The sequence below is a fragment of the Hymenobacter taeanensis genome (assembly GCF_013137895.1).
Lineage (GTDB): Bacteria > Bacteroidota > Bacteroidia > Cytophagales > Hymenobacteraceae > Hymenobacter > Hymenobacter taeanensis.
The window spans coordinates 477,259-534,929 of the sequence record NZ_CP053538.1 but is presented as its reverse complement, the minus strand read 5'-3'; the positions used below and the strand labels follow the sequence as shown (position 1 = coordinate 534,929).

Sequence of the window (57,671 nt, the reverse complement as noted above, 5' to 3'; positions counted from 1 at the left end):
TGGCACGCAGCAGCGCGTGTTGAAAGGGCTGCTGGCCAAGGGAGCCCGCAGTGCCTTCGGCCGCGACCATAACCTGGCAGGTGCCCAAACTGCCCAGGACCTGGCCGCCCACGTGCCCGTTCGCGACTATGAGGCTCTAAGCCCTTATTTCAACCGGGTGAAAGCCGGCGAGGCCGATGTGCTGTGGCCCGGTAGGCCACTTTACCTGGCCAAAACCAGCGGTACCACCAGCGGCGCCAAATACATTCCGCTCACCCGAGACAGCATCCCCAATCATATTAACGGTGCCCGTGATGCGCTGCTGCATTACGTGCATAAAACCGGCAAAAGCCGCTTCCTGGATGGCAAGCTGATGTTCCTGTCGGGCTCCCCGGAGCTGGAAACGGTGGGCGGAATTCATACCGGTCGGCTCTCAGGCATCGTGAACCATCATGTGCCGGGCTACCTGCGCCGCAACCAGATGCCCAGCTACCAGACGAACATTATTGAGGACTGGGAAACCAAGCTCGACCGTATTGTGGAGGAAACGCTGCCCCAGCCCATGAGCCTGATTTCCGGCATTCCGCCGTGGGTACAGATGTATTTCGATAGAATTGTGGCGCGCACCGGTCGGCCAGTGGGCGAGGTGTTTCCGCAGTTTGATTTGTTCGTGTACGGCGGTGTAAACTTCGAGCCCTATCGCAAAAAGCTATTCGACACCATTGGTAGGCCAGTAGACAGCATTGAGTTGTTTCCGGCATCTGAGGGGTTCCTGGCCTTCCAGGATGAGCCCGGTAACCCCGGTATGCTGCTCTTGCTTAATGCGGGCATCTTTTTCGAGTTTATTCCGGCCGAGCGGTTCTTCGAGCCTAATCCGCCCCGCCTCACGCTGGCCGAAGTGGAGCTAGACAAGCAGTATGCCCTGGTGCTCAACTCCAACGCCGGCCTCTGGGGCTACAGCATCGGCGACACGGTGCGCTTCACGCAGAAGTATCCGTTCCGGGTGGTAGTGTCGGGCCGTATCAAGCACTTCCTATCGGCTTTTGGGGAACATGTTATCGGCGAAGAAGTGGAGCAGACTTTGCGCGAAGCCATGAAACAGCACCCCGAGGTAGAGGTAGTGGAATTCACGGTAGCGCCCCGCGTCAGCGACGACCCGGCCGTGCCATCCCGCCACGAGTGGCTGGTTGAATTCGCTAGGCCACCTCACGATGCTGCCGCCTTTGCCGCCGCCCTCGATACTGGCCTACGCCGCCGCAATACGTACTACGACGACTTGCTGGCCGGCAACATTCTCGCGCCGCTGCAGCTTACGCCCCTGCCAACCGGGGCCTTCCAGCGCTACATGAAAAGCCTGGGCAAGCTGGGCGGCCAGAACAAGGTGCCACGGTTGAGTAATGACAGGGCAGTGGCTGAGGGGTTAAATTCCGGAAATGATGACTAGAGTAAATCTGTTTGTATCAGGGCTGCTTGCTGTATTTAGTGGCTTGTATGCTACCTTCTTCTTTTTGGGTAATGCAGAACAACATAAACTACTTCTACAGGAATCACTCTGGTCTACATTTGGCTGGCGCTTCTATGGCTTTGCTATGATTGGATTAATCGGGTCTGTTATGTGGTGGCTTGTAAATCTTGCGCTCCTGAAAATTAAGCTTGTTACCTCTGTCGAACTAGGGAAGGCTGCTAAAGTGCTAGCGGCAGGTCCAATAATCGGGTCTTTATTAGGAACAGCTGTGTTTTGTATCGTAGGGCTCACTCTACGCTAAATCAGTCATCACAGAGTCTACATTACGCTGCTTTCTTATGCGTCATTTTCTTTTCCTACTTCTGAGCGGGTTGTTCTTAAACTATACGCTGAAGGCGCAAGAGGTCACTAAACCCCTGCGGGTGGCCACCTACAATCTGCGCCTCAACGTAGCAAGCGACGGGCAAAACGCCTGGCCTAACCGCAAGGAAATGGTCAAGAACCTGGTACGTTACCACAACTTTGATGTATTCGGTACTCAGGAAGGGTTCCGGGGCCAGCTCAATGATGTAGCCGAGCTGCCTGAGTACACATTCGTAGGCCACGGCCGCGACGATGGCAAGGAGGCCGGCGAGCATTCGGCCATTTTCTATAAGAAAAGCCGCCTGAAAATGCTGCAAACCGGCGACTTCTGGCTGAGCCAAACTCCCGATAAGCCCTCCAAAGGGTGGGATGCCACCTGCTGCAACCGAATTTGCACTTGGGCCAAATTCCAGGACCTGAAGACGAAGCGGGAGTTCTACTTCTTCAGCGTCCACTTCGACCACGAAGGTGTGAAGGCCCGCCGCCAGTCAGGTAAGCTGATGGCGCAGAAGATCCAGGAAATTGCCAAGAATGCGCCCGTAATCTGTGTCGGGGACTTCAACTCCATCCCTAGTACCGAGCAGATCAAAACCATGCAGGCGCTGCTACAAGACGCTTTCCAGGTTACCAAGCAGCCACCCTATGGCCCGGTAGGTACGTTTCAGGGTTTCAAGCTCGATGCCCCGCTGCAAGACCGGATTGACTACGTATTTGTGAGCAAGCAATTCGATGTATTGGACTATGCGGTATTAACCGATTCTATGCGTGGGCTCTATCCTTCCGACCACTTCACGGTGCTGGTAAATGTGGTGCTGAAATAGGTTTGGTTGAGTCTGCAATCCAATTGGCAAAGAATGAAAGAGGGCAACATTCGATTTAGTGCGAGAGTAGATGAGCATGATTGTGGTTATTGCACGTTCTCCGTTGAGATTACTAGGGGAATCCTAGCGACTCAAATTACCTTTTTTGATGACGAAGACGTGTGGAAGAGTTTCGGTCAAGAGCTGATCAGTTTCCCACGAGCCATTACATCAAGTGCAGAGTTTGAAGCCGGTAATGTCGCTTCATCTGATGGTTACATCAAGTTGCAAGTATATTGTTACGATGGGTATGGCCATACCGCTTTGCGAGTGACAGTTGATAATAAATTGATCGAACCAGACCGACAGCGTTTAGAGTTTTCTATACCAGCAGAAATAGCTTCCATCAACCGCCTAGGCCACCTCTTACTATCTTGGCAAGTCGATAACGATTCTGAAATACTATGGCAGGCCCAGACCAGCTAGTTAAATCTCAACTCCACGCCGCCTGCCTGGCCTACGTGCAGGAGCGCATAGATGCCTGCCAGGCGGCCATTCAAGCGGCGCAGGAGTCGGCTAACTCCGAAACCAAGAGCAGCGCCGGCGACAAGTACGAAACCGGCCGCGCTATGGCCCAGAATGAGCGTGATCGAAACACCATCCAACTCCGCCAGGCCCAGCAGCTACACGGAGAGTTGGCTCGCATCAACCCTGAACTTCCCTGTGACACTGTGCGTCCCGGGGCTCTCGTCCAGACGAGTCTAGGCCACTTCTACATCAGCATTAGCGCCGACAAGCTCACGGTAGGTGGCCTAGACTACTTCGCCGTATCGCCGGCCGCGCCAGTTGCGGCTGCGCTGGCAGGCAGGCGGGCAGGAGAGCAGGTAGTATTTAACGGAAAACCTGTCAAAATTCATGAAATACAGTAGTGGGCACCACCAAAAAGAAGACCGGCAAGAAGCATAAACCGAAACCAATTGGCTTACGGCCCAACCGACAAGCGTTGATTTGGCCAGCGGTAGTGCTGTTTCTGCTTCTCATCCTGACTTGCTTTTCTGAAGCCCTAAAGCAGAACGGTGCTGCAGGTCTTGCAAAAGATTTTAATGCTGGGCTCTTTGCCTGGGCAATACTATGGGCAGCGACTCAACGGCTTATTGATGGCAACTATTTCAAGGAGTACGCACTGGTAGCGGCTCTATTTGGCTTCTGTTGTCTATTGGCTTCTTGGCCAGCAGCACCATTGAAAGACGAGGTAATATTCTTTTTTCCGCTCCTGTACCTGGGCTGGCTCCGGGTGTTGCTTTGGTTACTCTTCCCAAAATATCCTAGCGGAGAGTTAATGCCTGTCGTGTCAATGGGCCGGGGCGGATGGAAGGGCAAAGCTGGGGGATACATTCCATCCTGGCGGGAGAGGTGGCTATCGGTATTGCTGTTTATTGGGCCGTTAGGTTTTCTCTTCCTCATCGTAAACATACTTCCTAAAACCTGACTGCAACCGCCAGAAAATGCCGCCCGCATTGCACTACCTTTGTTTGAGGTAGTTCCCATTCCCGTATGCCTGATTCCTTTCCTAAGCGCGTAACTCTGCTCGGCTCCACCGGCTCCATCGGTACCCAAGCCCTCGATGTAATCCGCAGCCAGCCCGGCAAATTCACCGTCACGGCCCTCTCGGCCCACTCCAACGCCGAGCTGCTCATCCAGCAAGCCCAGGAGTTTCGGCCCGCCGCCGTAGTTATCGGCGACGAAGCTAAATACAAAACCGTAAAAGCTGCCCTGGCCTCGCAACCCGAAACCGAAGTGCTGGCCGGATCCGCCGCCCTCGCCGACGTAGCTGGCCGCGACGATGTTGATGTAGTGCTAACCGCCATGGTGGGCTACGCGGGCCTGTTGCCCACGGTGCGCGCCATCCGGGCCGGCAAAACCATTGCTCTCGCTAATAAGGAAACCTTGGTAGTGGCGGGGCAGCTAATTACTGAACTGGTAAAGGAGTACGGTGTAGGCCTGTACCCCGTCGACTCAGAACACTCCGCCATTTTCCAGTGCCTGGTGGGGGAGGAGCAGAACCTCATTGAGAAGATTATTCTCACCGCCTCCGGTGGCCCGTTCCGGGGCCGCAGCCGCGAGCAGCTGGCTCAGGTGACTAAGGCCCAAGCGCTCAAGCACCCCAACTGGGACATGGGCGCCAAAATCACCATCGATTCCGCGTCCCTCATGAACAAAGGCTTGGAGGTGATTGAGGCCAAGTGGCTCTTCGGGCTGCGTAATGAGCAGATTGATGTAGTGGTACACCCCCAGAGCATCATTCACTCCCTGGTGCAGTTTGAGGATGGCTCTTTAAAAGCTCAGCTAGGCCTCCCCGATATGAAGCTGCCCATTCAGTACGCCCTAGGCTATCCGCAGCGGCTGCCTAATACGTTTCCGCGCTTTTCCTTCCTCGACTATCCTCAGCTCACCTTTGAGCAAGCTGATACCACCGCGTTCCGCAACCTGGCCCTGGCGTTTGAGGCAATGGGCCGCGCTGGCAACGCGCCCTGCGTGCTCAATGCGGCCAACGAAATAGCCGTTGCCGCCTTCCTGCGCGACGAAATTGGGTTCCTGCAAATGTCGGATGTGGTAGAAACCAGCCTCGCCCGGGTTTCGTACCTTGCCGCTCCAAGCCTCGACGACTACGTGCAAACCGACCACGAAACGCGCCGGATTGCGCAGGAGCTGGTAGGTCAGGTCTGACACCCTGGCCGAAATGTTCTGCTTAGGGCACGCGTAAGCCTTTCGGTGCGTTGTTTGTTCTACTTACTTTCGGTGCAGATGCCTGGGTGCATAGCTGCTTACCTTATTACCTCATCACCTAATTACTTCATCTGTTGGAAGGATTAATCATGGCCGGGCAAATGCTGCTGGGCCTTTCCATACTGGTTGGCCTGCACGAGTTCGGACACTTTGCGGCCGCCAAATATTTCAAGATCCGGGTCGATAAGTTTTACATCTTCTTCGACTTCCTGTTTCCGCTGCCGGGCGTAATGAACTTCGCCCTCTTCAAGAAAAAGATTGGGGAGACGGAGTACGGCCTCGGCTGGTTTCCGCTGGGTGGCTACGTGGCCATTCACGGCATGATCGATGAAACCCAGGATGCCGAAGCCTTGGCCGCCGAGCCTCAGCCCAACGAGTTTCGGGCTAAGCCAGCCTGGCAGCGCCTCATCGTGATGCTGGGTGGCATCATCATGAACGTCATCACGGGAATCGTGATTTTCTCTCTCCTGACATTTAAGTACGGGGAGAGCTACCTGCCCGCCTCTGAGGTGCGCTATGGCATAGTGCCCAACGAGCTAGGAAAAGAGATAGGCTTCCAGAACGGCGACAAAATCGTAAAGATTAATGGCCGCCCCTTCACTGAGTTCAACGATGTGTATAGCCCCGAGGTAGTGCTCGGCGACAATGCCTACTACACCGTTGATCGTAGCGGGCAGATTGTGGACATCCCCGTGCCCAACAACTTCATGGACCGCCTTTCTGATGAAGGCCAGGCCGCTTTTGTGCTCCCCCTCGACCCCTTTGTGGTGGATGAAGTGGTAAGCAACAGCCCCGCTGCCAAAGCGGGCCTGCAGCCCAACGACCGGGTGATGCAGGTAGCTGGCCAGAAGATTCAGTTCTTCCCGGAGCTGCAGAAGGCGCTGAAAGATCATGCCGGTAAGCCCACGGTAGTACAAGTAGAGCGCGGTGGTCAGCCCGTTTCGTTAACCGTTGAGGTAGACGACGACGGCAAAATTGGTTTTAAGCCGAAGTCGTTGCTCAATTATGCCACTCGCCACTATGGCTTGGTTGAGTCTGTTCCGGCGGGTACCAAGCAGGCATTTGGTGTGGTAACCACCCAAATGAAGGCGTTCGGCAAAATCTTCAGCGGTCAGGCTTCGCTGCGGAAATCGTTGGGTGGCCCCATTGAAATTGCCCAGCAATACGGTGGCAAATGGGATTGGCTGCGCTTCTGGACGCTCACTGGTATGCTTTCCATGGTACTGGCCTTCATGAACCTGCTGCCTATTCCGGCGCTTGATGGTGGCCACGTTATCTTCCTGCTCTACGAAATGATTGCCGGCCGCAAACCCTCTGATAAGTTCTTGGAAGGCGCTCAAAAAGTAGGTATGGCGCTCATTCTGATGCTGATGGTGTTTGTACTCGGCAATGGCCTGTTCAAAACCATTTTTCACTTCTAGGCCAGTATACAGCTAGGGTAGCTTACCGCTCCCTTCTGGAAACTAATTTTCCCCGGACCTTCTTACGCTGGCACGATAGTCGTTCTACTGGAGCGGCTGCGGCTGGTGCAGGAAGGTCCTGTGTATTCCGCTACTTTCAGTTCTACTTCCCTCTATGTTCCGTCAAATATTCTTGTTGCTTCCGGTGGTGCTGCTGCTGAGCCTGGCGGCCTGGGCCCACGCTTACCACGCCAGCATTATGGAGTTGCGTTACAACCCGCAGAAGCTGCAGCTGGAAATTGCGCTCAAGCTGTTCAGTGATGATTTCGAGAAAGCCTTATCCGTAGGCCAGGCAAAGGGTATCAGCCTGGATAAATCACCCAAAGAGCAGGTAAACACGCTGGTCACGCAGCTAGTCCGGCGCTCCTTAGAGTTCAGCACCAAGCCCGGCGAGGTACTGCCCCTCACCCTCGTTGGCATTCAACATGAGCATGACTCTCACTGGGTATACTTCACCGCCAAGCTGCCTAGGCCAGTACCAGAAGTTACGCTGCGCCACAAACTAATGCTTGATGTATTTCCTGACCAGATGAACGTTGTAAATCTGGAGGCCAATGGCCAGAAACAAACTCTGCTGTTTCGGGAGGGGCAGGAGCAGCAGCAATTGAAGTGGTAGTTTGCTCTACTCTGCAACGGGAGTTTAGTAGAGGCTGAAAAATCGCTTCCACAGAAGCAAAGCGGCAAGCCACAATAGAATGGGGCCAAAGCTTGCGGCAACTTTCTGCCACAACGGCTTTTCAGAAAAATAAAGCTGCGCAGCCAGAATAATATAAACCGGCAGCGTCAATACAAACAGCCACGGAATGTAGGTGAGCAGCAGGCATACCAGCTCAACTGCCACATAGTACAGAAACTGCCTGGTATTTAAAGCAGTAGCTTGGTTTATGTTGCTGGGCTTACCAGCCACTGCCAGCACCAGGTTCAGCCTTGCCGCCAGTATCGCCCTCGGGCTTAATCAACCGGAATTCAACGCGGCGGTTTATGCGGGCATCTTCGGCGGTGGCTTCCTCTTTTAGCGGCTGCGTGCTGCCGTAACCCATACTCTCAATGCGGTTGGGTTTGAGCTTGCCCTTCTGCTCAATATATCGCCGGATGGCTTCAGCACGGTCCTGCGAAAGGGTCATGTTGAAATCCGGGTCGCCCTTAGAGTCGGTGTGGCCGGATATACTGAGGCGGAATGTAGGATGGTCGACCATAAACACGGCAATGCGGTCCAGAATAGGATGCATGCTGGCCCGAATGGTAGCCTTGTCCTGGTCGAACTCAATGTTCTTAAATACCAGCGGAATCCGGTAGTCGATGGAGTTGGTCATCAGTTTCATCACCGTATCACCCTGCAGCGCGAAGCTCTTCTCCACACTAAAAAAGTCGGGGCTCTGAATCAGCATTACGTAGTGAGAGCCCTCAATCAGGTCAAAGTCAAAGGAGCCATCGTCGCGCAGGTACTTACTCGCTACCTCAATGCCGTTGTCCGTGTCAATAATGCTAACAATGCCGTTGAGCGGTTTGCTGCTTACGGAGTCAATCAGGGAGCCCTCTACGTGAGTAGTTGCCCGCGGCTGCGCTTCCATGGGCAGCGGAAAGGAGTAGAGGTCCAGGTTTTTCATGTCCTTTTCCTCCGAGCGGGCGTAGTACAGGCTCTTGGACTCGGCATCAATGGTGAAGTAGTACTCTGAGCCTTTCCCGTTTACCAGCGGGCCAATGTTTATGGGTTCCTGCCAGCGGCCCTGCACCCGGTACGTCTTATAGATATCAAAGTCGCCGAAGTTCAGCAGCTGCCCGCGCGAAGAGAAATACAGCACGTGGTAAAGCGGGTGGTAAAACGGGCTTACCTCGCTCTCCCGGGTATTCACGGTAGGACCCATGTTCAGGGCCCGGCTCCACTGTCCGTTCTTCTGCTTTACGGTGTACCAGATATCGGAGAGGCCAAAGCCCCCTAGGCGGTCAGAGGCAAAGTACAGCGTATCCTCGCCCGGCGAGAGCGTAGGCTGCGAGTCCCAGGCGGTGGAGTTGACGCTGGCCCCCAGGCTTTTCGGCATCGACCACTGCCCATCCTTGAAGGTAGAAACATACAGGTCGCAATTGCCGTGGCAGGTAGGGCACTCGCACCGCGCAAAGTACAGGGTTTTGCCATCCTTACTGATGCAGGCTGAGCCTTCATTATACGGTGAGTTGATGGGCTTGGGCAAAGGCTCTGCCTCCGTCCAGACCCCATTCTCAAACCGGGAGGTGTATAAATCCTCATCAACAACGCTGTTGATACCACGCAGCTTACGCTTAGAGGTGAAGATTAGCTGGTCGGCATCGGCGTTGAGCGTGGGCCCGTAATCCTCGGAGGGCGAGTTAATGACATTGCCCATAGATGTATACACCCCCTTTGGCGGCCGGAACGTCGCAATATTTTTGCGGTACTCAACAATGTCGTAGTAGGTCTTGAGTGGTACATAGAGGTCGGCCTCCTTTTGCTCCAGCGAGTCATAATAGAGTTGCACCTTCTTGATGTCTTGGCGGCGGTGCTTGAGCGCGAGGCTATAGTACACTTTGGCGCGGTCTTCATTGCCCGCCTTTTGCCACAGCTGGCCCAGGCGCCAGAGCATAGAGGTGTTTTTATAAAAGTTCTCGATGCCAAACTGGCCTACGTACGCGTCTAGCAGGTTGCGGGCTGCCGTCCAGTTCTTCCGCTTTTCCGCCTTCTGAATTTCCCGTAATGCTTTCTTGTCTTCAAAATACGCTATGCGGTTTACGTTAGGGAAATTGGGCGTAGCATCCGGCCGTAGCCGCATCTGCTGCTTCACCCTGGCCGAAAGTTTACGTTGAGAATTCGGTAGGCCATCCTTCTGCTGCGCCCAGGTAACAGCCGGGAGTAGTAGCAACATGCAGAATAGAAGCAGACGGGAAAAGGCAGGCATAAAAATAGAGGGGCACACGAGCGGTGGAGTACCGGCGCAAAGAAGATCAAAAATAGGAATTTTTCGATGCGCACGGTAGTTGTTTTGTAGCGGCCTGAGTGACGATTCGCCGTGCTTTCTCTGTCGGGTTGGCTGCTTCTGTCGTACAAAATGCCCTGCCTTTACCGTGGCATGGCACTTGCCGAATCCTTACCTTCGAAAGAATATCCTGCTTAGGGTAAGGGTGCCAGCCTCTTCGCTGTCATTATGGCACTCTCTTTCCCTTTCCGCTCTCCCTGCTCATGAATCAATCTGATCCGAATACGCCCCTGTCTACCCTTTTGCTGATGAGTGATGATCCTGCGGAAGTGGTTTCCATTGTGGCTACTGACCCAGATCAGCCGTTAAGCCCCGAAGATTCTCCGGCTATTCTGCCCCTGCTGGCGGTGCGTAATACTGTATTATTTCCGGGTGTAGTGCTGCCCGTAACAGTTACCCGCAAGAAGAGCATCCGGTTAGTGCGTAAGGCGTACCGGGGTAATAAGATTGTGGGGGTAGTAGCCCAGAAAAACGTGCAGAGTGATGACCCGGCGCTGGTAGATCTGTATCAGGTGGGCACTATGGCCAAAATTCTGAAGCTGCTGGTGCTGCCCGATGGCAACACCACTATTATTATTCAGGGCCAGTCGCGCTTCAAGATTGAGGAGGAGAAGCAGAACTCGCCCTACCTCACGGCCCGGGTAAGCTACGCCGTAGAAACGTTCCCCAATAAAAACTCTAAGGAAGTTAAAGCGCTGGTGTCGTCGTTGAAAGATGCGGCGGCCAAAATGCTTAAGCTCAACCCAGAGATTCCGCAGGAGGCTCAGTTGGCTCTTGAGAATATCGAGTCGCCGTCGTTCCTGACGCATTTCCTATCTTCCAACATCAACGTGGAAGTGGGCATGAAGCAGAAGCTGCTCGAAATTAACGACGGCGTGGAGCGCGGTACGCAGCTGCTGGAGCTGATGATGCGGGAAATTCAACTCCTGGAAATCAAGCGCGAAATCCAAACCAAGGTCCACACCGACATCGACCAGCAGCAGCGCGACTACTTCCTGCGCCAGCAGATTAAGGTGCTGCAGGATGAGTTGGGCTTTGATGGCCCAGATCAGGAAATTGAGAAGCTGCGCCTTCGGGCCAAAGCCAAAAAGTGGCCTGAAGCCGTTGCCAAGCACTTTGATAAGGAGCTGGATAAGCTGGGCCGTATTAACCCGCAAGCCGCCGAGTATCCCGTAAGCCTGAACTATGTGGAGTTCCTCTTGGACTTGCCCTGGGCTGATTATACCAAGGACAACTTCAACCTGAAGCGCACCAAGAAGGTGCTCGATGATGACCACTATGGCCTGGAGAAGGTCAAGGAGCGCATTATTGAGTACCTCGCGGTGCTCAAGCTCAAGCAAGACATGAAGGCGCCCATCCTATGCCTGTATGGCCCGCCCGGCGTGGGTAAAACCAGCCTCGGGCGTTCCGTAGCAAAAGCCTTGGGCCGTAAATATGTGCGCATGAGCTTAGGTGGTGTGCGAGATGAGGCCGAAATCAGAGGCCACCGCAAAACCTACGTGGGCGCTATGCCCGGCCGCATTATCTCGCAGATTAAAAAGGCTGGCGCATCCAACCCGGTTATTGTGCTGGATGAAATCGATAAGATAACCTCCGATTTCCGCGGCGACCCATCATCGGCGCTGCTGGAGGTATTAGACCCTGAGCAGAACTCTACTTTCACGGATAATTACCTGGAGGTAGAGTACGACCTCTCCAAGGTGCTTTTTATTGCTACCGCCAACTCCCTGGAAACCATTCAGCCCGCCCTGCGCGACCGGATGGAAATCATTGACCTGACGGGTTATACCCTGGAGGAGAAAACCCAGATTGCCAAGAAGCACCTGTGGCCAAAGCTGCTGCAAGAGCATGGCCTGGGCCCCAAAGACGCTACCATCACCAACGCCGCGCTGCAGCGGGTAATCGATGATTACACTCGCGAGTCGGGCGTGCGCAGCCTCGAGCGCAAGCTGGGAGGCGTAGTGCGCAACCTGGCCAAAAGCAAGGCCATGAAAGAGGCTTACCCAGCCACGCTAGAGCCTAAAGACGTTTCGCGCATTCTCGGAGCGGCCATCTTCGACCGCGACCTATACCAGGATAACGAGACAGCCGGGGTGGTGACTGGCCTGGCGTGGACTTCGGTGGGCGGCGATATTCTCTTTATTGAGAGCTTGCTGAGCCGTGGCCGTGGTAAGCTCACGCTCTCGGGCCAGCTCGGCGACGTTATGAAAGAGTCGGCCATCACGGCCCTTTCTTACCTGCGGAGCCGCGCCGAAGAGCTGGATATCGATTATCGCCTCTTTGATCAGTACGACCTGCACATTCACTTCCCGGAGGGTGCAGTGCCTAAAGACGGGCCTAGTGCGGGTATTGCCATTTTCACCAGTATTGCTTCGGTGTTTACCCAGCGGAAAATCAGGAGCCATTTGGCCATGACGGGTGAAATTACGCTGCGTGGTAAAGTACTGCCTGTTGGGGGGATTAAGGAGAAGATTTTAGCGGCTAAACGAGCGGGTATTAAAGACATTATCCTGTGCCACAAAAACCGCAAAGACATCAACGAGATACCCGCTGACTACCTTAAAGACCTGACCATTCATTACGCCGACCGCGTTGATGATGTGCTTGAGGTAGCCCTGTTGCAGGAAAAGGTTGCGCACCCCATTAAGCTGATTGTGCGGGATGAGCCTCTTGCCGCAGTTGGCCCCAGTGTAGAAGTTAATTAGCTTTCTATGTTGGTGTAAGCAGCATGAGGAGTCAGAGAGAAGCAACTTGCTGCTCCGATTCCTCATGCTGTTTCTTGGCCATATCAAGAGCGTCCTCCTTTTCGCGAAAGCTAGGCCAGTATTGTCCTGCGTTTGCGCAATAAATGGTGGCCTATGGCGTGCTATACCGGATGCCCTGGTTTCCCTATATCTTGATGCAATGATTAAACCGCTACGCTGCTTTATAACTGGTTCTGCCAGTGTTGCCCTCCTTATAGGAGCAGCTAGGCCAGTTGTTGCCCAAATAGGTGGCCAGCAGGCATTCTCATATCTCAACTTACCTACCAGCGCAAAATTGGCGGGCCTGGGCGGTGTGAATGTAGCATCCCGGGATGCTGATGGTACAATGCTGTACGGCAATCCGGCGCTGCTCAATGCCGATATGGATGGGCGTCTGGCTTTAGGCTACGTTGATTACCTGGCCGATATCAAGCAAAGCACCGCCGCTTACGTGTTCAACACCAAACACGCCGGCCGCATAGGCCTAGGCCTGACTTATCTGAACTACGGTAAGTTTGAGCAGGTAGACGCAGCCGGCAATAGCCTCGGCGACTTTTCCGTCAATGAGTATGCTTTGAGTGCGGCTGACTCTTATACCAGCGGTAGTTTCACTATTGCCGGTACCCTGAAGCTTGCAGTCTCGGGCATTAGTGGTAACCATTCCGTAGCAACGCTGGCCGATGTTGGTGGCCTATTCAAGCACCCAGAGAAGGACTTTACCGTAGGCCTAGTGGTCAGGAATGCTGGCTACCAGCTAAAGCCGTATGAGGGAGCCAGCCGTGAGCCCATGCCACTAGATGTGCAGTTGGGCACCTCTATCAAGCCAGAGCATTTGCCGTTCCGGTTGTCAATCTCGGCGCACCACCTACAGCAGCTCGATATTGTGTACCTCGACCCTAACCAGCGGGGCCAACTAGACGAGTTCGGAAACGAGATAAAACCCAAGAAGACTTTAGGCGATAAAATTGCCCGGCATTTTGTGGTAGGAGGGGAGTTACTGCTGAGCAAAAACTTCAATCTGCGCGTTGGGTACAACCACCTGCAGCGCCGTGAGCTGCGCCTAGACAACACCTCGGGTGGGGCGGGGTTCTCGTTTGGGGCCATGCTCCGCATCAGTGAGTTTCAGCTTGACTACACCCACGCCGGTTATCATGCCTCTGGAGCGGCCAATTATTTCACTGTAGCTCGCAACGTCAATTCGTTGTTTAAGAAGAAGGAGTAACCATTCGGCTGTTTGCTTGCCAATGGTGTCTTATCGCAAACTCAAGCAAAACCTTTCCCGGTGATTCCGGCTATACTGCGGCACCTGTTTCTGTTTACCAGTTTACCTTATGTTAGATTCCGCTGAGTTCCTGACGCCGGCACAAATTGTAGCTGAGCTCGATAAATACATAATCGGTCAGCATGATGCCAAGCGTCATGTGGCCATTGCCTTGCGTAACCGTTGGCGCCGTTTGCACGCTCCCGCCGAGATGCAGCGCGAAATCGTCCCGAACAACATTCTCATGATTGGCTCAACGGGCGTAGGCAAAACCGAAATTGCCCGTCGGTTGGCTAGCATTTCTGGGGCCCCCTTTACCAAAGTAGAAGCCTCAAAGTTCACGGAAGTAGGCTATGTAGGGCGCGATGTAGAAAGCATGGTGCGTGACTTGGTAGAGCAGTCGGTGAACATGGTACGGCAGCGGCGCAAGGAGGAAGTAAAAGCCCAGGCGGCGCAAGCCGTTGAAGATCTAATCCTTGATGCCCTGATTCCGCCGGTATCGGGTAGCGCTGTAGCTAAGACGGGGGTGGGTTTCGGCTCCACTGACGGAAACCAGCTGCCTGATTCTGACTATGAGCTGAATGAAAAAACCCGGGAGCGGTTTCGCGAGAAGATTCGCAACGGAGAGATGGATGAGCGCAAAATCGATATCCGGGTGCAGCAGAATAACTCACCTGGCATTGGCGTTATTGGTGGGCCAGCCGGCCTAGATGAAGCTTCTATGGCAGGCATTCAGGATATGCTCGGCTCCATGCTTCCTAAGAAGACGCGTAAGCGTAAAGTCACCATTGCGGAAGCACGAAAGATCCTCCTTGATGAAGAGGCTGCGAAGCTAATTGACATGGACGAGGTGAAAGATGAGGCCATCCGGCACGCTGAGAATGCAGGCATCATCTTTATCGATGAGATTGATAAAGTAGCCAGCCGTAGTGGTAAAGGCGGCGGAGGCCCCGATGTGAGCCGTGAGGGGGTACAGCGAGACTTGCTTCCCATTGTGGAAGGCTCAGCTGTCAGCACCAAATACGGCATCATCCACACCGACCATATCCTGTTCATTGCCGCTGGTGCCTTCCACGTGGCCAAGCCCTCCGACCTCATTCCCGAGCTGCAAGGACGTTTCCCCATTCGGGTGGAACTGCAAAGCCTCACCAAGGATGATTTCTATCGGATTCTGAAAGATCCTAAAAACGCACTTACCAAGCAGTATGAGGCCTTGCTCAAGGCAGAGGAGGTAGAGCTCAGCTTTGAAGATGAGGCGCTGGAGCGTTTAGCCAGCATCGCCTTTGAAGTCAATAGTGAGGTCGAGAACATAGGCGCCCGCCGGCTGCACACCGTCATGAGCCGGCTGCTCAACGATATTCTCTTTGATGTGCCTGATCTGATTGGCCCCAATGCCCGCATCCTTATCACCCGTGAATTGGTAGAAGAGCGCCTGCGCGACATGGTTCGTAACCGAGACCTTAGCCAATATATTCTCTAGGCTTTAAATCAAGTATGATGACGCTAAAACAAAAGGAGGTGGCCTAGGCCACCTCCTTTTGTTTTCTCGCGTACTTTTTAGGTACTCTACCCCACCTTTTCCTTTCCCACATGCATTACTACATCATCACGGGGGCCAGCCGTGGCCTCGGCAAAGCCCTGGCAGAAGCCGCTCTAGAGCTGCCAGACGCTTCGGTGCTTGGAGTGTCACGGCACGCCACCATCACCCATGAGCGGTACACACATCAACCATTAGACTTATCAGACATGCTCGCTGTGCAGAACAATCTGCACAAAGTATTTTCCGCTAGGCCAGGTGCTAAGAGTATTACGCTAATAAATAACGCCGCTGTGCTAGGCGAAATAGGCTACTTAGGTGAGCACCAGAACGAGCACTTTGAGTTTGTATTTGATGTGAATACCGTGGCTCCTGCCATGTTTATAAACACATTTTTGAGTGCCTATTCTGGCTTATCCATCCCACGCACCATTCTCAACATCAGCAGTGGCGCCGCCCAGCGTGCAGTAGACGGGTGGGGAGCTTACTCAGCTTCTAAAGCCGCTCTCGATGCCCTATCCAAAACTGCGCAAAAGGAGCAAGACCTGAGAGGCACTGGAGTACGGATTCGTAGCCTTTCACCAGGCATCCTTGATACGCCCATGCAAGAGCATATCCGTAGTGCCGATGAGCACCGTTTTAGTGAGGCGGCTAAGTTTGCCGGCTTTCATACCTCTGGTCAGCTGGCCGAGCCAGATGAGGTGGCTAGTAAAATTATTGACTGGTTACAGCGTCCGGCAGCTGAGGTAGAACCAGTAGTTCTGCGCATCACAGAACTTCAAGTATAGCAGGTACCACACAAAAAAAGCCCTGGCAACTGCCAGGGCTTTTTTTGTGTGGTACCTGCTATAATTAATAGCCAGCGTTTTGGGTAAGTGTACCTGAGCTGTTTAGCACTTCACGCTGCGGAATAGGCCACAGCACACGGAAAGGCTGCGTAATAGAAGTAATAGTGCTCATTACTGTGCCGGTACGGCGCAGGTCAAACCACCGGAATCCTTCGTGAGCAAGCTCCACGCGACGCTCCTTGAGGATAGCCGCAATCAAACCATTCTGACCAGTCAAATCCGTAGCAGTAGGGGTTAGAACGTAAGCAGCCAAGCCAGCACGCGTGCGAATCAGGTTAAGCAGCTTAACTGCTTCGGTCAGGTTGGCTATACCACCTACACGGGCCAAGGCTTCGGCGCGAGTAATAGCAATTTCACCGTTGCGTACCAGAATTACGTTGTCGTCACCAGTAACGCGGCTAAACTTCTGCGTGGTGCCAGCGGGTGAAGGGTTTACGTTTACGGGTAAACGCTTGTCACCCGACTCGTGCGCAGCTGGTAGGCCAGTAGCGGGGTCTACTTCGTTACGTCCACCACTCGAAGTGGGGTACCAGTAAAATGCAATGGAGTTGGCGTCGGTAGCATCAAACTGAAGCTCCCAAACCGACTCTTGCTGGTTCTTTAGCGCCCACAAATCCACGTAGTTAGCTGACAGGGCAAAGTTGCCTGATGCATCGCGCAAAGGAGCTGTAAGCGATATTACGGTTGGGTAGTCACCATTGCGCAGAGCGAAACGTGCTTTTAGCGCAATAGCGGCGTTCTTAGTAACACGCCCGCGGTTCTGGTTATTGGCGCTGGTGTAAGCAGCTGGCAGGTTGGCAATAGCGTAATCAAAGTCATCATTGATTACCTGAATAATCTGCTGCTCCGTAGAGCGAGCAATTGGCGCAATCTGAGCATCACTGATGTCCTTAGTTGGCGTTAAGCGCAACGGTACACCTACACCATTGGGTTTGTTATAGCCTTCAGGCGTGCCACCCCAGTAACCAAGCAAGTTCATGTAGTGAAACGCACGAAGTGCACGCGCCTGAGCTATTGCAGTTGCGGGGGTATACGAAGGATCAGATAGAGCACCAGCAGCTTCAATAACGTAGTTAGCGCGGTTGATGCCACTATAAATGGAGGCCCACATATTGCTCAACTCCACGTTATCAGCCGTGATGTTGTTCTGGTTGATCTGCCCGAAGCTAGGTAGAGTACCTGTCCAGCGTACGTTATCTGCGCCCATATCGGCAAACAGAAGATAACGCAAACCCCAGTAGTTGCCGCTTTGTACAGCATCATATGCGCCAATCAAAGCCGCTTCCACACCTTGCTTCGTAGTGAGAGCAGTGTCAGCGGGTAAGCTGGCTTGTGGCTTTACATCAAGGAGTTTATCACAGGAAGAAGCCAGTGACACAAGCAGTGCAGCAGCAGCTAAGCGTGTTAAAAAAATATTTTTCATGAGTTGCAAAGAAGGAGATTACAGGCCTAGGTTAACACCGAAAGTAATAGTGCGAGCCTGTGGGTAAACCAAGAAATCAGTGCCGAGAGAGATGCTGCTACCGCTGAAAGTGTTCACCTCGGGATCAAGGCCTGAATAGTTGGTAAAGGTTACTAGGTTTTGAGCCTGAGCGTAAATCCGTAGTGAGCTTACGTGAGCACGTGAAGCAAGCGCGCTGGAGAAAGTATAGCCAAGCACCACGTTTTTCAGGCGAGCATAAGAGCCATCTTCAATGAAACGGTCCGACACACGACGGTTGTTGTTCGGGTCACCGTAAACGGCACGCGGAACATCCGTATTCGTGTTAGTAGGCGTCCAGCGGTTCAACACACCGGCAGTCTGACCAAACACACCATTCATTCCCTCTGAGAAAGATTTTGTGTTGTTATAGATCTTGTTACCGTAGTTGTACTGCAGGAAGGCAGTTACGTCAAATCCTTTGAATGACAAGGTATTGGTAAAGCCTCCGTAAAACTTAGGCTGTGCATTACCCAGTATCTCCTGGTCAGCAGAAGTAATTACACCGTCACCATTGAGATCCTTGAACTTAATGTCACCAGGGCGGGTCAGCGTAGATTGATAAACCGAGGTAGTGAGACCAGTTTTCGACTTGGCGTTAGCGTCAACAGCGTTAATATCTTCCTGCGTCTGGAAGATGCCTTCTACCCGATAGCCACGGAAAGCACCCAGGGGTTGACCTTCAGCCAGCCAGCTGGCAAAGCCAGCGGCCGATGCCGGGCCAGACAGCTTGGTTACCTTGTTACGGTTGAAGGAGATGTTGAAGTTGGAAGTCCATTCAAAACCTCCGGGCTCACTGGCGTTAAAGTTTACAGTAGTTAAACCTAGCTCTAAACCTTTGTTCTCAATGTTGCCAATGTTGGCAGTATACGAGCCAAAACCCGTATCAAAAACCAACGGACGAGCTAGCAGCAAGTCTCGGGTCTTCTTCTGATAAACGTCAGCAATAAAGTTAACGCGGTTATTGAAGAAGCCTAAATCAATACCAAGGTCAGTCTGGCTTGTACGCTCCCATTTCAAGTTAGGGTTAGCGAGCTGGGTTGGGGCTAGGCCACCTAGTTGCAGGTAGTTGGCACCCGTACCAATCAGAGCAAGAGAAGAGAAGTTACCGATGTCAGAGTTACCGGTTTCGCCGTAGCTAGCCCGGAGCTTCAGGTTGCTGATCTGGCTCAGACCATCCATGAAGCTCTCCTCCGAAATGCGCCAGCCACCCGAAATAGCGGGGAACACGCCATACCGGTTTTCCTGACCAAAGCGAGAAGAACCGTCACGACGAATGCTACCAGAAAGCAGATATTTGCCTTTGTAAGCATAGTTCAGGCGCGAGAATACGCCAAACAGGTTCCAACCGGTAGCCGAAGAAGAAGCACCCGTTTTCAAGGCACCAGCCGAAAGCTGACGAATGTCGTTGCCGGGGAAGCTGGAGGCGGTAGCAAACAACTCAGAAAAACGGTCTTGCTGATAGTTTACCCCTACTAGCGCCGTGATGTCATGAGCTTCAGCAAAGGTTTTGCTATAGGTAACAACGTTGTCCCAGTTGAAGTTGGCATCCTGGCGGTAAGAAGCTACAGCAGAGCCGTTGGCACCCGCACCAGTATTGGTAGTAGTAGGGTTGAAGGTATTATCGCGGAATGTCAAGTAGTCTAGGCCTACCGTGGTACGGAAGCGAAGGTTCTTGATGTATTCAAATTCAGCGAATGTAGTACCAATCAAACGAGCGCTGATTGACTCCAGGAACGGTTCTTTAGCCGCCGCAAGTGGGTTTTCAGTAGAGGCACCGGGGTCCTTGTAGTAGGTACCATTCGCACGGTACTTAGGAATGTCGCTGGCTACCAGAATAGCAGTACTTACTACTCCGTTAATGTTGTTATCATTCTGGATACGGTTGCTCGCAGAGCGGCTTAAACCTAAGTTGGTACCTACCCGAATGTGAGTATTTACCTCATGGTCTAAGTTCAGGCGTACGTTGCCACGCTTGAAGTCAGACCCCAGAACGATACCAGTTTGGTCGAAATAATTTCCTGACAGCAAGAATCTAGTGCCATTATTGCCACCGCTCAGCGTCAGCTCATAATTGCTGATAGGAGCCGTCCGGAAAATCTCGTTTTGCCAGTTAGTGTTAGGCGCGCTTGAAGGGTTCTGGAAAGTAGCTACATCACGAACACCGTCACCATCATCTACGGCTTGGTAAATTCCACCTACTACTGACAAGCCAGCACCGCCAAAAGCGTATGCGGCCGCATCAGCATAGCTGCGGAAAGGCACGCCAAAAGCAGGAATCTGACCAGCTGAGTTGATAGGATAGCGGTTCTGAAGCTGCTCTAGGAACAATTCCGTTTGCTGCTGGCCAGTAAGAGGCGTAAGCTGATTCCAGGCTTTCTGGATGCCAGTATAGTAGCCAAGGTTTACTTTGGTTTTACCAGCCTTGCCACGCTTAGTGGTAATGATTACTACGCCGTTTGAAGCACGTGAACCATAGATTGCTGCTGAAGCAGCATCTTTCAGTACTTCAATTGATTCGATATCATTGGGGTTGATATCAGACAGAGCGTTGGTCGTTTGTCCACCGGTACCAATGTTGGTGTAGCTACCCGTATTAATCGGAATACCGTCTACAACATAGAGGGGCTCATTACCTGCGGTAATAGAAGAAGAACCACGCACCCGTACAGCAATGCCAGAACCCGGAGTACCCGAGTTCTGGGAGATTTGTACGCCTGGAGCCCGACCTTGCAGAGCCTGGTCAACGCTGACAATGGGAGTGTTCTTAAATTCCTGAGCCTGCACACTCGTTACTGCGCCCGTTAGCTCTGAGCGCTCCTGGGTGCCATAGCCTACAACTACAACTTCGCTTAAGCTTTTAGTATCAGCGGCGAGAGCAATATTGATTTGACTCGCATTGCCTATGGTGCGCTCAGAAGCAATAAAGCCAACAGAGCTGAATGTTAGAACTGAAGCGCCGGTAGGAGCCGTCAGCGTAAAGGAACCGTCTGAATTAGTAGATACCCCGGCCGTTGAGCCTTTAACGAGTACCGTAACCCCAGGAAGACCCTCACCGGTAGCACGGTCAGTTACTCTGCCGCTAATTGTGCGGGTTTGTGCAAATACTTGTGCTACACTTAAAGCAGCTACAGGTATAGCAAGAAGTAATGTTTTGTTCATGTAATGAGGTGTGAGTGAAAAGTAGCAGGAGGTTAAAAAGAAGTTAAAAGAAGAGTGCTTCTGGGTGGCTTCAGTTATATGACCTGAAAGTTATGAAGAGATTCAATTAAAACCATTTGTTTTTTGACAAATGTGTAATTTTTGTCGGCTAAGGATAAAATAATGGTTGTTAAAAAGCAGTATTTAATATTTTAAATATTTGAAACGTTGGCCTTTGTTACATGATACTCTCTAACTCGTCCTTCTTTCATTGTATATGCTTGTTTAGCTCGTAGGATCCCTGTTGACGAATCTTGTCGGTCATAGTAACTTATTAAGTGAAATAGGTCGCATACTCTTCGCGTAAGTCCTTATATTCTTAATTGTTAAGATGTGATGCATAATTAAGTTATACCTATTAATATGACCTGTTAATTTCTTTTGTCTTTATTAGATCAGCAATAACTAACAAGAGACATAAGAGAAGAATCCGTTACTGCTGGTTGGGATTACATGCTACTTGCAGCTGTGTTTTTGATATCTTGCAAGTTGGAGAGGAATTGTAGGTAAGTGTCTGTTTGTCAGTATTATTAACTGCTGATGAGAGATGAAGAGCCGGCGTTGCTTTGATTCAGGAAGTTGGATTATACGATTGAGATTTTTTTATAAATTGCGGTTCGATGTTATGTATACCCAGCAAGTGCTCTCCTCTGAAAGGGCTTCGGTGCTTGAATGCTTAACAAAGGTGTTCTTTCCCTTATATTTCACTCATAGTCACTTTTACCCACACTCACTCACATGCGAAAAACTTTATTGAGTGCGCTTCTGATCGCGCCCGTGCTGTTGCAGCAGGCGGCCGCGCAGAACCGTCAAATTTCGGGACGGGTCACCGACCGTTCCAATGGCCAAGGTTTGCCCGGCGTCACGGTGCTTGTAAAAGGCACTACCGTTGGTGTATCAACCAACGCTGATGGTAGCTATACTATTAGTGCGCCAGCATCTGCAACAGCACTCACGTTCTCCTCAATTGGCTACGTAGCAGTTGAGCGTGCAATAGGAGATGCTTCTACTATTGACATTGGACTAGCTTCTGATTCAAAGCAGCTGGGCGAAGTAGTAGTAACTGGTGCCCTTGGTATCCAGCGCCAGCAGCAGCAGGTTGGTTATGCTACTGCTACACTGGATACGAAAGAAGTTACTCAGGCCCGCGTTACCAACGTAACTAACGGTCTGACGGGTAAAGTGTCAGGTCTGCAGGTGCAGACTATTGGTGCTGGTGTAAGCCCTCAGGTGCGGGTTACGCTCCGTGGTAGCCGCTCCCTGACCGGTAACAACGAAGCACTGGTTGTAATTGATGGCAACATTTCTACCAACGATGCTCTGCTCGCACTTAACCCCGACGACGTAGATAACATCTCGGTACTGAAAGGTGCTAACGCCGCAGCTCTCTACGGCTCACAGGCTTCTAACGGTGCATTGGTAATTACAACCAAAAAGGGCACCACTACGTCGAAGGTTACTCTTTCACAAACCTCGCAGTGGGAATCAGTTTCGTTCCTGCCTAAATTCCAGGAAGAATTTGGTCTGGGCGCTAACTCTTGGAACCAGACCCGGGAGAAGTTTGCACCAAACAACGAAGTTGACATCAACGAAGACTATCAGTACAATAGCTTCGAAAACCAGCAGTTTGGTCCTCGTTTCGATGGTGTAGTACGTCCGCTCGGCAACGTGCTGTCCGACGGAACTACTCAGATGCTGCCGTATGTTGCGCGCCCCAATGAAAAGCGCGATTTCTGGAACACGGGTTACCAGATGCAAAATTCGGTAACGTTCTCGGGTGGTGATGCTAAAACCAAGTATTACGCCTCATACCAGAATGTTCACAACAACGGTATCGTGCCCAAGGATAAGTTTGACCGGAATACTTTCCGTTTCAACGCTTCGCACGAGTTCAACCGTCTGACGATTGGTACTAACATTTCGTACACGCTGCAGCGGGTAGATGCCACTTCAAACATCAGCCGCGACGAAACGGTGTACTGGAACTGGTTTAACACCGGTGTTCAGGTGCCTCTCACCTCTTACAAGGATTGGAAGAATAACCCATACGCTTCTCCGGACGGTTATTACAACAACTTCTATCACAACCCTTACTACATCCTCGACAACAACCGCACGAATGATCGTCGTAACACGATCATTGGTAGCATTGATTTGTCGTACAAACTGACTGATTGGTTGCGTGCCCAATACCGTATTGGTATTACCAACATCGACCAGTCCAGCCTGCAGTTCCAGAATAAGCTCATCTTGAGCCCTTACACTGTAGCTAACACGTACAAGACCTACCAGCCCGGTGGCTTTGTACAGGACGTAGGTAGCAATCAGAACCGTATCAACTCCGATGCGTTCCTGAGCATGGACAAAACGTTCGGTGACATCTCCTTGCAGGCTATCTTGGGTAACAACGTACAGCAGTTCAGCTCGAACTTCCGTAACGTGGCGTCCACCGGTCTGTCGTCTCCAGGACTATACAATTTGTCGAACCGCGTTGGTAACCTGACGGGTTCAGATGCTAGTGCTCGTGTACGTACGTACGCTTTCTATCTTGATGCTACAGTAGGTTACAAAGACTTCGTGTATGTGCACGGGTCAGGCCGTTATGACAACGTGTCTAACCTGGATGCAAGTAACCGCAGCTTCTTCTACCCAGCCGTTGACGCATCATTCGTCTTTACCAATGCTATTCCGGCCCTGAAGGATGCTTCCTTCCTGGACTACGGTAAGATTCGTGGGGGTATTACAAAAGTGAGCCAGATCAACTTGGGTGGTACAACTGCCGGCGCTTTCAATAGCCCCGTTGGTGTATACCAGAGCTTCGGTGCTTACGCTCTAAATCCAGTATTCAACCTGGGAGCTGGCTATCCCTTCGGTGCAACAGCTTCGTACACCGCCGGCAACGGCTTGGTAGTAGCTGGTCTGAAACCTGAAACTACTATCTCGTATGAAACAGGTATCGAACTGGCCTTCCTGAAGCGCAGGGTATCGACGGCTGTAACGTATTACAAGCAGAACAGTAAGAACCAAACTATCTCTACCAGCATTTCGCGCGCAACGGGTTATTCAAACAACCTGATCAACGCGGGTGAAGTAGAAAACCGTGGTATTGAAGTAGACCTGAACCTGACTCCTGTACGCCTGGATAATGGCTTTACCTGGACGGTAGGTGGTAACTTTAACTACAATGCCAACAAGGTGGTTTCGTTGCCAGATGGCTTGACCCAGCTGGCTTTGTCTACGGGCGGTAACGCGCAGTTGTATGCTATTCCGGGCCAGCCATTCCCAATCCTGCGTGGCTCGCACTACCAGAAAACCGCAGATGGCCGCACTATTCTGGCGCCTACCAAGAACCCAATTGACCCAACGGGTGACCCGACGCAGTATTATTACCCCGTTAAAGCAGGTGATTTACAGACCTTCGGTAATACTCAGCCTAAGTACCGTTACGGCTTCAATACTTCGTTCACGTACAAGGGTATCACTTTAGCTGGCCAAGGGGAACTTCGCACGGGCTATGTAGTGTATCATGCAATAGGTGAAGACCTTGACTTCACTGGTAGCGGTGCTCGTAGCGCCATGTACGATCGTCAGAACTTTGTGTACCCTAACTCGGCTATTCCTTCAACCGATGCCGCTGGCAATGTTACATACACGCCAAACACTTCCGGTTTGACGCCTGGTGGCGCTGAGTTCTGGGCCCAGAACTCAACCTGGAACCGTACGGTAGCTGAGAACTATGTTACTTCTGGTAAGTTCTTCAAGATTCGTGAGGTGTCGCTTTCTTACGCCATCCCAGCTTCACTTGTGTCGAAGGTAGGTCTAGTAAAAGGTGCTTCGGTTAACCTCTTCGGTCGAAACATCTTCACTTGGGTACCTAAAGAAAACATCTACACCGACCCAGAATTCAACTTTAGCAACTCTAATGCCATTGGCATTAACTCTAACTTGAACACGCCGCCGACCAAGTTTTACGGGGCAACGCTGAACGTAACTCTCTAAGCTGCGACACATCCATGAAAATACTACCCAAAATTCTGTTTGCGGCAGCGCTTACGGCTGCGACAACCAGTTGCGATAATTTCCTTGATATCAACAATAACCCGAACGCTTTTACGGCAGAATCGGTGTCACCTGATATCATTCTCGCTCAGGCCCTGACTAACACGGCTGCTATCTACACGGGGAATAACCCTAGCTACAACAGCTACGCGAGCTGGGCAGCTGGTTATTGGACCAAGACCAACGTAGTGAGCGGATACGGTGAAGAGCAGACCTACAACTACTCGACAGCCTATTATGCTGGCTTGTTTGATAACACCTATGACAACCTGAATGACTACAACATCATTCAGACAAAAGGTGCTGGTACTGGTTTCCCTCGGCATGCTGCCATTGCTCGCATCATGAAGGCTTATGGATTCCTGCTATTGGTTGACCAGTACGGTGATATTCCTTACACAGAAGCACTGCAAGGCGCCAGCAAGGTTACTCCTAAGTATGATAAGGCAGAGGACATCTACAAAGATCTTCTGGTGCAACTAAAGGGTGCTATTGCTGATATTGATGCAGCAGCATCTAATCAGGCTGCCCGTACGGTAAGCACAGAAGATGTAGTGTTTGGTGGCAACATGACCAAGTGGAAGCAATTCGCCAACAGCTTGCAGCTACGTATTCTGCTCCGTGAGTCGCAGACGAACAACGCTTCTATCAATGCTGACGTTCGCACCCAATTGGCGGCGCTCCAGACGGCCAAAGACGGGTTCATTACTTCTGACGTAGTTGTACAGCCTAACTACTCTCAGAACTCTGGCCAGCAGAACCCCTTGTACAACCGTTATGCTTACACGGTAGCTGGTACCGCTGCTACTGAGCGTAACTACCAAGTGCCAACGCAGTACATTATTGACCAGTATGTAAACAATAACGACCCCCGTGTGTCGCAGTTGTACACTCTGGGCTCACGTATTCCTGCTGGCTCTACCACTGCAGTTTCTGGTTATATCGGGGGTGTTTTAGGTGAGCCTACTCCTCCCGGTTTGGGTACCCCAACTGCTAGCACGCGTCAGGCTTCCCGCTTCCTCGGAGCTAATTCTCTGACTGCTGCGGGCGGTATCTTCAAAGGCTTGAACGCTCCTACGCCGCTTATGCTGCTGTCAGAGCACTTGTTCAACAAGGCTGAAGCCGAAACGCGTGGTCTTTTCACGGGTGGCAACGTTGATGCTAAGAAGGATTTCCTGGATGGTATTAAAGCCTCCTTTATTTATTTCTACCGTCCGGCTTCTACTAGCCTAGGTACAATCAACGGTTCTGCTTACACGCTGTCAGCCTTGACTACGTCGGGTGCTCCCGGTATTGCTCAGTATAACACGTTCATTGCTACTACCGATGCGGGTGGATCTAATGCCACTAACCCACTAGTGAACTTTGACGTAGCCACGACGAACGGTGATCTTGGAAAACAAGCTATCATCATCTACCAGAAGTACTTGGCATTGAACTCGATTGCTAGCGTAGAAGCATGGGATGATATCCGTCGGACTGGCCTGCCACGTATCCCGGTTTCTCCCCAGGCTGCAAAAGGTAAACTGCCCACACGTCTGCTCTATCCATTGAGCGAGGCTAGCACTAACACTAGCAACGTTCCAACGGGTGTTGACCAGTACACGAAGATCTTCTGGGACGTGGTTGACTAACCCTTCGTCTTAGTAAGTTCAGACAATAAAAAAGGACCATCCAAGCTGGATGGTCCTTTTTTATTGTCTATACTCTTTAACGAGTGAAGCAGAGACGAAAGAGAATTAGTTCTGCATCAGGTACCCTCTAATATACTCGTCTAGGTCTCCGTCAAGTACGTTTTGCACATCGGTGCGCTCAATACCGGTACGAAGATCTTTAATGAGCTTGTAGGGGTGCAACACGTAGTTGCGAATCTGAGAGCCAAAGTCAATCCGCTTCTTACCAGCTTCTACTTTGTCTCGTTCCGCATGGCGCTTATCAAGCTCTATTTGATAAAGACGAGATTTTAGCATGCGTAAGGCGTGCTCTTTGTTCATCAACTGGCTACGCTCAATCTGAACGGCGATGATAATGCCAGATGGAGCATGGGTCAGACGGACGGCGGTTTCAACTTTGTTTACATTTTGCCCACCAGCGCCGCCCGCCCGGAAAGTGTCCCAGGAAATATCAGCCGGGTTAATTTGAATGTTGATGGTATCATCAACCACCGGGTACGCAAACACAGAAGCAAAGGAAGTGTGACGGCGGCCACTGCTGTCGAAGGGGGAGATGCGCACTAAGCGATGCACGCCAATCTCACTCTTCAAGTAGCCATAGGCAAATGGGCCATCAATCTCAAGAGAGGCAGATTTGATACCTGCCCCTTCACCCGGCTGATAACTCACCTGCCGAACGGTGAAACCCTGTTTTTCGCCCCACATGATGTACATGCGCATAAGCATCTCAGCCCAGTCCTGGCTTTCGGTGCCGCCCGCCCCGGGGTTGATTTCCAGGATGGCCGAAAGCTGATCTTCCTCGTCGGAGAGCATGCGCTTGAACTCCAGGCGTCCTACGGCCTGCTCAGCAGCTTCAAATTCCTGCTGAATTTCCTGTTCGGTAACGTCGCCTTCGCGGTAGAAATCATATAGTACTTCTACATCGCTCACTGATTTTTCTACTGCTTCGAAGTCATCAGTCCATATTTTGAGGGCTTTGATATCCTTCATGACAGCTTCCGCCTTCTTGGAGTCATCCCAAAAACCGGGAGCCGTAGTTTGTGCTTCTGTTTCTACGACTTGTGCTTTGCGGTTATCGTAGTCAAAGGTACCTCCTCAGGGCCTCAGCGCGGCCCTTCAAGTCCTTCACCTGTTCATGGGTCATCGGGACAAAAAATGAATGATGGAAAGAGTAAGTAAGCTGTAAAGGTCTGCATAAATAACGAGGCCGGCTTCATGCGAAGCCGGCCTCGTGTATGGGTAAGGGTGGCCTAGGCCACTCGTGGTTGATAGAAACGGCTACACACGTACCATCCAGTTATGTGGGTCAGGGGCATTACCACTACGAATGTCAGCTAAGGCTGCTGACACTCGGTTAGAGAAAGCATCAGCGGGACGCTCAGGCAGATTATGGTCCTCGCCCTGGTAGCCAATCACGGCAATAGGAGCAATGGTGGCGGCTGTGCCTACTCCAAAAGCTTCCTGTAAGGTGCCATCGGCTTGTGCCGCCAAAATTTCGATAGCGGATACCTTGCGCTCCTCAACAGGAATGTCCCAGTCGCGAGCTAGTTGCAGTACACTGCGGCGGGTAATGCCATCAAGAATAGAAGAGCTGAGTGCGGGTGTTATGATGCGACCATCTATTACGAAAACAGCGTTCATCGTGCCAGATTCTTCCACGTAACGGTGCTCGGAAGCATCAGTCCAGATTAGCTGGTTGTAGCCATCTTGTTGGGCTAACTTAGTGGGGTACATAGCAGCGCCATAATTACCGGCGTTCTTGGCAAAGCCAGCTCCGCCTTCAGCGGAACGTACATACTTCTCTTCGAAGCGCACGCGCAGAGGCTTGTTATAATAGAGGCCTACCGGAGAGGTAATAATCATAAACCGGTAAGAGTCAGAAGGCCGCACACCCAGTAGGCCATCTGTCGCGAACATGAAGGGGCGGATGTAAAGTGAGCTACCCGTGAAGCTTGGGATCCACTCAGAATCGAGGCGAAGAAGCTGCGTAAGACCCTGCATGAAAATCTCTTCCGGTACGGCCGGCATGCACATGCGTTCAGCAGAGGCGTTAAGCCGGTGCAGGTTATCGTAAGGGCGGAACAGATACACTTCACCCTGCTCATTCTTGTAGGCCTTCATGCCTTCAAAAATGGCCTGACCGTAGTGTAGCGCCGAGTTGGCGGGGCTCACAGTCATGTCGCCGAATGGTACAATCTGAGGCTCTTGCCACTCACCATTGTGGTAGTCAACTACCAGCATATGGTCGGAGAAGGTTTTGCCAAAGTCAAGGTGATCAAAGTCCACTTGAGAAAGGCGGGAAGCAGTGGTCCGCTTCGTCGGGATGGTGAGCGTGTCAATCATAGGGGCAGAGTGGGGTGGGTGGGAATACGGAGACAATAACGGATGGGGGAGACCTTTGAAACGGACTCAGCCAACCGCTGGTTGTGAGAGGGTGGGAGAGGTAAGGAAATGGAGTAAGGTGCAGTAATAAGGTAGCGGGTGTAAGCAGCCAGAATTGCTACATCCGGGGTTGCCAAGTAACCTCTTCGGCGCCCAAATCGTGGGCCATTTGCCGACTTAAGACAAAGAGGAAATCTGATAGACGGTTCAAATACATAACCACCAGATCGGCAACAAAGGAATCTTCGCGTAGCTGGATGACCAGCCGCTCAGCTCGGCGGCAAACGCACCGGGCTACATGCGCAAACGAAACGGATGGGTGACCTCCTGGAAGAATAAAAACGCGCAGCTCAGGCAATACGGCATTCATTTCATCCATTTGCTGCTCAAGTAACGCTACATCTTCAGCGTGCAAATCGGGGATTTTCATCTTAGACTTTTCCGGATCGGAAGCCAGTGAAGCGCCGATAGTAAACAAGCGGTCTTGTATTTCTTTGAGCAGTGGCCTACGAGTAGCATTTACTTCTTGGTCGCGAACTAGCCCAATGTAGGAGTTAAGCTCATCAACAGTGCCGTAGCAGTCGATTCGTAAGCTGGACTTGGGAACACGGGTTCCTCCAATAAGGGAAGTGAGACCTTGGTCGCCGGTTTTAGTATAGATCTTCAAGAGCGGGTAGGTAGGAAGGAAACACTACAAAGACATTCTGCGGGGCAGAAAGTTGCGGTATCACCGGAATCAATCGTCTGGAGCCAGACTTAGGGCTCCCTTACTTGCTTACCAGCTGGTGGTGAGTATTAACCTCCTGATTGATAACGTCGGTCTCGATCAGGCCATCGCGCAGGCGGACGATGCGGTGGGCGTAGCGGGCAATATCCTCCTCGTGCGTTACCATAATAATAGTATTACCTTTCACGTAGAGCGCCTCAAACAGGTCCATGATCTCATGGCTAGTTCGGGTGTCGAGGGCACCGGTTGGTTCGTCGGCGAGGATAATGCTGGGGTTATTTACGAGTGCTCTGGCGATAGCTACGCGCTGGCGCTGACCACCACTAAGCTCATTGGGCTTGTGCAAGGCTCGCTCAGCCAGGCCTACGCTACGCAGGGCTTCTCGCGCAATTTCCTGGCGCTCCGATTTGCCATACCCGGCGTAGATTAATGGCAGGGCAACGTTATCGAGGGCAGTAGCGCGGGGCAGCAGGTTGAATGACTGAAATACGAAGCCAATTTCCCGATTCCGAACGTCGGCAAGCTGGTTGTCGGTCATATTGCTGACATCATTCCCGTTGAGAATATAACGGCCACCACTAGGCGTGTCTAAGCAGCCCACAATGTTCATCAGAGTAGATTTGCCTGAGCCCGAAGGGCCCATAAACGCTACATACTCACCCCGCTGGATTGTAATAGATACAGACTGAAGCGCATGAATTTCCTCCGTCCCCATACGGTAAACTTTGGATATGTCGGTGGTTTCAATAACGGGGTGCAGCATAACCAAACCAGATTAGTCCCAGGGGGCATTGGAGGCAGCCTGCGCGGTACGCTGCGCTTCTACCTGTGTACGAAAGGTACTATATTCCTGAGGTGAAAGCAACGCGGCCAAATGCTCCAGCGGGGTTGCAGCATATTCATTAAGGCCCACCGGAATGGCCGCCAGCACGTAAGCTTTCAGCAATTCCGCCGACTCAGGGTTATAGTCAATACCTTTCAGCAAGGTGTTGTAAGCCGTGGTGTATTCCTTGCGCTGCATGTAAAACTGAGCCGCTGCCAAGATACCGCTTTCAACAAAAGGGGTTTCCACTACCAGTTGCGCATATAGCTTGGCCGCTTGCTGAGGCTGCTTATTCGCTTCGGCGAGTACCGCCTGGAAATAACGCCGCCAAGCCTGGTCGGGGCCCTGCAGGTAGGCCTGTTTGGTTAGCTGCTCCAAAGCAGACCACTGCTTGGTCCGGACCAGTAGCTCGCCGCGCTGCACATTCCAGGCAGAGGCCTCAGCAGAGCGCGTGGTAACTGCCGGCGCATAGCGCTGCAGTACCTGCCGGGCCGAAGCAAGCTGCCCGGCACGGAAGGCACGGGGGAGCTGAGCCAAAAGGGCCGCTTGCCGAGGAGCCGGCTGTTGCAGAGCAATAGCCGGGGCAAGCAGATCAGCACCAGCCGGAAACTCATCGCCTCGCAGCACTAAGTACTGAGCCTTCAACGAGTCAGAGGCTTGCGTATACTCAGTGCCGAAATCAGGTTGGGCTATAGTAAAGACCTCCTGGGTCAGGGCTGAAAAAGGTACCTGAGGCTGTTTGAGTAAATAAGTAGCCACCCGACGAGCAGAGTCGAGCTGCCCGCTCAGGGCCAGCGCATAAGCGTGAGGTAGCCCAGCGGCTAAGGTTCCGTTTTGCACAGCCTCGGCTAACCGCGGAGCCGCCGCCGCATACAGGCGCTGATCCAATAACCATAAGCCCTGTACGAGCTGGTAATAGGCCGCGGCCGGTCCGGTACCCGAAGCCAAGGGGCGCAATGTAGCTTGCGCCGCTACCGACTGGCCACCGTATTGCTGTGTGAGAGCCCGCAGGAATGTAAGCTGATCAGCGTAGGGGGCGTTTTCTGGCTGAGCGGCCAGTTGGGTGAAGGTAGGGAGCAGAGCTGTATCTCGCTGGGTAGCCTGGCCTAGCGCGTAATGGTAGAGGTGCGCAAAGCTAGCGGGGCTTAGGGGCTCCGCTAGTGACTGTGGGGCCGGGACGTTTTCCGGACGCTGATTGGTCAGTTGGCCCAGAAGGAGCCGATTGCTTTGTAAAGCCGGGCTAGAGGCATCTGCCGACTCGGTGGCAAGCTGTTGGGCGGCGGGCCACTGCTGTTGCTGAATAAGGTAGGCCAGTCGGTTAGACCGCAGAACAGGATTATTGGGGGCCAGAGCCTCAGCGCGCGTCTGGTAATAGGCTACAGAGTCAGAAAGAGAGGAGCGCGTAAACAGCTGGGCCAGGTCGCTGGCAAGTGGGGCGCTCCGGGGCGTGCTTTTCAGCCCGGCTCGCAGTATCTCCAAGCGGTCAAAGAAATCAGCGGGCTCATTATAAAGGGCTGCCAGGCGCAGGGAAATCTTCTCGGATGGCCGGCGGCTAAGGGCGCGTCGTAGAATATTAATCTCGTTTTGGCGCTGCAGGCGGAAGTGGTACAACGCTGCCCGGCCCAGGCTGGCTTTGTGATTGTGCTGATCAAGCTCATCGCTCTCGGCATAGTAGCGTTCAGCCAGCAAAGCCAGCGCATCGGTACCAGGGGCCAGTTCACTCTGCAAGCGGGTAAGGTCGCCGAGGTTGTTATAATAGGCAGCTTTTACCTGATCAATCAGGTAAAAATTATTGCGCAGCTCCACGGCTCCGAGGGCTGCTAGGCCTAGCAGATACATGGCAAAGAACGGGAAGCGCCGAGGCGCATACACCACGCGGTGCACGGCCATCCTTTTCCGGAGTAGAGGCCCAAAGTTCACCAGCACATACAGCAGGAAAGCGGTGCCGAGTGATAGTAAGGCTACGGCGGTAAAGTCGCGGGCGGCGAAAAGGAAGGGGTCGTTGGCAGTGGCAAAGGCATAGCCCAGGGCAGTAGCTGCCAGGAGAACGAACACCAAGTACAGGTAGTTGGCGCCGAGGCCAAACGGCACCCAGGAACCATAAGTAGCGCTGCGCTGCTGCAAACTTAGCCAGCCAATTACCACTGCCGGCACCAGCAGCACCAACGGATCGAAGTGCCAGCCAGGCAAGATGAGCAGGTTTCCTTCATTCCAGTAATAAAGCAGCAGCGTGCCTAAATACAGGAGGCTGGTTAGCAGAAATGGGAGCAGCCCAAACCGGCCACTGGGAGTTTCTGCCTGCGTGTTGAGCCATAGCAGACCATGAATGTTCTCGTAGGCCACCCACACAACCACTAGGGCAAAGATTACGGCTCCGGCAGCCGTAAAAAAGGCCGTGAGATGGAGCGCCGTAACGTCGGGAGTATATTGGCTACGCAGAAAGAGCAGCGCACCCAAAAAGGTTACCAGGGCCCCGAGTAGCAGCAGTCTTCGCGTGAAGCCTACGGCAGGCCAAAAGGCATGGAAGGCAAACGAGGTGCCGCCCAGCAGCACGAGGCTTAAAATCAGGAAATACTGCTCCCGCGCATTGAAAACGCCCAATAGGTCGGCGTTCAATGACATCAGCAGGAAAATCACCAAGCCCATGCCAACCACAAAGGCAGGACGCGCCAAGAAGCTGACGGTAGCCAGAAAGTACGCCAAGGCAGCACCTAGCAGGCCTACGAGTAGCAACGCAGCAGTTGGCTGCACATACGGGCCATCTACGCTGTAGGTCTGCGTGAGCAGGTAGCCATTTGCCTGTACCGGCAACTCAGCTAGGCCTATACGAACCGAGGCTACCGTGGTAGGAACCGGAGTGAGTTGGGCTACAGGGCGTAGTGGCAACACCGTATCGTTGCCGGTGGCGGCGTACCAGCCACTGAGCCCGAGGGCCAGCACCGTAAGAATAGCCAGCAGCAGCAGCGGCCCACGCCAGCGGCCAGGGGAGGAAGCGGAAGGAAGTAGCAACCGTTATTCTAAAACTTTCGGAACGCGGAAATAATCAGAATCCTTACGCGGAGCGTTGCGCAAGCCCTCCTGATGGCTCACGGTGTTCTGGGCTTCATCGGGGCGAAGCACGTTTATCTCGTGCGAGAGGTGAACCAACGGCTCTACGTTGGAGGTATCTAGTTGGCGCAGCTGATCTACCCAATCCAGAATTTTGTTTAGGTCGCCGAGCATTTGCTGCTCTTTATTTTCATCAAATTCTAGGCGGGCCAAGTGGGCCAGTTGGCGCAGGGTGGCTAGGTCGGTGCTCAAAGTGATGTGAGTAAGAAGTAAGCTTAAGAATTAGGTAGCGCCATCTCCTGATTATGGGGCTGTGGTTGAGGCTTGTGCCACGTACTAGGCTCTGGAATTCCGGCCGCTTCCGGCAGAAATTCACTGGCGATAATGTCATACGCCCGGTCCTTTAGTTCCGTGGCATCTGCTAAGGTAAGGCCAGTGGTAGAAATTGGTTCATGCATAACCAGGCGCAAGGGAGAATAGCGTACCCGCAGTGAGCCTTTAATACTGGGCATAAACTTATGGTTCAGTGGCATAGATATAGGCACAATTGGCACTCCCGCAGCAATAGCCAACTGGAAGGCACCCTCCTTGAAGGGCACCATTTCTTCACCGGGCTTAGGCGAAATGGTGCCTTCTGGGAAGATGACAACTGAGCGGCCCGCTTCCAGGCTGCGCCGCGCCTCAACCATAGAGCGCCCCCGGCTGACAGCACTGTTCCGGTTGACTGTGATATAAGTGCTACCAAAAATAGGTCCCCATACAGGCACTTCTGCCAAGTCACTTTTGCCTACCATGTTTAGAAAGCCCGGAATGGCCTTAAACAGCAGCAGAATATCAATGTAGGAGCCGTGGTTGGCTACGTACACGCAGGTTTGGCCAGGTGGTAGGGGCTTTTTCTTGATGATGGTAACCGGTACCCCCCACATAGCAATAGAAAAGATGCTCCAGCCCCGATTTAAGGTGTGAAGTTGCCGGTGCCATTTCTGGCGGCTCATCAACCATTGCAACGGATAAGTCAGCACGAAAGGCAGTACGAACCACAGGGTTGCCCACGTGGTATAAAGTCGGTGACCTATGTAACGTATCAAGCGACGCATACCTGCAAAGGTAAATGGGATAAGCGACTAACGATGTAGCCAACGCCAAACCACGGGAAGTGGCTACGTTAGCTTACACTATTTAGCCAGAATATGAGCCGCTTTCAGCAGGCCAGCCACGCTAATGGCATCGGTAATGCGGTTGTTCATGACCATTTCAATGGCCTCAGCCAGCGGGAGCTTCCATACATGCAGGTCTTCAGTGTCTTCGGGCTCCTCAGCACCAAACTCCAGGTCTTGGGCCAGAAACACAAAGCCTTCCTCATCCGTGACGGAGTTAGAAGTGTGCAAACGGGCAATGTTGGTCCAGCGCCGGGCCGTAATGCCGGTTTCTTCACGCAGTTCGCGTTGGGCTGATTCCAAGATGTCAAGCTCTACTGGCCCGCCTCCCATGGGTATTTCCCAACTGTATTCGTTGAGGGCATACCGATACTGGCCTACCAGCCAAGTGTTGCCCTCTTCATCTACCGGAACAATACCTAAGGCTTTGTTTTTCATGGACACTACCCCATACAGCCCCGGGTTACCAGCGGGGTTGGTAATTTGATCTTCTCTGACTTTGATCCAAGGGTTCTCATATTTCACCTCGCTGCTGTGGGTCTGCCAGGGATTGTGAGTTTCGTCGAGAGTGGAAAGGCTGTTATTGGACATAAGAAAGAATCAGCTGGAGGTTAGTTAAGGCAAAGGTACTGCCCATTCGCGGCTTTAGCGGCACCGATCTGCCATCTGTCGGGCGAGGAGCGCTATTGGCCGGCAAAGTAGAGCCGTTTGTCAAGTTTCAAAGGCGTACGGCAGAGCGGTAGTATACCTTTGTTACAGTAATAAATGGCGCACGTAGGGTTAATGGAAAGGAAGGCTTCTACTGCGTTGTGTTGCCACCGGCAAAGGAGTAGGGTGGATGAATGATTTTGCCGGCCAACACACTGAAAAAACCGCTGCTACAGGCAGCGGTTTTTTTGTGCAGTCTAGGGCAGCATGAAGTGTAATCCCAAAATCCTGTTGCTGACGGCAACCAACCTCGTCTGCGCGGGGCGCGTATCAGTTAGAAATCGATCGTTCACATCCCGGTCGATGCTCTATGATTTATGGCCAATCAGTCAAAGAAGCAAGCTCCACAGGACCAGCCCGGCGACCCTCTCTTCAACCTGAAGCACGCCCAGGCTGAGTCTGAATTGATACAGAACACGGGTGGCCTAGGCCCCACCACTAATGTTTACGTTACCACTGATGAAGATGATGCCCTCGACGAAGGCCCCCGCGACAAGCAAGGCAACCGCCGCGGCACCAACGATGGCCCGGAGATAGGCTCTACTGCCGGTAGCCACAAATAATATTTTAAGCACAGAAACACCCTAAAGAAGGCCTCTCCAATTGCCATGCAGCAGTTGGGGAGGCCTTTTTCATATTGCGGGCACCCTGCACTAAGCCATCAGAGTGGCCTAGCGTACCTTTGCAATATGTTACTCGCCACCTACACGGGCCAACCCCTGGAAGCCGGGCTTGATGAAGCCGGTCGGGGGTGTTTGGCCGGCCCTGTTTTCGCCGCTGCCGTAATACTACCCCCTGATTTCTCTCCTCAGTTTCTCAACGACTCAAAGCAAATGACTGCCCGCCGGCGAGAGTTGGTGCGCCGTGAAATTTGCCAGGAAGCCGTAGCCTGGGCCGTAGCCGAAGCATCGCCGGAGGAAATTGCCTCCATCAATATTGCGCAGGCCAGCTATCTGGCCATGCACAGAGCAGTAGAAAAGCTGGGGGTAGGGCCCACGCACTTGCTGGTAGATGGTAACCGCTTTCGTCCTCATCCTACCTTACCTCACACCTGCATTATTGGGGGTGATGGCCTATACCGTTCTATTGCGGCGGCATCGGTGCTGGCCAAAACGTTTCGGGATGAGCGGATGGGTGAACTGGCGGCGAAGTTTCCGCAGTATGGTTGGGAGCAGAACGCTGGCTACCCAACCCCAAGCCACCGGGCCGCCATCCGAAATTATGGCCCGACAGAGCATCACCGCATGGGTTTCCGGCTGCTGTAACTCTACGGGGAAGGGTGCGCGCGATAAGGTCCACGCCATAAATGCTAAGAAGGATCTTGCCGTACCAACTAAGCGCCTACGCTAGGCCACTCCATTAGGTACGGCAAGATCCTTCAACTTATTATGCTGGGTGCTACTGAATCCGAAGAGTGCAACCGCTTGAAACAGGTTTAATCTTTTAAGCGGAGCAGATCAAGGAAAAGGCTGAAGCCATCAACCGTAGTGCCACCCTCGCCAAATTTATCAAAGCTGAGGGGCTTGATAATGTATCCGCTTACGGCTAGCTCCTGGGCCTTGAAGCGTTCAGTTTCCAGGTCAGAAGTAGTAGTGATAAATACGTTGAGGCCTACGAAGTCGGGGTCGGAGCGCAGAATCTGAAGCAGCTCCAGTCCATTCATGCGGGGCATATTGATGTCAAGCATGACCACATTGGGTCTGGGAATTTGCTCTTTACCATCCTCTCCACGGAGGAGGCTAAGGGCTTCTCTGCCATTGCGGGCCACGTGTAAAGGCACATTGATGTTGTGCTTACGCAACTCGCGTTGCACATTCATTATATCCATCTGATCGTCTTCGACGAGCAAAATGCTGGGTTGGGAAGCGTCGCTGGTCATATAGGTAGAAAGCAGAACAGGAACCGAAGATCTAGCAGGTATACGTGCTATACTCGACTTTGGGCATTTACAAGCGGTATTCCGGTATCATCAGAGCGTGGTTCGGGGCGGCGGGGCTTCTCCTTCGGCCAGGTGAACAGGAAAGTGGCCCCCTGACCCTCAGCCGATTCTACGCGAATGGTACCACCCCGGCGCTCTACAATTTTCTTCACGATGGCCAGGCCTACGCCTGTGCTTTCCAGGGTGTCTCGCTCGGTAAGAGTCTGGAAAATGACAAAAATCCGCTCGTGATATTCCGGGGCAATACCGGGACCATTGTCTTGCACCGAAAACTGGAACTGGCCGCGCTCTTCACGGCAGCCAATCCGGAGTATTCCGGTTTCCGGATGATGATGGTACTTGAGCGCGTTGCTGATGAGGTTACTGAATACCTGTTGCAACTGCACGCGGTTGGTAACGAGAGTAGGCAGGTAGCTGGGTAGCTCAATGGTAAAGCCTGGCGGCGGTGCCAGCGAGTCGAGGATTTCCTGGAGCAATTCTCGCACGTTCACGCGTTCTTCGTCCTGCTTGGTGCGGCCTACGCGGGCCAGCTCCAGAATACCACTAATGAGGTTTTCCATGCGGTACACCCTGGTGCGCATCAGCAGCAAAAACTCCCGGATGTGCTCTGGCAGCTCTTGCCCCATGTCTTCCTCAATCCAGCGGGAAGCAGTTTCAATGCCCCGCAGAGGGGCTTTCAGGTCATGAGAAACTACGTAGGCAAACTGATCCAGCTCCTGGTTGCGGCGCTCCAGCTGCGTGATGGTACCATCAATAGTATTTGACATGATGTTGAGCGAGTCGGCCAGCTCGGTGAGCTCATCCTGTTCGGTGTCCAGGACTGTGGTGGCGTAGTCGCCACCGGCAATACGGCGGGAGAGGGTTACCATGCCGCTGATACGGTGGGAGAGCTGCCGCACCAGGTAAGACGCATACAACAGGCCCAGGAAAATGGTAGCCAGGGTAATGCTCACCGACAGCACGCGGGTTTCCCGAATACTCTCCTGCAGTTTTTGCCGCTGCGCCAGGCGCATGCGGTTTTCCTCCTGCTCAAAAGCCGTAAACACCACCCTAATCTGGTCCATGAGCACTTTGCCCGTCAGCCCCGATGAAAGGTTGCGGTGCTCTAGCTCTTCCAGCGCTATTTGGTTGGGATTGCGACGCAACGCCTCCCGCTTTTCACTGATCAGCAGGTGGGAAAAAGCCGTCCATTGCTGATAGAGCTGTTGCGCCCGCAGTAGGCGGTTGTACTGCGGGGTATTAATTGTGAGCTCATCGCGGAGCTCCGCAAACCGGCCTAATAAGTTTCGTTCCCCTTCATAGTAATACTCCAAGAGCACCTCATTACCAATGAGCATGTACCCTCGGAACCCCGATTCCATGTCAATGACATTGCGCAGCAGAGTGGTAGCCTCACCGGTAATGCGCTGGGAGCGTTCTACGCGCTGCGAGTTGCGCAGTACTTTGCGGGAGAGCTGATAATTAATGACCACTACGGCGGCGAAAAGCACCGAAATGGCCACAAAACCAGCAAATAGTTTAGTTGAAATCCGAAGCTTCATGCGAGGCAGAGGGAGATGACACGGGCTAAGCCGCTAAGCCACCGGCAGGTGGCCTAGCGCCCCGTGCGGAGCTGTTGCTGCATCGTACGCAATAGTTGAGTTATATGATCAGCAATCTGATCAACTTCTGCCAAGCCGGCAATGGCCTCGTCTTGCTGGCCCTGTTGTGAGAGATCAAGCAAACGGTTGGCAACCTGGTGCATCTGAATGTGTACTCGGTTGAGCTCCCGGCTAATAGGGAGGTGGGCGTACTCTTTCAATACCCGGGTATTAACCCACTGACCGAAGCTGCAGACGTTTGGGTCACGGATTGGCGCTTGGTTTGTGCTACTGCCGTAAAGCGAGGAGCGCAACTTGGACTTGAATGACAGATGCTTTATCAGAGCGGAATCAAAATCCTGTTTGAGCTCGTCGTTCATATGTTCGGGTCAGAGGCTGAGTACAGCAACAAAAAGCAACGGGGCCCTGGCAAGCAATGTGTAGCGCCAGAAAGCACCGGTGTCTCGGGAGTAAGCAATCACAAAGATAAGGTTGGGAAGTTAGCCTATGCGCAAGCGGATTTGGCTAATTTCGCCCGGTGCCCGGCTACTCACCCGCCCGTACGTGTATAGGTGAGTGCGCTGGCTCCTTCCAGATGTGGAGGCATCCGGTTATACGGCTTTCCTCACCTGATAGTCAGGGCAACCCACCTCGTTAACGTAGTTTTTCATCTATTTCTCCCACCACCCCCTTTTCTGATGGCCGAAGACCTTAAAACCGTTCCGTTGAATGATGTGCACCAGCAGCTAGGTGCCAAAATGGTGCCTTTCGCGGGCTATAATATGCCTGTGCGTTACTCTTCTGACCTGGATGAGCACCACACCGTGCGCCGGGCCGTGGGTATCTTCGACGTATCGCACATGGGCGAGTTTCGGGTACGCGGCCCCCATGCCCTCGACCTGATTCAGCGCGTAACCAGCAACGACGCCAGCAAGCTGCAGCCCGGTAAAGCGCAGTACTCATGCCTGCCCAACACGCAAGGCGGTATTGTAGACGACCTGCTAGTGTACAAGCTGGCCGAGGAAGACTACCTGCTGGTGGTAAACGCCTCCAACATCGACAAAGACTGGGACTGGATTCAGCAGCACAACACCCAGGGTGCGGAGATGGAAAATGTTTCTGATACCATCAGCCTGTTTGCGGTGCAGGGGCCCAAAGCCATTCAGGCCCTGCAGAGCCTGACCGATACAGACCTTGCTACTATCCCGTACTACTCTTTTGTGCAGGGTACGTTTGCTGGCGCGCCCCATGTTATTATCTCAGCCACGGGCTACACTGGCGCTGGTGGGTTTGAGCTGTACGTGCCCAACGAACACGCCAAGCAGGTGTGGGATAAGGTGATGGAAGCCGGCAAACCATTCGGCCTGAAACCCATAGGCCTGGGTGCCCGCGACACGCTTCGCCTGGAAATGGGCTACTGTCTCTACGGCAACGACATCACCGACGAAACCTCACCCCTGGAGGCCGGACTGGGTTGGATCACGAAATTCACCAAAGACTTCACCAACTCCGCTAGCCTGAAGCAGCAGAAGGAAGCGGGTGTTACGCGCAAGTTGGTAGGCTTCCTGATGGACGGCCCCGGTATTCCGCGCGGCCATTACGAGCTGGTAAATGAAGCCGGCGAGAAGATTGGCGAAGTAACCAGCGGCACGCAGTCGCCGAGCTTGAGCAAGGGCATAGGCCTAGGCTACGTGCAAACGGAGCTGAGCACACCTGGTAGCAAAATTTTTGTGCAGGTACGGGGCAAAAACCTACCTGCCACAGTAGTGAAGCTACCCTTCGTGCCCGGCACCGAAGAAGCATAAGCCCTTTCCATTTAGTGGTTGCCAGTTACCAGGTTTCGGCGTGGTAGCTGGCAATTTTTCTTTGCCCAGCCCAACTGCTGTTTCATAACGCACCCCAACATGCCTTCCCTCGATATTTGTTTTTCCCCGGAGCTGCTGCCCCTGTATGACCTGAACGGCCGGGTGGCGGTGGTAGTGGATATACTGCGGGCCTCCTCTTCCATCGTAACCGCGCTAGCCCAGGGGGTCACGCATCTGGTGCCGTTCAGTGAGCTGGAGCCGTGCCGGGAAATGGCGAGCCAAGGCTACCTCACAGCCGCTGAGCGCGACGGGCGGCAGGCTGAAAACGTAGATTTGGGCAACTCGCCTTTTGGCTATTTAGATGGCATGGTGCCCGTACGGGGCCGCAGCGTGGCCATTACCACTACTAATGGTACCCGCGCTCTGCACCTATCCGCCGCCGCCGAGCATGTGGTGCTGGGGGCATTCCTAAACTTAGGCGCAGTAGCTGATTTTGTGCGGCGGCAGCAGCAAGATGTAGTGGTAGTGTGCGCGGGCTGGAAGGGTAAGTTCTGCCTCGAAGACACCCTGTTTGGGGGCGCATTGGCCCAACGGCTGGCGCAGGAATTTGACGTAACTAGCTCCGATGCCACACTGGCGGCCCTGGATCTCTGGCAAGCCGCCCAACCCGATGTAGCTGCCTACTTACTGAAGTCGGCGCACGTGCGACGCCTCAACAGCCTAGAGTCACATAAAGACATGGCGTTCTGTGTACAGCAAGACACCTACGACCTGGTACCGGTATTCCGGGACGGGCGTATTGTAGTGGCCTAGGCCACTAAGGCAGCAGCCCTCAGCATAGCAACGAGGCCCGCCAAGCAGAGTGAGGCGAAGCCACTTTACCACTCGTAGGCCAGTTAGCCAGCGGTACTGTTGCTTCGCTCCAGTCTGCTTGCCGGGCCTTGCTATACACTGGCCTAGAACAGCTTTTCGTTTTGGCGGTGGCGGTCGGCGTCGCGTTTGGTTTTCTTTTCCAGGTTGCGCTGTAGCGCTTCTGTCAGATTGACGCCGGTTTGGTTAGCCAGGCAAATCACTACGAAAAGGACGTCTGCCAGCTCATCAGCCAAGACTTTGTCTTTGTCTGATTCTTTGAACGACTGCTCACCGTACTGACGAGCAATGATGCGGGCCACCTCCCCAACCTCTTCGGTGAGCATAGCCATATTAGTGAGCTCATTAAAGTATCGGACGCCGGTGGTTTGAATCCACTGATCAACGGTTTGCTGGGCTTCTTCGATAGTCATAGTCGGTATGAAAAAGGAGTTGATACTATATCACTCACTTACTCCGGGGAGTCAAGCACGATGGTAACGGGGCCGTCATTGAGAAGCTCCACTTGCATATCGGCCCCAAACTCACCGGTAGGAACCGGCTGGCCTAGCAACTGCTCAAGCATCCCCACAAATTGCTCATATAGGGGAATAGCAATGGGCGGCGGGGCCGCTCCAATGTAGCTGGGGCGGTTGCCTTTGCGGGCGTCAGCCAGCAGCGTGAACTGGCTTACTACCAGCACTTGCTCGCTTACATCCTGCACCGAGCGGTTCATTTTGCCCTCCTCATCAGAGAAAATCCGCAGCTGCACAATCTTGCGGGCCATCCAGTCGAGGCTGCGGGTATCATCAGTAGGGGCGAAGCCCGCCAGCACCAGCAGGCCTGGGCCTATTTGTCCGGTTATGCGGCCTTCCACGGTTACACTGGCGTGCCGGACGCGCTGAATTACAGTACGCATAAAAGCGAGGGTAGTGAGATGAAATACCAGTTGCTGCACCCGTACCGCTGTATGGGGGTGGCTGGGTTCAGCAGATATTGCCGTACTTCGCCATACGCTCTACACTGCGCATGGCGGCCACGAAGAACGACATTCCTTACGCGAACCTCAACCTCTGGTGGCTATTGGCGCTGGCTGTGCTTGCTGCCTTGCGCTTGTACGGCCTGCGTGAAGCAGCCCTGCCCGATTATGATTCAGTGCGCAACTGGCAGATAGTGCAGGAAGTGGCCTACGGTAAGCTAAGCCATGTCTTCCATCACGGCAGCCCTGGCTTTTACCTGCTATACGCACCGCTGGCTTGGGTTACATCTAAGTACCAAGTATACCAGTATGTGAATGCCTTGCTGGCAGTAGCGGCCTTGGGCATGCTTATCCGCTTCGTAGGCCACCAGGCGCACTTGTCGGGGCCGCAACAGGCGCTGCTCACGCTCTTTGCGGGTACGTCGGTGCTGCTCACTTTCTCGGGCCGCGACTTTACTATGAGTTCGGGCAGCTTATTCTGCTTTGCAGGGCTGCTGGAAGCCTACTGGCGCCGTTTGCAACAGCCCGGCCGTCAAACCCTGCTCTGGGCCACTGCATGGCTGATGGTAGGCCTGTGCATCAACTATAAGTTTATCCTGACGCTGCCCATTCTGGCGGTGTTGGAGCTGTGGCAGAATGATGAGCTGCTGTGGCACCGCGGTAACCTGGTACGGGTGGTAGCTCTACTGGCAGCCCCGTACCTGGTGCTAGGCGCTGTGGGGGTGGCTGCAGGATTGCGGTGGTACTTATGGCCGGCCTTTTACTACAAGGTGGCCTTTCCGGATGCTGCCAACGCGGCCGGGCGTAGCAACACCCTGCGGTTTGATGGCTTATACTACTTCCGCTACCTCTGGGATTTTGAGTCGCCGCTGCTGGGCGTAGGTATAGGGCTTCTGGTGCTGAAGATGCGTAAAAAGTGGCCTAGCCGCCGCGGTCAGCTTCCCGTAGCGTTCTATCTGCTGATGTGGGCCGCCTGCCTGTTGGCAGGCATGACCTTGCTCATAAAAGCCCCACGGGGCCTGCTCTGGGCGTACCCACTATTCTATGTGCTGGCGTTTTTGGGGCTTCGGCAGTGGCTGGCAAATAGGGTACTACTTTTAGTAGCACTAGCTGCCATTGTTTTTAACTGCTACCGTTTGCAGCGCGAAATATATGCCTATACGCCTACTCGGTACCCGCAAGTGGCGGCTTGGCTGCAAGCGCACGAAGGTGGGAAGGTAGCCAGCACCGTCAGTCTAGGCCTAGCTCCTTTTCAGCCCGATTCAGTGTTGGCTATAACTGATGAGCACACCCTGGCCGCCTTACGGCACCGAGGCTACCGCTACGTGCTGCTCGACAGTTATTGGCGTGTAACCGGCGTAGCTCATTTCGACTCTTTGCGGCAGCAGCAACCCGTAGCTGCCTGGCCAGAACCCTTGCTAACCTCTCCGTTACTGTTTCTGGAGCACTCAGAATATACTGGCCTAGGCTATGCAGAAACGCTAGCTCGGCAGCATGTTGCCAAGCAAGATACTCTCCAGCTGCGGTTACTGAAGCTATAGGTAGTGCTTGCTAGCGCAGAATACGCATGCTGTCCAGCATGTGCTGGTACCGGCGGGCGTTTTGCTTGTGCTCCGCAAAGGTCTCGGCAAAGTCGGAGTAGCCACTGTGGTCGGGGCGGGCACAGAAGAACAGGTACTGGTGGGCGGCTGGCTTTAGCACGGCATCCAGGCTCTGCCGGTTGGCGGAGGTAATGGGGCCCGGAGGCAGGCCTTTGTGCTTGTAGGTATTGTAAGGCGAGTCTACGAGCTTATCCTTGTTCAGAACTCGCTTCACTCCGAAATTGCCAATGGCCCAGAGCAGGGTGGGGTCGGCCTGCAGGCGCATGCCGCGGCGCAGGCGGTTCAGGTACACGCCCGCAATAACAGGTTTGTCTTCTTTCTTAGCTGTTTCTCGCTGCACAATGCTGGCCAGCACGTGCACCTCGGTGGGCGAAAGCCGAAGCGAGTCGGCGCGCTGCCGACGCAGTGGAGTCCAGAACCGCCGGTGCGTAGCCGCCGCCGAATCAAGAAACTGCCGCGCTGAGGTGTTCCAGAACAAGCGGTAAGGCCCCGGCAAAAACAGGGTGAGAATAGTGGTAGTATCTAGCTGGTACTGGCGCTGCAGGAAAGCATTATCCTGTAGTAAGCGGCGTAGGCCAACGGAATCAGCTTCTAACTGGCGTGCTATCTGGCGGGCGAGCTGCGGCTTGTATTTAAACGCATCTAGTACAAACGCTACTGTATCCTGCTGCCCTTGCGCCAGCTTTTCCAGCAGCGCAGAATTACTTAGATCTGGTGCCAGCAGATAGCGCCCCGGACGAACGTGGTTAGGATAATCACGCTTCCGGGCCAGCCACTCAAACGTGCCGGGGTTACGGAGTAGCTCATACTTGCGCAAAGAGTCTTGCACGGCCGCGAAGCCACTGCCCGTCCGGATATATAAATAGGCAGGGCCAAAGGCAGACGGCTTCACGTTGGGCTTCCAAAGCACATACCACGCACTAGCTGCCGCTGTTAATGCCAGCAGCAGGATTACGGCAAGGGTAGGCCATCCCCAACGCGCAAAAAATGATTTCTTCACCTCAGGCAACAACTAGGTCTTGACTACAACGTGGCATTAGCCCCCATTTACCAAAGCAGCCACTGACTCTTCCAGTTCCCGCTGCCGCTGCCGACGCTCTACTTCAACGGGGGCCGCGGCCCGCACTTCGCAGTCAAGGAATGTACACCGCTCGCAGGTTTCATTCACATCTTTCTGCACAATAGCCGGGTCGTCGAGGAAGCGCAGCTTCTGGCGCAGGGTATCATCGCAGAGCAGGCCTACAGTAACACTCACGGCGGGCTCGGTTGCGGCACCGGAGCGGGCCAGCGTCAGGCACAAATATTCGTCGCCGTTGGGGTAACGGGAGCGTTGGGCGCCCAGCGTGAAGTTGGGCGTGCCCGCCACGGGCTGCTGCCGGAGCTCCGCAATAAGGCGCAGAGACACCCAGCGCCGGCAGTAGTGCTCGTGTAGCTCGTTGCCGTGAGGGTTGTGGAGGCGCGAAAGGTGTAGCTCCTTGGTCAGTTTAAATGCCGCCGAGGAGTTGGCCTGGTCGAAGCGCAGGAAAAACAGGCTCTGCAGGCCAAAGTGGCGCGGCAGCAGGTTGGTAATTCGCTGCATGAACATCTCCGGCGAAACGTCATACTTCGTGAGGAGCTCCAGCAATAGCGTAGGCTCCCACTTCTTATGCGCGAATAACCGCTGCAAGTCCCGCACCAGCGACTCTTCCTCCATGAGCAGGGCGCCCGCGAAATAAGAGGCCTTAAAGTTGTTGAGCACCTCCTCAAATGAGCGCACCGGGAAGGAGGCATTCACATATGGCCGCTCGCGTAGGGTTAAGTAGTTAAAGGCTACCTCGCGGCCAAGCACAAACCCCTCCTGGGCTCCCGTAAGGCCAGGACGCAGCAGCAGGCGCCGGCTTTTATGCTGATACACTGACCGCAAACGGCCCAGGTTGTGATACTCCTGCAGGGTGGTGCGGTCAAGGGTGTAGCCGTAGTTCTGCTCAAGTACCCGCATGAGCTGGGCGCGGTCAAAGGGGGCAGAGTGCTGAATTTTGTGCTCCACCGCAAACGTGCGTACATCCTGCTCCAGCTCCTCAAAGTAATTGTCGTGCATCTCCTGAAAGGAGCGGAGCGCCGCCAGGAAGAAGTGCTCCTGCCGCATTTCGTAATTGCGCGCAATTTCAAAAAGGGTGCTGATGAAGGCGTTCATTTTGGCTGGGGCATCAGCAATCAGCTCCACAATCCGCAGTGGATCTAGCCCAAACATCTCCAGTGGGAACTCCTTCAGCAGGTTTGACTGCAACAGCTCCGAAATAGGCTCTAGGCGGCGGCTTAAGGTTAGGGAGGTCAGCTGATCGTAACTAACTTCCAGAACCTTGCTTAGACTCAGAATTTTATCAGCCTTGGGGTATTTCTTGCCCTTCTCAATCTCATTCAGGTACGACACGGAAACGTCGCAGGCGCGGGCCAGCTCAGCGGGAGTATAGCCGCGCTCCTGGCGCAGCTCGCGCAGCTTCAGCCCGAAAATTAATCGGACAACTTGACCGTGACTCAGCATATAGGTGGGAAGGAAAGCAGTTAAAGGGAAGTAACCAGCGCGCTTTTGGTGAAAGCTTTTAGCTAGGCCACTCAGGAGAGGATAGCTCTAAACGTACTTGAGGCTCATTTATGACACTCGGGCATGTAGCTGAGGCTTATTTACTGCTTGGCTCAGGCCAAACTAGCTGGCAAGCAAGTACTAAATTTAAATACCTGCAAGTATCGCCGCTGTTCGCAGTAATTATGCATTTAGCGAATAATAGCTTTTTAATAAAATACACCTTGTTAAATTCTGTAAGGTAGGCATTGGGCTGTTGATTTTACCACTCCTAAGCCTCCTTCCGGTTTCTTTATTTGCTGAGCCCCATGCGGTAGCAACGGCACTAACCACTGGCCTTTAACCAGCAACAGCCCCGATGAAAGTCGGGGCTGTTGCTGGTTTAGGTGTTTGGAGTGGCCTAGAACGGCTTGGCAATCTGGTTGTAATCTAGGCCATGCCGCTCAGCAGTTTCGCGCAGAATGGTCTTCTGCCACGGCCGCAACGACTGCTCAGCGCCTTGCTCTACTATATCTGCAATGAGGCGGTTTGAAAGCACCAGGTTAGCTACAAACCCATTTGCATCGGTGGTGATGTGATTTTTAAGCTGCGTGAGCAATTGCTCGCGGGCATCAGCCTGGGCCGCTTTGTCACCGGTAAGGCGGCGGCGGAAAGGAAAGCGGCGCTGCTCGCCAGATAGAGGTGGCTCGGGCCGGGAAACAAAGTTGTCGGGCGACAGTGCTACAAGCTGGTCTAGGTAAGGAGTACGCTTGAGTTCCGGGTGTAGGCCTCTCGCTGCCTTCCAGTCATTAAGGTTGCGCGGGGTATCGCGCACCAGCTCAGCTAGGCGGTCGTTGGCGAAGATCATGTATGGCGGCCGGTCCAGGTCGCGCGCAATTTGGTCGCGCAGCATATATAGGTCACGAAACAGAGGCAGCTCATTCGGCATAATGCGGTATTTACCAGCATTGCGCATATAGGGCCGCTCGTCGCGCACGTAGCGCACCTCTTCTAAAGCGGCATTCTCCTGCTCTGCCCACTCCGTGCGGCCTAAAGCTGCCAGCTTGGCACTGAGGCGGTCGGCTAACTCAAACAGATAAATTACATCATTGGCTGCGTACTCCTTCTGAGCATCGGTAAGGGGGCGCTTCAGCCAGTTTGACTTTTGCTCGCCCTTATCTACCTCAATGCCTAGCTCAGCCTGAATCAAACGGCCCAGGGAGATATTGTTATCGGCCTCGGCCAGCAGGGTGTACTGCACACTAGTATCAGTGATGTTACGAACGTGCACACTGTACAATTCATCTAGCAGGAGGATATCAGATTTGCAGCTGTGAAAGATCTTCTCTACTGCGGGGTCGCGCAAAATTGCCCATAAGGGTTCCAGATCATGGGCTGGGTTAGTGAGCGGGAGCGGATCAAGCAAGAAAGCGCTCTGACCGTCAAATAGCTGGATGAGGGCTAGGTTACGACCGTAGCGGTGACGCATGTCGTCGAATTCCAGATCGATGGCAATGCGGGGGGCTGCTTGCAACGTTTCGGCAAGCTGTTGCACCTGCGCGGCAGTAGTCAGGTATTGAAGGTTAGGCATTCACAGGTGAAATAGGCAGAAACGATTCAACGTGGCATGGTTTGAAACAGGCCAGGGTGGTAAAGGTAGGGAGCAGGCAGAGGCAAAACCAACTCGCTAAGTGTAACAGCGGCTGCTTGCAGTAAAAGGGACTTATAAATGGCAGCACCGAAGCAATTCGGCAAGTACATTCTCTCTATATGAAGAGCAAATGATTTGCTTCTGCTGGCAGGTGATAAGCATGCAGAGCTTCATAACAAACTGTCAAACTGTATAATAGTAATGCGGATATGTAAGAAATATCATCATGATTCTAGGAGATTATTGAAATAAATAAGTGAATATGTGCTCAAGTATTTAATTTGCGGATAATTAGCGGCTGAATTTTAGTCGTTTTCCAGCTTATAACACCGGAAAGTTTACGCCGGTGAATTTTCACTCTAATCGACCTTCAGGTCTGGATTATATGAAACAAAATTTCCTCATTCCTCTCGCTTGCGGATTAGCTTTTGCTTCCACTGCGGCGGCCCAAACGCGTGCCGTTAGTGGCCGTGTAACGGATGCCGGTGGCACGGGGCTTCCTGGCGTTACGGTGCTCGAGCGGGGCACTACCAATGGCACCAGCACTGATGCCAGCGGTGCCTTCTCCTTGTCGGTGCAGCCCGGTGCTACGCTGGTAATCAGCTCTATTGGTTTTGAAACTCAGAATGTAACGGTAGGTGACCGTACATCGGTGCCGGTAACGCTGCGCAGCAGCGCTACTGAGCTTGGCGAAGCAGTAGTAGTAGGTTATGGCACCCAGACCAAGGCTGATGTAACGGGCTCCGTTACGCAACTCAGCAGCAAAGACGTGCAAAACGTGCCTACGGTAAGCTTTGAGCAGGCTATTCAGGGCCGTACGCCAGGCGTACAGATCAACCAGACCTCGGGTAAACTGGGTGCTGGTGTACAAATCCGGGTACGTGGTGCATCGTCCGTAACGGCCTCAAACCAGCCGCTGTACGTGATTGACGGTATTCCTGTAACTTCCCAGGACGTAGGATCTGACACGGAACCCCTGAACCCGCTGGCCGACCTGAACCCGAACGACATCGAGTCGATTACCATTCTGAAGGACGCTGCTTCTTCTGCTATTTATGGTTCGCGGGCTTCTAACGGTGTAGTGCTGGTTACCACCAAGCAGGGCCGCCAGGGCCAGACCAAGGTTAACCTGGGCTACTACATTGGTACCAGCGAAACCACCAAGCGCCGTAAGTTCCTGAACGCTGCTCAGTATAAGGAGCTCTTCACGGAAGCGGCTAATAACGAAGGCTACGACCCCCAGGAAGAGTTTGAGGGAAACGGAATTGACTTCAACTCTCCTTACGACCAGAAGTGGAGCGACGAGCCTTTCCGTAAGGGCAAGGTGACCCAGTACGACCTGAACGTAAGCGGAGGCGATGCCAAAACCCGCTTCTACCTGAGCACAACCTACAACGACCAAACCGGTATCATCATCGGTAACCGGTACCGTCGGGGAAGCGCCCGTATCAACCTCGACCACTCTATCTCGGATAAGCTAAAGGTGGGGTTCAACTTGTCGCTCACGCGCTCAGTAAATGACCGGACGCCCAACGACAATGCCTTCTCTAACCCGGTACAGCTAAACGCGTTGCCGCCTCTTCAGCCCAAGTATGATCCTACTACGGGTGAGTTGAATAGAAACACGCTGTATTACAACAACTTGCTGGACCTGGATAAGGGCTCAAACCGCGCTGGTACGTATCGCTCGTTCAGCAACGTAAACCTCTCGTACCAGCCCATCAAGAACCTCACGCTGCGCACGGAAGCTGGCGCTGACTACCTGAATCTGAACGAAGATATTTACCGGGCGGCAGGTACTCAGGATGGTGGCAACAGTGGCTACGGCTACAGCAACCAGGTGCAGGTAATTAACTACACCACCAACAATACGGCTACCTACCTCAAAACTATTGGGGAGAACCATAGCATTGAAGCGCTGGCTGGTTTCTCGTTCCAGCGTTCAGACAACCAAACTACTTCTGCTGAAGGGCGTGGCTTCCCAAACGCCGAGTTTACGCGGGTGTCCAGCGCTGCCATTAAAACGGCTGGCTCGGGCTCTACCCGTTCGGGTTTCTCCTTCGTATCGTACTTCGGCCGTATCAACTACGCTTTCCAGGGTAAATACCTGGTATCGGGTAGCGTCCGCCGCGACGGCTCGTCGCGCTTCGGGGCCAATAACCGTTACGGTACTTTCGGGGCTGGCTCCGTGGGCTGGTTGATTTCAGAAGAAGGCTTCCTGAAGGACAACGCCATTGTAAACTACCTGAAGGTGCGGGCCAGCTACGGTCTGACGGGTAACGCGGAGATTGGCAACTTTGCCTCGCGCAACCTGTATGGCGCTTTGCCCTACGCCGACCAGGCCGGTATTGTGCCCAGCACTACAGTTGGTAACCCTAACCTCACCTGGGAAAGCACAGCTCAGACCGATATTGGTTTGGAATTTGGCTTCTTAGACAACCGCATTTCGGGTGAAATTGACGTGTATGAGAAGAAAACCCGTGACCTGCTCCTCAGCCGTCCGTTGTCTTACAGCAATGGCTACACCAGCGTAACTGAAAACGTAGGTTCGTTGCGTAACCGCGGTCTGGAAATTGCGCTGAACACGCGCAACTTTGATGGTCCGTTTAAGTGGACCACCAACTTTAACATCTCCTTCAACCGTAACAAAATCACCTCACTGGCGGCTCCTATCCAGAGCGGCTACCTGGGTAGTGTACGCGAAGGACAGCCAATTGGTATTTTCTACGGCCGCAAATATGCCGGTGTGAATCCCGAGAACGGCGATGCCCTCTACTACGCGGCTGACGGCTCTACCACAAACCTGGCTTCACGGGCTGGTTTGCAGGTAGTAGGTAACCCCAACCCCGATTTCACGGGTGGTATCACCAATACCTTGTCGTACAAAGGGTTCGATCTGAGCGCGCTAGGCCAGTTTGTGTACGGCAATGATATCTACAACGCCGCGGGTGTTTATCAGTCTGTAAACGGCGATTATTTCGACAACCAGACGATTGATCAGCTGAAGCGCTGGCAGAAGCCCGGCGACATGACCAACGTGCCCCAGGCGCGCCTGTATGCCGGGAACGGAACGGTACAATCTTCGCGTTGGGTGACCGGGGGGTCTTTCTTCCGGGTTAAAAACGTGACGTTGGGCTATAACATTCCTTCCGCATTTGTGAAGAAAGGCCGTATCCAGTCGGCGCGGGTGTATGTGTCAGCTCAAAACCTGGCCACCATCACCAACTACGATGGCTATGACCCAGAGGTAAACACGGCGGCATTTGGTGCTGCTAACTACCTGATTGGGCATGACTTCTACACGCCACCACTGGCCAAGACTTTCCTGGTCGGCGTTAACGTGGGTTTCTAATTCTCTGACTTTCTTTTCTGATGAAAACGATATTTTCTCGATCAGCCGCCGTGTTGGCACTAGGTCTTAGCCTGGGCCTGGCCTCCTGCGAAAAGCAACTCAATATTGACCCTTACCAGTCAGTAGATGCGGCAACGGCATTGAACAATGAGTCGAATGTAGGTAGTGCCGTGGTAGGTATGTATGCCCGCCTCGATGACCCCAACCTGTACGGTACCAACCTTATTCTGGTACCTGAACTGATGGCGGTGAACAATTACATTCGCTTCCAGGGCTCATTCCAGAACTTTATTCAGCTGGCTAACCGCACTACCAACTCTCAGAATACAACGGCAGAAGGTATCTGGCGGGCCGCTTACCAGGCCATTAATCAGGCCAACCTGATTATTGATGCACTGCCGGTAGTATCTACTGCCAGCCTGAAGTCGCAGTATGAAGGGGAGGCCCGTTTCGTGCGCGCCGATATGCACTTTGAACTGGTGCGCTTGTATGCCAAGCAGTACCAAGCTGGCGGAGGCAACACCCAATTGGGTGTGCCACTCAATTTGGTTCCTGTAAAGACCGTAGAGCAAGCTTCTACTCTGCAGCCCCGCGCCACTGTTGAGCAGGTATACACTCAGGTAATTGAAGACCTGACCAAGGCTATTGCATTGCTGCCCAAGAGCAACGGTACGCGTGCTTCCAGCTACACGGCCAAAGCCCTGCTGGCCCGGGTGTACCTGCAGCAGAGCAATTTTGTGCAGGCAGGTGCTCTGGCCGATGATGTTATCAAAAACAGCGGCAAAGCGCTTTCGCCCACGCTGCAGTCGGTATTCACAAACCGCAACTCCTCTGAGACCCTGCTGGAAATCCAGCAGAATGATCAGAACAACGCCGGCACTTCCAACAGTGGCCTAGCTACTCACTTTGCCAGCATTGGCCAGCTCGGGCGTGGGGATATTCAGGTGCTACCAGCATTTGCCGCCCAGTACGGGCCTACTGATGCTCGAGGTGAAGCCGGGCTTTTGTATGTAGGCACCGGTACTCGGGCTGGGGTATTGCGCTCTGGCAAGTACACTACATATGGCCAGAATATTCCAGTGATTCGGCTTGCTGAAATGTACCTGATCCGGGCTGAGGCTGCTTTCAGAGCAGGTAACCTCACCGATGCTTTAGCAGATATTAACCGTATCCGGAACCGTTCGGGAGCTACCCCACTGACTTTGGCTCAGCTTTCACTAGCCACAATTCTACGGGAGCGTCAGCTGGAGCTGGCTTTTGAGGGGTTCCGCATTCATGACCTGAAGCGCACCGGCACGGACATCTTTATTCCTGCTACTGGCTCAAACCCTGCCACTACGTTCCCTATCACCAGCGACCGGTTGGTGTTGCCTATTCCCTTCCGGGAGACTAACGTGAACACAACCCTGGTGCAGAACCCTGGCTACTAAGTCATCTGCACCAAGTAAAAAGGGCCGCAACGAATATCGTTGCGGCCCTTTTTTGTTGATATACCTACGGTGCTAGGCCAGTCAGGCCCTATTCCTGATCATCCTCGTCCTCATCATAGTGGCTGAAGTCAAGTGCAGCGGCCACTTCCAGAGCTTCTCTAATAACACCATCCATGAGGGGCTGAGTGTCAGCGTCGAGGGTGCGCTCAAAGAGGCCTAGCAGCAGTTCACCATCCTCATTTACATATAGATTGGTGTAGAGCTTCTCAAACACTTTAGCCTCTTTGGTGATGGTAGCATCAATTTCCTTAACGGAGCGAGACGCTAAAGCGCGGTGTAGTACGTCCATCACGCGGCGGCTTTCTTCATGGTCGCCTAGGTCAGCAAGAAGCTTCATCAGGGCCAGTGCTACTCCTAAGCGTACCCGCTCAAAGCGGAACGCAATATCAGTGCTAGTGGCCTGCCGGAAAGTGTCGTAAGCCGCCAGAGTAGCCGGTGAGAGGAAGCGCTTAGCATCAGCCGCCTCCGGGAAGGCTACCTGCAGCAGTTGTTCGTAAGGGTAAGGCATAGTAAAAAGTCGGGGGAGAGGCCTAGCGCCGCGAAAAGATAGCGGCCAAGGCGAAACATTCAGGCCCAAAGGTACGATTGTATCTACAGGCCTTGTTCAACTCCGGAATTGGCGCCATCTTCACTACTCCTCCTGATACATTCGCACACTCCTATGACGCACAAGAAAAAATGGCTCACGTTTGCCCCCGCCGGACTGGTAGTTGTGGGGTTAGGTACCTGCTTAGTGCAGTGGGCCGCTGATAAAAAACGAAGAAAAGCGCCCACTTCAGAGTGGGTAGCCGCTGGCACGGCCGCCTTGGTCGTACTCAATGCCGGGCTTAGTCTGTTTGGGAGGGGAGTATCGGAGGGGGTATTGTATGAGTTGAAGGAGAAGCCACAGGAAATGGATTTTTATAACGTGCCTCGCATGTAAGTTGAAATACCCCGTAACCCAGAAGGAGCCGCCATGCTAGCATGGCGGCTCCTTCTGGGTTACGGGGTAATGCGGTTGGCCTAGAGCACTTTCACGGTGAGCTGAGAAGTATGTTCTGGCGAGTGGTACAAGCGGTGCGTAGCGGTCTGAAAGTCTTTCTCGTCCGCCTCAAAAATGTTGGGCACAAAAGTCTGTGGGTTCCGGTCTACGAGCGGGAACCAGGAACTCTGCACCTGCACCATGAGGCGGTGGCCCTTTTGAAAGGTGTGGCAGAGGTCTTGCACCGTAAAGGGTACTGCCGTCACCTGGCCCGGTACAAACGCTTCAGGCTTGGAGAAGCTGTTGCGGAACCGGCCTCGCATTACTTCCGAACGAACCATTTGCTGGTAGCCGCCCAGCTTCACGGCCGGGTTGGTGCGCGGGTTGTTCGGGGTATCGTCAGGGTACACATCAATGATCTTGACTACCCAATCAGCATCGGTACCCGTGGTGGCAACCTGCAATAGCGCCTGAATGGGGCCAGCCAGAGTCATGTCTTCCGTGAGTGGTTCTGTCTGATACGTGAGTACATCGGGGCGGCGGCTGGCGAAGCGCTGGTCGTCGGTCATGTACTCGCGGGTCATGCCGGTGGTGGTGGCCTCAGAGAACGGTACGGGGTGAGCCGGGTCGCTGAGGTACTGGTCATACTCTGAGCCGCTAGCGGGTTTATCAAACCCAATCTTGCCCGCGGCCTGGAAGTAGAGCGTGCGCTCTTTGGCTTCCTTGGGGGGCCAGGCTTCAAAGGTGCGCCAGCGGTTGGTGCCGCTCTCAAACACCGTAGCCTCAGGCGTGGCAGCGGGCTTGCCATCCTTCAGGTACGACTTGAAAAAGGGCGCTTCAATCTCTTTCTGGTAATACAGGGAGGGCGACTCCCCGTAGGCCACATTGCCCACCATCTCGCCGGTGCCGCGGGCCCAGCCACCATGCACCCACGGGCCCATTACCAAGCCATTGCGCATGCCGGGGTTCTGCTTTTCAATGCTCTCGTAAATCTTTAGCGCCCCGAATAGGTCTTCGGCATCGTTAAAACCACCTACCGTCAGCACGGCCGTACCTTTATTAAGATCTTTGAGGTGAGGGCGTAAGTTGCGAGCCTGCCAAAACTCATCGTAGTTCGGGTGGCTGGCCATCTCGTTCCAGAAGGCCACTTTGCCTTTGTAGTAGTTGGCATCGGCATTCTTCAGCGGGCCCATTTTCAGGAAGAAATCGTACCCATCGGGAGTGCCGTGTTTGAAGCTAGGGTTGCCGGTAGGAGTAGGCTGAGGCCGGGCCAGGCCGAAGGAAGCTAGGAAATTGAAGGCGTGCGGCAGGAAGAAGGCGCCGTTGTGGTGGAAATCGTCCCAAAACCAGTCGGCAATAGGGGCCTGCGGTGAGGAGGCCTTTAGGGCCGGGTGGCGGCTGAGCAAGCCGGTGGCCGTGTAGTAGCCGGGGTAGGAAATGCCCCACTGGCCTACGCGGCCATTGTTCTTGGGGCCATGCTTCAGCAGCCAGGCAATGGTATCAAAGGTGTCAGTACCTTCATCAATATCATTCTTGCCCTTATGCGTGTCCTTTTCGGGGCGCACATCCACAAACTGGCCCTCTGACATGTAGCGGCCCCGCACATCCTGATAAGCAAAGATGTAGCCCTCGTGCATCATGGTGCTGCTGGGCCCCAAGGAATATTTGTACTTGCCGGCTCCGTAGGGACCTACGGCGTAGGGCGTACGGTTGAGCATTATCGGGTAACGAACCTTATCGGCATCGTTGGGGGCATACACTACGGTGTAGAGCTTAACGCCATCCCGCATCGGAATCTGATATTCCGTTTTGGTGTAGTGCTGCTGAATGTAGGCCGTATCGGCTACAGTAATGGCCAGCTGAGCCTTTTCGGCTTCTGACGTTACCGGATACGTAATTGCCGATTGTGCGTAGCCACTGAGGGTGCTGGCCAGCAACAGGCCCGTGAGCGTAGCCGCATGAGGGAAGAAGTGGGACATAATAGAATGAAAGGTGGCGATGAAGCCCAATCTACTTCCTATTTCCTGAATTTGCTGACATCAAAGTGCCCAGCGAGGCTTATGCTAGAATCTTGCACGGAGCAGGCGCAAGCTTTACGGGCTTTGTATCTTTTGCCACGCTACTTTCTGCTTTCTTTGGGTTCTACTTGTACTATGCGGGCTACAGCCTGCACAATTTTTCGTTCTGTGTTACATTCTCGCTTTCGAGCTGCCTACTTGCTGCTTCTGCTCTTGTGGGCACCCCGGCTCTTCGCCCAATCCCCGGCCCCGGCTACTCAAGGTCCTTTGCTAACTCCTGCTCAGTTTCTAGGGTATGAGCTCGGTACGCAGTTTACGCCGCACGCGGCATTGCTCAGCTACGTAGAGCACGTAGTGCAGCACTCACCTAGCCAGATGAAGCTGCAGCGCTACGGTAAAACCTATGAAAACCGCCCCCTGGAGCTGGTATACGTGGCTACGCCCGATAACCTGAACCGCCTGGAGGACATTCGGCACAACAACCTGCGCATGACGGGTCTTGAAAAAGGCACGGTACAGCGACAGCAGCCGGCCGTGGTATGGCTGAGCTACAACGTGCACGGCAACGAGGCGGTATCGTCGGAGGCGGTGATGGAGGTGCTCTATGACTTAGCCAACCCACAAAACCAGCAGATGCAGCAGTGGCTGCAGAACCTGGTAGTTATCATTGACCCTTGCGTAAACCCCGATGGCCGCGACCGGTACGCCATGTGGTATAACCGGGTGCGCAACCAGCAGGCCAATGCTTCTCCTTATTCCTGGGAGCACCATGAGCCCTGGCCTGGGGGGCGCTACAACCATTACTACTTCGACCTGAACCGTGACTGGGCGTGGCAAACGCAGCAGGAAAGCCGGCAGCGCATAGTGGTGTATAACCAGTGGCTCCCGCAGGTACATGCCGATTTTCACGAAATGGGGCCCAACAACCCGTACTACTTTTCGCCGGCTGCCAAGCCCTTTCACGCGGACCTGACCGAGTGGCAGCGCAAGTTCCAGAATATCATTGGCGACTATAACCGGCAGGTATTTGACAAGAACGGCTGGCTATACTTCACCCGCGAGACCTATGACCTGTTCGCTCCCTTCTACGGTGACACTTGGCCGTCCTTTAATGGGGCCATTGGCATGACCTACGAGCAGGGTGGAGGCGGCCCGGCCGGTATTCGCTACACCAAAGCCGATGGCGACACGCTTACCCTGGCCCAGCGCATTGCGCATCACCACGCCACCAGCCTCGCCACTATTCAGGCCGCCGCTGACCGCCACAATGATCTGATCAAGGAGTTTGAGAACTTCTATACCAATGCTCGTACTAACCCCAAAGGCGAATACAAATCGTTTGTACTGGCTGGTAGCGGCGACCCGGGCCAGGTGCGTGCGCTCACGCAGTACCTCGACCGGCAGCAGATTACCTATGG

45 protein-coding genes (2 of these 45 only partly in view) are annotated in these 57,671 nt (G+C 53.5%); 23 read left to right on the top strand and 22 right to left on the bottom strand.

Annotated features, from left to right (window positions below):
- From HMJ29_RS02230 to HMJ29_RS02195, 8 genes are all read left to right on the top strand, one after another.
- Nucleotides 1–1,423 carry the 3' portion of a GH3 auxin-responsive promoter family protein gene (locus HMJ29_RS02230; protein ID WP_171589953.1) on the top strand. Its footprint begins 80 nt before the window's first position, so only the last 1,423 of its 1,503 coding nucleotides appear in the window; the start codon falls outside the window, past its left edge; its stop codon occupies nucleotides 1,421–1,423.
- A 359-nt stretch (nucleotides 1,424–1,782) separates the two neighbouring features.
- Complete coding sequence (locus HMJ29_RS02225; RefSeq protein ID WP_171589952.1) at nucleotides 1,783–2,628, top strand: endonuclease/exonuclease/phosphatase family protein; 846 nt, start codon at nucleotides 1,783–1,785, stop codon at nucleotides 2,626–2,628.
- Nucleotides 2,629–2,661: 33 nt separating this feature from the next.
- On the top strand, nucleotides 2,662–3,093 hold the full coding sequence (locus HMJ29_RS02220) for a hypothetical protein (protein ID WP_171589951.1): 432 nt from the start codon (nucleotides 2,662–2,664) through the stop codon (nucleotides 3,091–3,093).
- Nucleotides 3,072–3,536: a 3-oxoacyl-ACP synthase gene (locus HMJ29_RS02215; protein WP_171589950.1), complete on the top strand. Its 465-nt coding sequence runs from the start codon at nucleotides 3,072–3,074 to the stop codon at nucleotides 3,534–3,536. Before HMJ29_RS02220 ends, HMJ29_RS02215 begins: the two co-directional genes overlap by 22 nt.
- Nucleotides 3,536–4,096 (top strand): hypothetical protein, encoded by a 561-nt coding sequence (locus HMJ29_RS02210; protein ID WP_171589949.1) that lies wholly within the window; start codon nucleotides 3,536–3,538, stop codon nucleotides 4,094–4,096. Before HMJ29_RS02215 ends, HMJ29_RS02210 begins: the two co-directional genes overlap by 1 nt.
- A 65-nt stretch (nucleotides 4,097–4,161) precedes the next feature.
- Entirely contained in the window at nucleotides 4,162–5,334 is a 1,173-nt protein-coding gene (locus HMJ29_RS02205) for a 1-deoxy-D-xylulose-5-phosphate reductoisomerase (RefSeq protein WP_171589948.1), read from the top strand.
- A gap of 134 nt (nucleotides 5,335–5,468) precedes the next feature.
- A complete protein-coding gene (gene rseP / locus HMJ29_RS02200) occupies nucleotides 5,469–6,815 on the top strand; it encodes an RIP metalloprotease RseP (RefSeq protein WP_244678715.1) in 1,347 nt (448 codons plus the stop codon).
- Between the two features lie 154 nt (nucleotides 6,816–6,969).
- Nucleotides 6,970–7,470 carry a DUF6702 family protein gene (locus tag HMJ29_RS02195; RefSeq protein WP_171589947.1) on the top strand — a complete coding sequence of 167 codons (501 nt, stop codon included), beginning with the start codon at nucleotides 6,970–6,972 and terminating at the stop codon, nucleotides 7,468–7,470.
- 24 nt (nucleotides 7,471–7,494) lie between these two features.
- Here HMJ29_RS02195 and HMJ29_RS02190 read toward each other — a convergent pair whose 3' ends face one another.
- Together HMJ29_RS02190 and HMJ29_RS02185 are read right to left on the bottom strand one after the other, a co-directional pair.
- Entirely contained in the window at nucleotides 7,495–7,695 is a 201-nt protein-coding gene (locus HMJ29_RS02190) for a hypothetical protein (protein WP_171589946.1), read from the bottom strand.
- Nucleotides 7,696–7,750: 55 nt separating this feature from the next.
- A complete protein-coding gene (locus tag HMJ29_RS02185; protein ID WP_171589945.1) occupies nucleotides 7,751–9,730 on the bottom strand; it encodes an OmpA family protein in 1,980 nt (659 codons plus the stop codon).
- 314 nt (nucleotides 9,731–10,044) lie between these two features.
- On the opposite strand from HMJ29_RS02185, the gene lon reads away from it, so the two are divergent.
- The 4 genes from lon to HMJ29_RS02165 all read left to right on the top strand — a co-directional run bounded on the left by lon (nucleotide 10,045) and on the right by HMJ29_RS02165 (nucleotide 16,171).
- Nucleotides 10,045–12,546 (top strand): endopeptidase La, encoded by a 2,502-nt coding sequence (gene lon / locus HMJ29_RS02180; RefSeq protein WP_244678714.1) that lies wholly within the window; start codon nucleotides 10,045–10,047, stop codon nucleotides 12,544–12,546.
- Nucleotides 12,547–12,745: 199 nt separating this feature from the next.
- A complete protein-coding gene (gene porQ, locus HMJ29_RS02175) occupies nucleotides 12,746–13,807 on the top strand; it encodes a type IX secretion system protein PorQ (protein WP_171589944.1) in 1,062 nt (353 codons plus the stop codon).
- Between the two features lie 109 nt (nucleotides 13,808–13,916).
- The gene (gene hslU, locus HMJ29_RS02170) at nucleotides 13,917–15,326 is read left to right on the top strand and encodes an ATP-dependent protease ATPase subunit HslU (RefSeq protein WP_171589943.1); all 1,410 of its coding nucleotides are present in this window, start codon (nucleotides 13,917–13,919) and stop codon (nucleotides 15,324–15,326) included.
- A 110-nt stretch (nucleotides 15,327–15,436) separates the two neighbouring features.
- Complete coding sequence (locus HMJ29_RS02165; RefSeq protein WP_171589942.1) at nucleotides 15,437–16,171, top strand: SDR family NAD(P)-dependent oxidoreductase; 735 nt, start codon at nucleotides 15,437–15,439, stop codon at nucleotides 16,169–16,171.
- Nucleotides 16,172–16,235: 64 nt separating this feature from the next.
- Here the strand turns inward: HMJ29_RS02165 and HMJ29_RS02160 are convergent, their stop codons facing one another.
- Nucleotides 16,236–17,654 carry a RagB/SusD family nutrient uptake outer membrane protein gene (locus tag HMJ29_RS02160; RefSeq protein WP_171589941.1) on the bottom strand — a complete coding sequence of 473 codons (1,419 nt, stop codon included), beginning with the start codon at nucleotides 17,652–17,654 and terminating at the stop codon, nucleotides 16,236–16,238.
- An 18-nt stretch (nucleotides 17,655–17,672) separates the two neighbouring features.
- Nucleotides 17,673–20,873: a SusC/RagA family TonB-linked outer membrane protein gene (locus HMJ29_RS02155; RefSeq protein WP_171589940.1), complete on the bottom strand. Its 3,201-nt coding sequence runs from the start codon at nucleotides 20,871–20,873 to the stop codon at nucleotides 17,673–17,675.
- A gap of 777 nt (nucleotides 20,874–21,650) precedes the next feature.
- On the opposite strand from HMJ29_RS02155, the gene HMJ29_RS02150 reads away from it, so the two are divergent.
- Together HMJ29_RS02150 and HMJ29_RS02145 are read left to right on the top strand one after the other, a co-directional pair.
- The gene (locus tag HMJ29_RS02150) at nucleotides 21,651–24,911 is read left to right on the top strand and encodes a SusC/RagA family TonB-linked outer membrane protein (RefSeq protein ID WP_171589939.1); all 3,261 of its coding nucleotides are present in this window, start codon (nucleotides 21,651–21,653) and stop codon (nucleotides 24,909–24,911) included.
- 14 nt (nucleotides 24,912–24,925) lie between these two features.
- The gene (locus HMJ29_RS02145; RefSeq protein ID WP_171589938.1) at nucleotides 24,926–26,605 is read left to right on the top strand and encodes a SusD/RagB family nutrient-binding outer membrane lipoprotein; all 1,680 of its coding nucleotides are present in this window, start codon (nucleotides 24,926–24,928) and stop codon (nucleotides 26,603–26,605) included.
- A gap of 105 nt (nucleotides 26,606–26,710) precedes the next feature.
- Here the strand turns inward: HMJ29_RS02145 and prfB are convergent.
- The 8 genes from prfB to HMJ29_RS02105 all read right to left on the bottom strand — a co-directional run bounded on the left by prfB (nucleotide 26,711) and on the right by HMJ29_RS02105 (nucleotide 35,372).
- Nucleotides 26,711–27,788 (bottom strand): peptide chain release factor 2 gene (gene prfB, locus HMJ29_RS02140; protein WP_216634083.1). Its coding sequence is split into 2 segments (ribosomal slippage): nucleotides 26,711–27,727 and nucleotides 27,729–27,788, totalling 1,077 coding nucleotides; the frame shifts between segments, so codons are not numbered across the junction.
- 134 nt (nucleotides 27,789–27,922) lie between these two features.
- Nucleotides 27,923–28,987 carry a branched-chain amino acid aminotransferase gene (locus HMJ29_RS02135; protein WP_171589936.1) on the bottom strand — a complete coding sequence of 355 codons (1,065 nt, stop codon included), beginning with the start codon at nucleotides 28,985–28,987 and terminating at the stop codon, nucleotides 27,923–27,925.
- 157 nt (nucleotides 28,988–29,144) lie between these two features.
- On the bottom strand, nucleotides 29,145–29,693 hold the full coding sequence (locus tag HMJ29_RS02130) for a cob(I)yrinic acid a,c-diamide adenosyltransferase (protein ID WP_171589935.1): 549 nt from the start codon (nucleotides 29,691–29,693) through the stop codon (nucleotides 29,145–29,147).
- Nucleotides 29,694–29,793: 100 nt separating this feature from the next.
- A complete protein-coding gene (locus HMJ29_RS02125; RefSeq protein WP_171589934.1) occupies nucleotides 29,794–30,516 on the bottom strand; it encodes an ABC transporter ATP-binding protein in 723 nt (240 codons plus the stop codon).
- A gap of 12 nt (nucleotides 30,517–30,528) precedes the next feature.
- A complete protein-coding gene (locus HMJ29_RS02120; protein ID WP_171589933.1) occupies nucleotides 30,529–33,585 on the bottom strand; it encodes a hypothetical protein in 3,057 nt (1,018 codons plus the stop codon).
- Between the two features lie 3 nt (nucleotides 33,586–33,588).
- Nucleotides 33,589–33,876 carry an Asp-tRNA(Asn)/Glu-tRNA(Gln) amidotransferase subunit GatC gene (gene gatC / locus HMJ29_RS02115; protein ID WP_171589932.1) on the bottom strand — a complete coding sequence of 96 codons (288 nt, stop codon included), beginning with the start codon at nucleotides 33,874–33,876 and terminating at the stop codon, nucleotides 33,589–33,591.
- 23 nt (nucleotides 33,877–33,899) lie between these two features.
- Nucleotides 33,900–34,721 (bottom strand): lysophospholipid acyltransferase family protein, encoded by an 822-nt coding sequence (locus tag HMJ29_RS02110; protein WP_171589931.1) that lies wholly within the window; start codon nucleotides 34,719–34,721, stop codon nucleotides 33,900–33,902.
- Nucleotides 34,722–34,799: 78 nt separating this feature from the next.
- Entirely contained in the window at nucleotides 34,800–35,372 is a 573-nt protein-coding gene (locus HMJ29_RS02105; protein WP_171589930.1) for an NUDIX domain-containing protein, read from the bottom strand.
- Nucleotides 35,373–35,806: 434 nt separating this feature from the next.
- Between HMJ29_RS02105 and HMJ29_RS02100 the strand changes: the two genes are divergently transcribed.
- Entirely contained in the window at nucleotides 35,807–36,052 is a 246-nt protein-coding gene (locus HMJ29_RS02100) for a hypothetical protein (RefSeq protein WP_171589929.1), read from the top strand.
- Between the two features lie 126 nt (nucleotides 36,053–36,178).
- Nucleotides 36,179–36,754, top strand: a complete 576-nt coding sequence (gene rnhB, locus HMJ29_RS02095) for a ribonuclease HII (protein ID WP_171589928.1) — start codon at nucleotides 36,179–36,181, stop codon at nucleotides 36,752–36,754.
- A 170-nt stretch (nucleotides 36,755–36,924) separates the two neighbouring features.
- Here the strand turns inward: rnhB and HMJ29_RS02090 are convergent, their stop codons facing one another.
- The 3 genes from HMJ29_RS02090 to HMJ29_RS02080 are packed head-to-tail and all read right to left on the bottom strand — an operon-like array spanning nucleotide 36,925 to nucleotide 39,388.
- Complete coding sequence (locus HMJ29_RS02090) at nucleotides 36,925–37,368, bottom strand: response regulator (RefSeq protein WP_171589927.1); 444 nt, start codon at nucleotides 37,366–37,368, stop codon at nucleotides 36,925–36,927.
- Between the two features lie 47 nt (nucleotides 37,369–37,415).
- On the bottom strand, nucleotides 37,416–38,969 hold the full coding sequence (locus HMJ29_RS02085; RefSeq protein WP_171589926.1) for a sensor histidine kinase: 1,554 nt from the start codon (nucleotides 38,967–38,969) through the stop codon (nucleotides 37,416–37,418).
- Between the two features lie 53 nt (nucleotides 38,970–39,022).
- Nucleotides 39,023–39,388 carry a CZB domain-containing protein gene (locus HMJ29_RS02080; RefSeq protein ID WP_171589925.1) on the bottom strand — a complete coding sequence of 122 codons (366 nt, stop codon included), beginning with the start codon at nucleotides 39,386–39,388 and terminating at the stop codon, nucleotides 39,023–39,025.
- Nucleotides 39,389–39,706: 318 nt separating this feature from the next.
- Between HMJ29_RS02080 and gcvT the strand changes: the two genes are divergently transcribed.
- Nucleotides 39,707–40,813: a glycine cleavage system aminomethyltransferase GcvT gene (gene gcvT / locus HMJ29_RS02075; RefSeq protein WP_171589924.1), complete on the top strand. Its 1,107-nt coding sequence runs from the start codon at nucleotides 39,707–39,709 to the stop codon at nucleotides 40,811–40,813.
- A 99-nt stretch (nucleotides 40,814–40,912) separates the two neighbouring features.
- Entirely contained in the window at nucleotides 40,913–41,626 is a 714-nt protein-coding gene (locus tag HMJ29_RS02070) for a 2-phosphosulfolactate phosphatase (RefSeq protein ID WP_171589923.1), read from the top strand.
- Between the two features lie 143 nt (nucleotides 41,627–41,769).
- Here HMJ29_RS02070 and HMJ29_RS02065 read toward each other — a convergent pair whose 3' ends face one another.
- Together HMJ29_RS02065 and dtd are read right to left on the bottom strand one after the other, a co-directional pair.
- Nucleotides 41,770–42,096 carry a nucleotide pyrophosphohydrolase gene (locus tag HMJ29_RS02065; RefSeq protein ID WP_135531910.1) on the bottom strand — a complete coding sequence of 109 codons (327 nt, stop codon included), beginning with the start codon at nucleotides 42,094–42,096 and terminating at the stop codon, nucleotides 41,770–41,772.
- A gap of 38 nt (nucleotides 42,097–42,134) precedes the next feature.
- Nucleotides 42,135–42,581, bottom strand: coding sequence for a D-aminoacyl-tRNA deacylase (gene dtd / locus HMJ29_RS02060; protein WP_171589922.1), 447 nt, complete (start codon nucleotides 42,579–42,581; stop codon nucleotides 42,135–42,137).
- A gap of 110 nt (nucleotides 42,582–42,691) precedes the next feature.
- Here dtd and HMJ29_RS02055 point away from each other — a divergent pair, with 110 nt between their 5' ends.
- On the top strand, nucleotides 42,692–44,182 hold the full coding sequence (locus HMJ29_RS02055; RefSeq protein WP_171589921.1) for a hypothetical protein: 1,491 nt from the start codon (nucleotides 42,692–42,694) through the stop codon (nucleotides 44,180–44,182).
- A 10-nt stretch (nucleotides 44,183–44,192) separates the two neighbouring features.
- On the opposite strand, the gene mltG is transcribed toward HMJ29_RS02055, so the two are convergent.
- The 3 genes from mltG to HMJ29_RS02040 all read right to left on the bottom strand — a co-directional run bounded on the left by mltG (nucleotide 44,193) and on the right by HMJ29_RS02040 (nucleotide 48,372).
- Nucleotides 44,193–45,242 carry an endolytic transglycosylase MltG gene (mltG, locus tag HMJ29_RS02050; protein WP_171589920.1) on the bottom strand — a complete coding sequence of 350 codons (1,050 nt, stop codon included), beginning with the start codon at nucleotides 45,240–45,242 and terminating at the stop codon, nucleotides 44,193–44,195.
- A 36-nt stretch (nucleotides 45,243–45,278) separates the two neighbouring features.
- Nucleotides 45,279–46,763: a helix-turn-helix domain-containing protein gene (locus HMJ29_RS02045; protein ID WP_171589919.1), complete on the bottom strand. Its 1,485-nt coding sequence runs from the start codon at nucleotides 46,761–46,763 to the stop codon at nucleotides 45,279–45,281.
- Nucleotides 46,764–47,202: 439 nt separating this feature from the next.
- A complete protein-coding gene (locus HMJ29_RS02040; RefSeq protein ID WP_171589918.1) occupies nucleotides 47,203–48,372 on the bottom strand; it encodes a ribonuclease D in 1,170 nt (389 codons plus the stop codon).
- Between the two features lie 445 nt (nucleotides 48,373–48,817).
- On the opposite strand from HMJ29_RS02040, the gene HMJ29_RS02035 reads away from it, so the two are divergent.
- Nucleotides 48,818–51,784 carry a SusC/RagA family TonB-linked outer membrane protein gene (locus tag HMJ29_RS02035; RefSeq protein ID WP_171589917.1) on the top strand — a complete coding sequence of 989 codons (2,967 nt, stop codon included), beginning with the start codon at nucleotides 48,818–48,820 and terminating at the stop codon, nucleotides 51,782–51,784.
- 20 nt (nucleotides 51,785–51,804) lie between these two features.
- Nucleotides 51,805–53,214, top strand: a complete 1,410-nt coding sequence (locus tag HMJ29_RS02030; RefSeq protein WP_171589916.1) for a RagB/SusD family nutrient uptake outer membrane protein — start codon at nucleotides 51,805–51,807, stop codon at nucleotides 53,212–53,214.
- 88 nt (nucleotides 53,215–53,302) lie between these two features.
- Here HMJ29_RS02030 and HMJ29_RS02025 read toward each other — a convergent pair whose 3' ends face one another.
- On the bottom strand, nucleotides 53,303–53,782 hold the full coding sequence (locus tag HMJ29_RS02025; RefSeq protein ID WP_171589915.1) for a hypothetical protein: 480 nt from the start codon (nucleotides 53,780–53,782) through the stop codon (nucleotides 53,303–53,305).
- Nucleotides 53,783–53,935: 153 nt separating this feature from the next.
- Between HMJ29_RS02025 and HMJ29_RS02020 the strand changes: the two genes are divergently transcribed.
- Nucleotides 53,936–54,196, top strand: coding sequence for a hypothetical protein (locus tag HMJ29_RS02020; RefSeq protein ID WP_171589545.1), 261 nt, complete (start codon nucleotides 53,936–53,938; stop codon nucleotides 54,194–54,196).
- 80 nt (nucleotides 54,197–54,276) lie between these two features.
- On the opposite strand, the gene HMJ29_RS02015 is transcribed toward HMJ29_RS02020, so the two are convergent.
- On the bottom strand, nucleotides 54,277–56,214 hold the full coding sequence (locus HMJ29_RS02015; protein WP_171589914.1) for a CocE/NonD family hydrolase: 1,938 nt from the start codon (nucleotides 56,212–56,214) through the stop codon (nucleotides 54,277–54,279).
- Nucleotides 56,215–56,388: 174 nt separating this feature from the next.
- On the opposite strand from HMJ29_RS02015, the gene HMJ29_RS02010 reads away from it, so the two are divergent.
- Nucleotides 56,389–57,671 carry the 5' portion of a M14 family metallopeptidase gene (locus HMJ29_RS02010; RefSeq protein WP_171589913.1) on the top strand. The gene runs 1,321 nt beyond the window's last position, so 1,283 of the gene's 2,604 nt are visible here — the first part of the coding sequence; its start codon is at nucleotides 56,389–56,391; the stop codon falls past the right edge of the window.

Excerpts from the sequence above, each read along its gene's own strand:
- HMJ29_RS02225 (WP_171589952.1), top strand. The coding sequence starts at position 1,783 with ATGCGTCATTTTCTTTTCCTACTTCTGAGCGGGTTGTTCTTAAACTAT.
- HMJ29_RS02220 (WP_171589951.1), top strand. The coding sequence starts at position 2,662 with ATGAAAGAGGGCAACATTCGATTTAGTGCGAGAGTAGATGAGCATGAT.
- HMJ29_RS02215 (WP_171589950.1), top strand. The coding sequence starts at position 3,072 with ATGGCAGGCCCAGACCAGCTAGTTAAATCTCAACTCCACGCCGCCTGC.
- HMJ29_RS02205 (WP_171589948.1), top strand. The coding sequence starts at position 4,162 with ATGCCTGATTCCTTTCCTAAGCGCGTAACTCTGCTCGGCTCCACCGGC.
- HMJ29_RS02195 (WP_171589947.1), top strand. The coding sequence starts at position 6,970 with ATGTTCCGTCAAATATTCTTGTTGCTTCCGGTGGTGCTGCTGCTGAGC.
- HMJ29_RS02185 (WP_171589945.1), bottom strand. The coding sequence starts at position 9,730 with ATGTTGCTACTACTCCCGGCTGTTACCTGGGCGCAGCAGAAGGATGGC.
- lon (WP_244678714.1), top strand. The coding sequence starts at position 10,045 with ATGAATCAATCTGATCCGAATACGCCCCTGTCTACCCTTTTGCTGATG.
- porQ (WP_171589944.1), top strand. The coding sequence starts at position 12,746 with ATGATTAAACCGCTACGCTGCTTTATAACTGGTTCTGCCAGTGTTGCC.
- hslU (WP_171589943.1), top strand. The coding sequence starts at position 13,917 with ATGTTAGATTCCGCTGAGTTCCTGACGCCGGCACAAATTGTAGCTGAG.
- HMJ29_RS02165 (WP_171589942.1), top strand. The coding sequence starts at position 15,437 with ATGCATTACTACATCATCACGGGGGCCAGCCGTGGCCTCGGCAAAGCC.
- HMJ29_RS02160 (WP_171589941.1), bottom strand. The coding sequence starts at position 17,654 with ATGAAAAATATTTTTTTAACACGCTTAGCTGCTGCTGCACTGCTTGTG.
- HMJ29_RS02155 (WP_171589940.1), bottom strand. The coding sequence starts at position 20,873 with ATGAACAAAACATTACTTCTTGCTATACCTGTAGCTGCTTTAAGTGTA.
- HMJ29_RS02150 (WP_171589939.1), top strand. The coding sequence starts at position 21,651 with ATGCGAAAAACTTTATTGAGTGCGCTTCTGATCGCGCCCGTGCTGTTG.
- HMJ29_RS02145 (WP_171589938.1), top strand. The coding sequence starts at position 24,926 with ATGAAAATACTACCCAAAATTCTGTTTGCGGCAGCGCTTACGGCTGCG.
- HMJ29_RS02135 (WP_171589936.1), bottom strand. The coding sequence starts at position 28,987 with ATGATTGACACGCTCACCATCCCGACGAAGCGGACCACTGCTTCCCGC.
- HMJ29_RS02125 (WP_171589934.1), bottom strand. The coding sequence starts at position 30,516 with ATGCTGCACCCCGTTATTGAAACCACCGACATATCCAAAGTTTACCGT.
- HMJ29_RS02110 (WP_171589931.1), bottom strand. The coding sequence starts at position 34,721 with ATGCGTCGCTTGATACGTTACATAGGTCACCGACTTTATACCACGTGG.
- HMJ29_RS02105 (WP_171589930.1), bottom strand. The coding sequence starts at position 35,372 with ATGTCCAATAACAGCCTTTCCACTCTCGACGAAACTCACAATCCCTGG.
- HMJ29_RS02100 (WP_171589929.1), top strand. The coding sequence starts at position 35,807 with ATGGCCAATCAGTCAAAGAAGCAAGCTCCACAGGACCAGCCCGGCGAC.
- rnhB (WP_171589928.1), top strand. The coding sequence starts at position 36,179 with ATGTTACTCGCCACCTACACGGGCCAACCCCTGGAAGCCGGGCTTGAT.
- HMJ29_RS02090 (WP_171589927.1), bottom strand. The coding sequence starts at position 37,368 with ATGACCAGCGACGCTTCCCAACCCAGCATTTTGCTCGTCGAAGACGAT.
- HMJ29_RS02085 (WP_171589926.1), bottom strand. The coding sequence starts at position 38,969 with ATGAAGCTTCGGATTTCAACTAAACTATTTGCTGGTTTTGTGGCCATT.
- HMJ29_RS02080 (WP_171589925.1), bottom strand. The coding sequence starts at position 39,388 with ATGAACGACGAGCTCAAACAGGATTTTGATTCCGCTCTGATAAAGCAT.
- gcvT (WP_171589924.1), top strand. The coding sequence starts at position 39,707 with ATGGCCGAAGACCTTAAAACCGTTCCGTTGAATGATGTGCACCAGCAG.
- HMJ29_RS02070 (WP_171589923.1), top strand. The coding sequence starts at position 40,913 with ATGCCTTCCCTCGATATTTGTTTTTCCCCGGAGCTGCTGCCCCTGTAT.
- HMJ29_RS02065 (WP_135531910.1), bottom strand. The coding sequence starts at position 42,096 with ATGACTATCGAAGAAGCCCAGCAAACCGTTGATCAGTGGATTCAAACC.
- dtd (WP_171589922.1), bottom strand. The coding sequence starts at position 42,581 with ATGCGTACTGTAATTCAGCGCGTCCGGCACGCCAGTGTAACCGTGGAA.
- HMJ29_RS02055 (WP_171589921.1), top strand. The coding sequence starts at position 42,692 with ATGGCGGCCACGAAGAACGACATTCCTTACGCGAACCTCAACCTCTGG.
- HMJ29_RS02045 (WP_171589919.1), bottom strand. The coding sequence starts at position 46,763 with ATGCTGAGTCACGGTCAAGTTGTCCGATTAATTTTCGGGCTGAAGCTG.
- HMJ29_RS02040 (WP_171589918.1), bottom strand. The coding sequence starts at position 48,372 with ATGCCTAACCTTCAATACCTGACTACTGCCGCGCAGGTGCAACAGCTT.
- HMJ29_RS02035 (WP_171589917.1), top strand. The coding sequence starts at position 48,818 with ATGAAACAAAATTTCCTCATTCCTCTCGCTTGCGGATTAGCTTTTGCT.
- HMJ29_RS02030 (WP_171589916.1), top strand. The coding sequence starts at position 51,805 with ATGAAAACGATATTTTCTCGATCAGCCGCCGTGTTGGCACTAGGTCTT.
- HMJ29_RS02025 (WP_171589915.1), bottom strand. The coding sequence starts at position 53,782 with ATGCCTTACCCTTACGAACAACTGCTGCAGGTAGCCTTCCCGGAGGCG.
- HMJ29_RS02020 (WP_171589545.1), top strand. The coding sequence starts at position 53,936 with ATGACGCACAAGAAAAAATGGCTCACGTTTGCCCCCGCCGGACTGGTA.
- HMJ29_RS02015 (WP_171589914.1), bottom strand. The coding sequence starts at position 56,214 with ATGTCCCACTTCTTCCCTCATGCGGCTACGCTCACGGGCCTGTTGCTG.